The organism is Umezawaea sp. (assembly GCF_036375055.1).
GTDB lineage: Bacteria > Actinomycetota > Actinomycetes > Mycobacteriales > Pseudonocardiaceae > Umezawaea.
Genome location: NZ_DASUSQ010000018.1, coordinates 56,610 through 113,691, shown reverse-complemented (window position 1 = coordinate 113,691; position 57,082 = coordinate 56,610). Strand labels below are relative to the sequence as shown.

The window sequence follows — 57,082 nt, the reverse complement described above, 5'->3', positions numbered from 1 at the left end:
GTCAGCGCCCGTTCAACGGAGAACTGATGGCCGCTGTCGAACCCCGCACGTCAGCCCGCCCGACCTCCCCGCGATCCCGACTCCTGCGCCTCGGCGTGGCCGCCTCCCTGCTGGCGGCCACCTGCACGGCCACGGCCGGCACGGCCGCCGCGGCGACCGTCACCGTCAAGCCCGACCCGAGCTACCAGCAGCAGCCGTTCCAGGGCTGGGGCACCAGCCTGGTGTGGTTCGCGAACGCCACGGGCGGCTACCCCGACGTCGTCCGCGACCGGCTCGCCGACCTGCTGTTCGGCGCGGACGGCCTGAACCTCAACATCGCCCGGTACAACATCGGCGGCGGCAACGCCCCCGACGTGCCGCCCTACCTGCGCGCGGGCGGTGCGGTGCCCGGCTGGTGGAAGGCACCGCCGGGCACGACCCGCACCGACACCGACTGGTGGCGGCCCGGCGACCCCGCGCTGTTCGACCGGGCGGCGGACCCCCACCAGCGCTGGTGGATCGACCGGATCAAGTCACGGGTCGACCGCTGGGAGGCGTTCAGCAACTCGCCGCCGTGGTTCCAGACCGTGAGCGGCTACGTCTCCGGTGGCTTCGACGCCAACGCCGACCAGCTCCGCCGCGACCGGATCCCCGACTTCGCCTCCTACCTCACGCAGGCGGTCGACGAGCTGGAACGGGCGCACGGCATCCGGTTCGCCACGCTGGACCCGTTCAACGAGCCCAACACGAACTACTGGCGCACCACCCTCGGCGCGAACGGCAACCCGACGGGCGGCAGGCAGGAGGGCGCGCACCTGGGCCCCGCGCTCCAGGCCGAGGTGATCCCCGCCGTGGCCTCGGCGCTCGCGCGGTCGGCCACCGACGCCGTGGTCTCCGCTCCCGACGAGACCAACCCCGGCACCTTCGCCACCGACTGGAACGGCTACTCGCGGGCGGTGCGCGACCAGGTCGGGCAGCTCAACGTGCACACCTACGGCACCGCCCGCCGCACGTCGGCGCGCGACATCGCCAAGGGCGCGGCGAAACCGCTGTGGATGAGCGAGGTCGACGGCTCGTGGGGCGACGGCCAGAGCTTCACCAGCATGGACCCCGGTCTGGGGATCGCCGAGCGCGTGATCGACGACCTGCGCGAACTCGAACCGGTGTCGTGGCTGCTGTGGCAGGCGGTGGAGGACTACGACAACATGAAGCCGGGTGGCGAGTCCCCCGCCGGGATGAACTGGGGCGTCGTCCAGGTCCCGTTCAACTGCGGCCCGAACGCCACCCTCGCCAACTGTCCGGTGAGGACGAACACGAAGTTCCACACCCTGCGCAACTTCACCCACCACATCCGCCCCGGTGACCGGCTGGTCGGTGTGGGCACGACGACCGACGTCGCCGCCGTGCGCGGGACGAACGACGCCCTGAAGTCCGTGGTGCACCTCAACAGGTCCACCGAGGCGCAGCAGGTCGTGCTGGACCTGTCGGCGTTCTCCACCGTCGCCGCGGGCGCCACCGTCCGCCCCGTGGTGAGCGACGCGTCCGGCGGGCTCGTCCCCGGCACGGCCGTGCCGGTGCGCGACCGCGCGGCGACCCTCACGGTGCCCGCCCGGTCGGTGACCACGTTCGTCGTCGACGGCGTCTCGGGCGTCGCGTCCAGCGGCCTGACCGGCAGGGACCACCGGCTCACCGGCGTGCAGAGCGGGAAGTCGCTGGCGCCCAGCGGAACCGCGCTGGTGCAGCGCGACACGAACACCGCGGCGGCCGACCAGCGGTGGCGGGTCGAGCGCCGCACCACCGGCTACGCCGGCCGGGCCCAGTTCGCGATCACCAACGTCGGCACCGGCCAGCGCCTCGCCGCGACCGGGTCCGGCGTCGGGCTGACCACGCCGACGGCGGACGGCCCGACCGCGCGGTGGATGCTGTCCACCACCGGCGACGGCACGTGGACGGTCGTCAACGCCGGCACGGGAACCCTGCTGGACGTCACGGGCGAATCCCGTGCCAACGGGGCGCCGATCGGGCTGTACCAGCCGACGTCCGGCGACAACCAGCGGTGGACGGCGGTCGCCGTGGGCTGAGCGCGAGGCGTGAACCGGGGTCCGGTGCGGGAACGGACGATCCGCACCGGACCCCGGAAACCCGTGCCGCGACGGCTTTCGCGGGCAACGCGGGAAGGTCCGCGCCACCGCGGGTGGGCCCGCGCTGGCCGACGACCTCGCCGGTGGCGGTGGTCGACGCGTTCAGCGAGGACATCAGTCCCAGCGGTCGCCGCTGCTCCGGCTCCAGCACGGCCGCGACCTGCGGACCAGCGACGGGTCACCGTCGGGTGAGGATCCGTTCGACGGCGACCCGTCCCAGGAACAGCAGGTTGCCCAGCACGTACCGGCGCGGCTCCAGCAGCAGCCGAGTCGTACCAGCCCGCCGGCGGAAACCGGTCCTGCGCACCGGTCGAGCCGGGGACGGCCTGCTGCGCCACGCCCGAGGGGAAGGACTGGCGGGCGTCCGCCTGTGCGTCACCCACCGGAACCCGAGCAGGTCGGCGTCATCCCGCCGCCGGTCCCCGTCCCCTGGTAGCCGAACTCGGTCGACTGGCCGGGGGCGATCGAGCCGTTGAACGCGAGGTTGGTGAACCGGACCTCGCCGGAGTCGGCGCTCCTGGCGGCGTTCCAGACGCTGGTGATGGCCGCGCCGGACGGCAGGGTCATCGCCACGGTCCAGCCGTTCACCCCGGCCGAGCCCGCGGTGACCTTCACCGTGGCGACGAACCCACCGGTCCACTGGTTCACCGACACCGACGACGTGCACCCACCCGCGACCGGCGGGGTGGTGGTGGTGGTCGTCGTGGTGGTGGTGGTCGTGGTCGGACCGTCGGAGAGCGTGGGGGTCGTCCAGTCCCGCCACTGCGCCAGGTTGCCCGCCGCCCTGCTGGAGATCCGCATCGCGCCGGGCGCGCTGCCGGTCCTCAGCAGGTGCTTCTGGATGTTCTGCTGGAGCGGTGTCCGCCACTCGGCCCGGTTCGCGCAGTGGTTGCCGTCCTGCACGTCCGACCAGTAGGTGATGTTGTCCCCAGCGCCCAGCGCCCTGTACACCTCGGCACCGCCGAGCGCGGCCACGCTCGCGGACCTCGGGCCCAGGTTGGCGATGTGCGGGTTGTCCATGATGAACAGCCCGCGCGGCGCGACCATCGCGACCATCTCGTGCGTGTCCACCGGCAGGGCGTTCGGGTTGCCGGTGAAGGAGCCGAACGCGTCACCGAACCACGGCTGCTCGCCGTAGGCGCTGCTGAGGCTCTGCGCGCCCTCTCCGGGGACGCCGCGGAGGATCGGCACCCCCGCGGTGCCGGACTCGATCGGCATGGTCAGGGCGATGCGCTGGTCGAACACGCCGACCGTGAAGGCGCCCTTGCCGAAGCGGGAGCAGCCGGTGACGCCGACCGCGTCCGCCCGGAGGACGTTGCCGCCCGACTGCTCGATGACGTCGACCAGCCTGCTCACGCCCCAGGCCCACGCGGCCAGCAGTCCGGTGCTGCTCGACGAGCCGTAGATGCTGTAGAACGCGCCCTGCTTGTTGGAGCGCGGCGTTCCCTCCTTGCCCACCGCGTACGGGTCGTAGTTGATGACGGCCGCTCCGGCGGCCTTGATGGTGGCGGTGTCCGCGCCGAACCCGCCCAGCACGACGACGGCGGGGAACGGGCCGGTGCCGCTGGGCAGCTCGACGCGCGCGGAGAAGCTGGAACTCCTGCCGTTGTGCGACGCGGTGACCGTGATGCCGCTGCTGGAGACCGTTCCCGTCACACTGGCCGGTTTCGGGGGTTTCTCGCCGTAGACGGCCCTCTCCGCCAGCTTCTTGATCTCGGCCCGCCTGCACCGCCAGTCGGACTTGCTGGAGACGCGCGTGCCGTTCAGCTTCGTGAACGGGTCGGGCAGCTTGGCGTTGGAGGGTGTCGAACCGGGGAGGGTCACGGGGCAGTCCGCGCCCTCGTCCTCGACCGCGGCGGCGGCCACGACGTCGCCGGGCACCTCCGCGGTCGTCTTCGCGATCACCGTCGCCGATCCCGCGACCGCGAGCGCGGCCACCGCCAGGACGACGACCGCCGACCGGATGCCGACGCGACCTTGACTGGAACTCACCTGGGCTCTCCTTCCGAGTGGGGTGGTGATGGGGTCGGCAGGATCGACGCTCGCAGGTGTCGACGAGCTAAAGTTTCGAGCTAATTAACGAAACATGTCAATGCGCTGCCGGGGCCGTTTCCCCGTGGCGGTCTCACTTGGCGCTCACCCCGCGTAGCAGCCTTCGAGGCGCACCTTGCCCGCTCCCCCACCTCGGTCCCACTGTCAGGGCAGTCGTACAGGTCGATCGCCCTACCCGGGGAGCGCACGTGGGTTCTCCGGCAGCGCAGCGCGGTGTCGAGGTGCGGCGGCGGCTGCTGGACGCGGCGGTCGCGCTCATCCCGGAGCGCGGGTGGACCGCGGTGAGCACGCGGGTCCTGGCGGAGCGCGCCGGGGTGACGCCGAGCGTCGTGCACTACCACTGCCCGACGCTGCGGGCGCTGCTGAACGAGGCGGCGATCGGGCACGTCCGGCGGGTGACGGGCGAGGTGGAGGCGTTCATGGACGCCGCGCGGACCCCCGAGGCGGCGGTCGAGGCGATGATCGGGTCGGTCGCGCGGTACACCGGGTCCGACTCGACGTCCACGCTGTTCCTGGAGGCCTACCTCGCGGCGACGCGCGACGAGGACCTGCGCGAGGGGCTGGGCCGGGCGCTCGACGAGTTCCGCGGCCGGTTCGGGGCCCGGCTGGGCGAGCACGGCGTGCCGAGCCGGAGCGGACGGCCGCCGTGCTGGTCGCCGCGGTCGACGGGCTGCTGCTGCACCGCGGCCTCGGGTCCGCACCGGACCCGGTCGCCGTCCTGCGCAGGCTCGTCGACCGGGGAGGGCGGCCGTGAGGGTCGTCGTCCGCGGGGCGGGGATCGCCGGGTTGACCCTGGCGAACCTGGTGTCCTCCGCGGGCCACGAGGTCGTGCTGCTGGAGCGCTCACCCGGACCCCGCCCCCAGGGGTACATGATCGATTTCTTCGGGCCCGGCCACGACGCCCTCGACGCGATGGGGTTGCCGCCCGCCGCCGAGGGGATCGCCCACCACGTCGAGGAGGTCGCCCTCGTCGACGAGCGCGGACGGCGCACCGCGGGCGCTCGGACGCCCGACTTCGCGGACGGCGCGCTGCTGCACCTCCTCCGACCGGACCTGGAGGGCGTGCTGCGCCACCACCTCCCGCCCGCCGTCGACCTGCGGTACGGCACCGGTCCGGTCGCGGTGACCGGCCGGGGCGACGGGGCCGGGGTCGCGCTCACCGACGGGACCACCCTGGACGCCGACCTGCTCGTCGGCGCCGACGGCGTCCACTCGGCGGTCCGGCGGCTGGTCTTCGGCGACGAGCGGGAGTTCCTGCGCCCGCCGGGTTTCCACACCGCCGCCTTCATCGTCGACGCGCCCCGGCTCCGCGCCGCCGTCGGGAACCGCTTCACCCTCACCGACACCGCCGACGCGCAGATGGGGTTCTCCGCGCTGCGCGACGGTCGGGTCGCGGCGTTCGCCGTGCACCGCACCTCCGGCACGACCACCCCCGACGACGTCCGGGAGGCGGTGCGGAGCGCCTACGGCGGTCTGGGCTGGGTCGTGCCCGAGGCGCTCGCCCTCTGCCCGCCGTCCGCCGAGTTCTACTACGACGTGGTCGCCGGGTGCGCCTGCCGGAGTGGAGCCGGGGCCGGGTCGTGCTGGTCGGGGACGCGGCCCGCGCCGTGTCGCTGCTGGCGGGCCAGGGCGCGTCGCTCGGCGTGGCGGGCGCCTACGTCCTCGCCGACCGGCTCGCCCGCGGCCAGGTCGACGACGCGCTGACCGCCTACGAGCGCCTGTGGCGTCCCGTCGTGGAGGAACGGCAGCGGGCGGGCCGCGGGGGCGCCCGCTGGTTCCTGCCTGCGTCGGCGTTCCAGCTCCGGGTCCGCCGCGCCGCGCTGCGCCTGTCCCGCCTGCCCGCGGTCGGCCGCCGGGTGGCGGGCGCGCTCGCGGGCGGCTCGACCGACCTCGTCACCGCCCTGCGCCGGGACGCCGTCGATCCGGCTTAGCCGCGGCTGCGCCGTTCGTCCGAACACCGCGGCCCTGCATCGGTTCCGTGACCTCGAACGTGCATCCAGCGCGGGTGGTGGCCGCTCTCGCTCGTGTACGGACGTTCCGTCCTCCGGGACGGCACCTCGAACTCCGGACCACGGGGTGCGCGCGGACGGGGTCGTCGGCGGCGGGACGACCCGCGACCTCGACCGCGCGCCCCGCAGGACCAGGTGGGTGGCCGTGACGTGACCGGCCGCCCACCCGCAGGCACAGCAGCGTCCACCGCGACACGCACCGTCGCGCCACCACGGGTGGGCGACGGCCAGAAGGGAAGCACACGATGACGATCCGCTCGCCGCGGCGACCGGCCACCAGGGCCGACCACCCCGACCTGCCCGCCTGGCCGCAGTGGTCGCTGGACAAGCACGGCGGCCGGATGCTCCACCCCGTCGAAGCGACGAGGAGGCCGGACGGGTCGATCACCCGCTCCACCGCCTACCGGGCGGCCGTCATGCTCATGCCGCACGGCGTGCTCGCCGACGCGGCGGCGTGCGTCGAGGTCGACACCGAGCTGGACCGCGTCGGCATGAGCCTGAAGCGCGACCCGGAGAGCGCGTGGCCGTCCGCGCGGCTGCCCGCCGAGCTGGAGGAGCTGGACGCCGCGAGACGCGACCGGGTGCCGATACCGGTGGTCCTCTTCCCGCGGGGGACGACCACCGGGGTGGTCGACGCGTGGACCGCCGTGCAGCAGGTCCGGCTGGGGGTCGCGCAGGGCCGCATCAGCACGATGCGGTCGGCGATGGGCGCGATCTCGCTGGAGCACCTGCTCGTCGGCGCCCCCTTCGGCGGCGTGCCCACGTGGAGCCCGCACGACGTGCGCTCCGGGGGTGAGGACGGCGGCTCGGACGATCCCTACCGGCTGCTGCCCGTGGCGTTCACCGCGGGCCCGCCGCCCCGGCGGCCGTGCGGGCGGGACGAGCGCCGCGTGGTCGTCGCCGTGCCGGACTCCGGCATCAACACCCACCCGTGGTTCGGGCTGCGGGACATGGGCGACCCGCTGCCCGCGGACGGGTTCCTCCAGGCCTACGAGGCGAGCGCGGAGGTGTTGCGGGAGCAGGCGGAGCGCCTGGACGGCCTCACGCCGACGCAGGTCCTGACGAGCGTGTGGGAGGACGTCCCGCACACCGACGAGCTGTCCCAGCGGATCGGCGGGGCCACCGGGCACTTCACGTTCATCGCGGGCCGGATCCGGCAGAACGCGCCGGACGCCGACGTGCTCGCGCTGCGCGTCCTGCACCCCGACAACGTCTGCTACGAGGCCGATCTGCTGGTGGCGCTGTGGCTGCTCGTCGCGAGGACCAGGCGGGGCGACCAGGTGGACGTCGTGTCGCTGTCCATCGGCGGGTACGTCGAGGACGACTCCGCCGCCGCCCGGAACCTGCGCGAGGTGGTCACCGAGCTGACCGACCTCGGCGTGGTGGTCGTCGCGGCGGCGGGCAACGACGCCACGACCCGCCGGTTCTACCCGGCCGCGCTGGCGACGGAGAACCCGATGGTGCTCGGCGTCGGCGCGCTCAACCCCGACGACACCGAGGCGTGGTTCAGCAACGCGGGCGCGTACGTCACCGTCGAGGCCACCGGCGGCAACGTCGTGAGCACGTTCCCGACGAGCGTGCGCGGCTCGCGCGGTCCCCGGTTGCAGAGCGGTTCCGGCGCGCGGCGGACCGCCGACCCGGACAGCTTCGCGGGCGGGTTCGCCGTCGGGTCCGGCACGTCCTACGCGGCTCCCGAGGTCGCCGCCGCGGTGGCCGTGGAGCTGACCGGTGGCGCGGTCGGCATCCCGGTCCCGGACACCGGGTCCAGGGTCGAGCGCGCGTTCGACGCGGTGAAGCGGCTCCTGGCATGAGCCCCGGTCACCGACGGCTGGACGACGAGCAGTTGGGCGCGCTGCTGGAGAAGACCCGGTCGGGCGACCGGTCGAGCCTCGACGCGGTGGTGCGCGACCTGACGCCGCTGCTGTGGCACGTCGCCAGGTCGCAGGGCCTCGACTCGGAGACGAGCGCGGACGTCGTGCAGACGACCTGGTTGAAGCTGCTGCGCGCGCTGGACGCCATCCGCGCACCCGGTGCGCTGGTCAGCTGGCTGGTCACGACGACGAAGCGGGAGGCGTGGCGGGTCGCCAAGGCCCAGCGGGTGGAGCGGCCGGTCGGGGACGACGCGTTCTTCGACGAGCCGGACGTGGCGCCCGGCCCCGAGGAGCGGGTCGTCGCCTCGACGCGCGACCGGGAGCTGTGGGAGGCGGTGGAGCGGCTGCCGCAGCGGTGCAGGCAGCTGCTGCGCATCGTCGCCTACCTGCACCGGCCCGACTACGGCGTGGTGTCCGCGGCGCTGGGGATGCCCCGCGGATCGATCGGCCCGCAGCGCGGCCGGTGCCTCGACCGGCTGCGCGCCCTGCTCTCGACGAAGGAGCGTGACCGGTGAGCACCGACGACGACCTGCTCGTCCGGCTGCGGGACATGTGGGACGAGTGCGACCCCCCGCCCGCCGTCCTGGCCGACCTGGCGTGCTTCGCCCTCGACCACGCGACCGCCGACGACGAGGTCCTCGACGTGGTGCGCGGACCCCGGCTCGCGGCGGTGCGCGGCGACGAGCGCTCGCAGCTGATCACGTTCGACAGCGCGAGCCTGACGATCATGGTCAACGTGACCGCGCACGCCGACGGCTCGGTGCGGCTCGACGGGTGGATCACCCCGCCTGCCGCGTACCCCGTGGAGCTGCGCTTGCCGACGGCCACGCGGTCCACGTCGTGCGACGGCAACGGGCGGTTCGCGTTCACCGGCGTGGTCCCGGCGCTGGCGCAGTTCTCGGTGCGGGCCAACGGGACGGTCACCACGCCTGCGATCGCGTTGTGACGGCCGCCCAGCGGCGGGCGCGGGACCTGCACGTCCGCGGCCGGGCGGCGGTGGACGCGGGCCGGTCCGCACGGGGCCTGCGCCTGTTCCGGTCGGCGCTGGCCCTGCTCGGCACGGCGTCGCCGGAGGACGGGGCCGCCGCCGCGCGGGTGCGGATCAGCATGGCCGCGGCCGAGGTCCACCTCGGCCGCACGGCCGCGGGCTTCGCCCTGCTCGACGAGGCCGAGCGCACCGTCGCCCCGGAGGACCGCGGCACGCTGCTGCTGCAACGGGGTCTGCTGTGCATCCTCACCGGTCGGGTCGAGGAGGCGCTGCGGCACCTGAACGAGGGCATCCCGCTGCACAGCGGCACGGACGACCACCACGACCTCGCGGCGGCCCTGCTCAACCGGGCCATGGTGCACGGCCTCGCGGGCCGACCGCGGATCGCCAAGGCCGACCTGGAGAGGTGCGAGGAGATCTCGCGCGCCGCCGACCTGCCGCTGATGGTCGCCAAGGCCCAGCTCAACCGCGGCTACTGCGAGATGCTGATGGGCGACATCCCGGCGGCGCTGAACGCGTTCGACCTGGCGAAGCCGGGGTTCGCCCTGCACGCCGAGGGCCTGCTGCCGGTGCTGGCCGTCGACCGGGCCCGAACGCTCATGCAGGCCGGGCTGGCCGACGAGGCCGCGGCGGAGCTGGACGAGGCGATCCGGCTGCTCGGGCGTTCCGGGCCGACCTACGAGCGCGGGGAGGCTGCGCTCACGCGGGCGAGCGCCGCCGTGATGCAGGGCGACGCGCGCGAGGCGCGGCTGTGGGCGCGCCGGGCGGAGCGGCTGTTCCTGCGCCGGGGCGACCGGAGCTGGGCCGCGGTCGCGGTGCTGACCCGGCTGCGCGCCGACTTCCAGGCCGGGCGCGGGCTGGCCGCCATCGCCGCGGAGGCCGTGGACGTGGCGGCGACGCTGCACCGCCTCGGGCTGCCCAACGACGGTGAGGCGGCCACGCTCCTGGCCGCGCGGGCGCTCGTGCGGCTCGGCAGGAACGGCGAGGCGCTGGCCCAGCTGTCGAAGCGCCGCAGCCCGTCCCCGGTGCTGGAGACGGTGCTGCTGCGCAGGCTGGCGGCTGCCGAGTGGTACGCCGCGACCGGTGACTCCACGCGGGCGTTCCGCCAGGCCGGGGCGGGGCTGCGCGTGCTGCACGGCAGGCGCGGCCGGTTCGGCAGCATCGACCTGCGCACCGGGACGGCCGCGATGGGCGTGGACCTGGCCGCCGTCGGCCTCGCCACCGCCCTGCGGCGCGGCAGGGCGTCCACGGTGTTCGCGTGGGCGGAGCGCTCCCGCGCGCAGGCGTTCCTGATGTCCCCCGCGCGCCCGCCCACCGACACCGAGACCTCCGACGCGGTCGCGGAGCTGCGCAGGCTGGCGACGGTCGTGCGCGCCGCGGAGCTGGCGGGGTGTCCCGATCCCGACGTGGCGCGGCGGTGCGCCGAGTTGGAGCACACGATCCGCGCCCGCGGCTGGCGGGCACCGGGCGACGGCGAGCAGGACAGCCCGAACTCGCTGCACGAGGTCGCCGCCGAGCTCGGCGACGCCGTCCTGGTGGACTTCCTGCCGTTCGAGGGCCGCCTGCTCGGCCTGGTGGTCGTCGACGGCACCAGCAGGATGGTGTCGTTCGGCGACCTGGCGGCCGTCGCGGAGACCGCCGCCCGCCTGCGCTCGGACCTCGACGCCCTGTGCGGCCGCAGGCACCAGGCCCCGCTCGTCGAGGTGGTCGAGCTGTCGCTGCGGCACCACTTGGCCTCGCTCCAGGAGCAGCTGCTCACGCCGGTCGGGGCGCTGCTGGGCGACCGCGACCTGGTGGTCGTGCCCACCGGCCCGCTGTCCGGCGTGCCGTGGGGCCTGCTGGACGGGCTGCGCGGCCGTCCCGTGACCGTGACGCCGTCGGCGTCGGTGTGGCTGCGCGGCAGGCGCCCGACGGGCCGGGCCACCACCTCCGAGCCGCTGCTGGTGGCGGGTCCCGGCCCTGGGCACGCGCCGGGCGAGGTCGGCAAGATCGCCGAGGTGGTGCCGGGCAGCACCGTCCTCACCGGCGGGGCGGCCTCCGTGGGCGCCACCCTGGCGGCCATGGAGGACCGCCGGATGGTGCACTTCGCCGCCCACGGCCACCACGAGCCGGGCAACATCCTGTTCTCCCGCCTCGACCTCGCCGACGGCCCGCTCATGGCCCACGACATCGGCACCCTCCCGGCCGCGCCGGAGCACGTCGTGCTGTCCTCCTGCGACACCGGCCGGTCCGTGGTGCGCGCGGGCGACGAGATGCTGGGCTTCGCCGCCGCCTTCCTCTACGGGGGCGCGAGGACGGTGGTGGCGGGCGTCGCGCGCGTCCCGGACGACGCGGTGGTGGACGTGATGACCACCTACCACGACCTGGTGCACCGCGGCACGGCACCGGCACGGGCGCTCGCCGAGGCCTCGCGGGCGACACCGCTGATGCCACTGGTGTGCTTCGGCTCCGGCTGACCCCGCGAACCGTCAGCGGAACACGCGCAACGGCACGGCAGCCGCCATCGCCGCCATCCCCGCGTCGTTCGGGTGCAGGTGGTCGCCGCTGTCGTAGGCGGGCAGCAGGCGGTCGGGCTCGGCCGGGTCGCGGAGGGCCCGGTCGAAGTCCACCACGCTGTCGTGCTCGCCGCTGGTGCGGATCCAGTGGTTCACGGCCTGCCGCGCGGCCTCGTTCTCCGGGCTGTGGAAGCCGAACGCGTCGTTCTTGAACGGGGTGATGGTGCCGCCGTGGACGCGGAGACCCCTGGCGTGCGCGCGGGCGATGAGCTGGCGGTGGGCGTCGATGACGTCCCGCGCGGTCACCCTCTCCGACTCCGGCGCGCTGGTGCCGGGGTGGCCGAGGTCGTTGACGCCCAGCAGGACGACGACGTGGGCGGCGCCCGGTTGGGCGAGGACGTCGCGGTCGAAGCGGCGGAGGGCGGCCTGGCCGAAGTAGTTCGCGTACGCCTCCGCCGGGTGGCCCGGTGGCGGGTTCGGGTCGTGCAGCAGGCGGTTGCCGCTGATGCCCGCGTTGACGACGCCGAGGTGCCGCAGCGCGGGCACCGCCTGGAGGCGCCTGGCCAGCACGTCCGGCCAGCGGCGGTTCGCGCCGCGCGTGGTCTCGGCGCCGTCGGTGATCGAGTCGCCGAACGCGACGACGGTGGCGTCGCGCCTGCCCGTGACGCTGACGCCGGTGAGGAAGTGCCACTTGCCGAGCACGGCGGTCGGCGTGATGTCGGCGCGGCCGGTGACGTTGCCCGCCGCCAGGTACCCGTCCTGGTAGGGGAAGGCGTGCACGGTCGTCGCCGGGGTGCGGCGGGGCAGGTGGACGCTGACGACCAGGTCGGAGTCGGCGGTCACGGACAGCGCGACGGGGTCGCTCAGCAGGGGCGCCCCCGGTGGCACGGTGGCCGAGGCGCGCCCTCCGAACGTGAGCCGCCGGTCGCTGCGCGGCTCGACCGCGGACCCCGCGCCCGCGCGGCGCGCGACGCGCGCCTCCCCGATGACCAGCGGCTGCGTCCCGAACTCGTTGGACAGCCGCACGCGCACGGTCGACCCGCCGACGCCGAGGTGCACGACCTGCCGCAGCGTCTGGTCCTCGAACGTCGTCGTGTCCGACGCGGGCACGGTGGTGGGCGAGGTCGCCCACGCCCCGACCCACGCCGCGCGCGGTTCGGCGGTCGCCGGTGGCGCCAGCAGGAGCACCAGCGCGGCGGCGGCGAGGGAGCGTTTCAGCACGGGGACCTCCGGGTCCGTGGACGGCCGCGGTCGCCCGCGACCGTCCACTCGGGACTGGCGCTCAGCGGCGGGACGCCGAGGCGAGGGTGGACCGCAGGGCGGAGTACGCGGGCTTGCGGGAGAAGTCCTCCCACATCACGGTCGCCGCGCCCTCTCCTTCGAAGAACACCGGGACCCACGAGTACTTGTCGGTGAAGCCCCAGATCGTGAACGAGTCGCAGCCGTCGACGTTCAGGCACGCGGTGAGGGTGCGGTTGTAGTAGTCGGCCTGCTGCGCGAGCTGCGCGTCGGTCGGGACACCGCTCTCCGGCAGGTCCATCCGCACGTCCAGCTCGGTGATCGCGGTCTCCAGCCCCAGCGCGGCGAAGCGCTCCAGGTTGGCCTGGAGGTCGCCGGGGAAGCCGTAGCGGGTGCTCAGGTGGGCCTGCGCCGAGAAGCCGTGCACGGGCACGCGCTGGGCCCGCAGCTGCGCGATCAGCGCGAGGTAGGCGTCGCTCTTGGCGTTGACGCCCTCCACCCCGTAGTCGTTGAAGAACAGCTTCGCCTTCGGGTCGGCCTCGTGCGCCCAGCGGAACGCGTCCGCGATGATGCCGGGCCCCAGCTCGCGGATCCAGATGTTCTCCGAGGTGCGCAGCTCGCCGGTCTCGGTGAAGATCTCGTTGGCGACGTCCCACTGCTGGATGTCGCCCCGGTACCGGCCGACGACCCTCTTGATGTGGTCGCGCAGGATCGAGCGCAGCTCGTCGGCCGTGAAGTCGCCCTCCTCCAGCCACGCGGGGTTCTGGCTGTGCCACAGCAGGGTGTGCCCGCGCACGACCTGCCTGTTCTGCTTGGCGAACCGCACGATCCTGTCGGCCATGCCGAAGTTGTAGCGGTCGCGCTCCGGGTGGATGTACTCCCACTTCATCTGGTTCTCGGCCGACACCGAGCTGAACTCCGCGGCGAGCACCCGGCGGTACTCGCGGTCGGAGGTGAAGGGGTCGGGGTAGGGCTGGCTCTCGTGGTGACCACCACCCGCCACGGCGGTCCCGATGTGGAACCCCTTCGGCGCCGCCCGGCGCAGGGTGTCCTTCTTGGCGTGACCGGGCGACCGGTCGTCGACGACGGGCGCGGCCGAGGCCACGAGCGTCAGCGGGACCGACAGCGCCACGGCGGCGAACGCCGCGGCGGCCAGACGGGTCGGTTTCATCAGGCTCTCGCTTCCTTGCGACGGCTTGACTTCGAAACTTTCGCACCCCCACGTGAAAGTTTCTGAGAAACCGGACCTTAAAATGCCGCCTCCGCACAGTCAAGGGCCGGCAAAGGGGTTCACCGGCACGCCTGGACGGCCGACCCGCCTTGATCGATCAACGCCGCGCCACCCGAACGAGTCGAGCGGCGAGCGGGTGATCACCTTACGATTCGTCGTGCCGGTGCGGTGGACGCGAAGGCGGCGACGGATGGCGACGACGGGCAGGCCGAGGGAGTTCGTCCTGGAGGACGCCCTCGACCGCGCCGTCGAGGTCTTCTGGCGCCTGGGGTACGAGGGCACGCGGCTCGACGACCTGACCGCCGCCATGGGGATCAACCGACCCAGCCTCTACAACGCCTTCGGCAACAAGGAGGCGACGTTCCGCCTGGCCCTGCGGCGGTACGCCGACACCGAGATGGCGTACCTGGCCGCGGCCATCGCCGAGCCGACCGCCCGCACCGTGGCCGAGCACTACCTGTGCGCGGGTCTGACCGCCGTCACCGCCCCCGGCAAGCCCCACGGCTGCCTGACCGTCCAGGGTGGACTGACCGGTGGCGCGGAGGACCAGCGGCGGGTCGCCGACCTGCTGACCGAGTGCCGCCGCGCCGCCGAGACCCGGCTGGCGCACCGCTTCCGCACCGCGGTCGTCGACGGCGACCTGCCCCGCACCGAGCACCCGGACGACCTGGCGAAGTACCTCGTCAGCGTCACGGCGGGCCTGGCCGTGCAGGCGGCGGGCGGGGCGACGAGGTGGCAGCTCGACCCCGTCATCCGCCGCGCCCTGCACGCCTTCCCCTGAGCGGGGCGAACGTCCCCGTCAGGCGTCGCCGTGGACGGTCACCGCGTAGCCGTCCGGGTCGGCGAAGGAGAACGTGCGCCCGAACGGCCCCTGGACCGGGGGCGCGACGATCGGGACGCCCTCGCCCGCCAACCGGTCGTGCAGGGCCTGCGGGTCGTCGGAGCGCAACCACAGCGCGACGCCGAGACCGGGCCGCGGGGTCGCCGCGTCCAGGTCGACGCCCGGCAGCGGCTCGCGCACCGCGAACGGGATCGGCGCGGTGTCGAAGACGACCGCGCCGGGCGGGGACGCGGTCGCCCTGCGCAGCCCGAGGTGGGTCTCGTAGAACTCGGCCGCGCGGTCGAGGTCGCGCACCTGGAGCGCGAGGAAGTCGGGTCCGGTGACGGTCATGCGGTCCTCCCGTTGGATGTCAGCGTGTTGACACGCAGAACGTATGTCATGATGCTGACATGGCGCAAGCGGAGGCGGTCGGACCGCTGGACGAGTCGGTGGGCTACGGCCTCAAGCGGGCGGCGGCGGCGCTGCGCACCACGATGGACGCCGCCCTCCGCTCGCTGGACCTGACCGTGCCGCAGTACGCCTGCCTCGAACTGATCGCGCGGCACCCCGGCCTGTCCAACGCCGACCTGGCGCGCGGCGCGTTCGTCACGCGCCAGTCGATGAACCTGGTGCTGCGCGGCCTCCAGGACCGCGACCTGGTCGCCCGCCCGGCGACCGCGCCCCGCGGCCGAGCCCTGCCCAGCCGCCTCACCCCCGCGGGCGAGGAACTGCTGGCCGCCGCGAGCGCCGCCGTGCGGGCCGTCGAACTGCGGATGCTGGCACCGTTCTCCGCGGCCGAGCAGGAGCGGCTCCTGCACGACCTCGCGACCTGCGTCCGCGCCCTCGCGCCGGACGCCTGACCATCCCGGAGAACGGTATTCCGAACAACGTGGATTCATTCACGAAAACACGTACGTGAATCGTCGAATGAATTCGACGAATCCACAGATGTGAATCCGTTCGCATACGTGACACGGCGTTGACACGCCCGAAACAAACAATTACGGTCCACATTCAGAAAGTGCTTTCCCGACGCCGCCACCGCTCCGGAAGCTCTTCTCGAAAGGACCTCCCAGATGGGAACGCACGTCGGGATCGACCGCGCCCTGCCGCGGGTCGCCGCCGTGGTGGCGGTGCTGGCCGCGACGCTGGCCGCACCGCTCGCCACGGCGGCGCCACCACCACTCGCACCGGCCGACGGCTTCGCGGGCGTGTCCGCCCTCGGCCAGGCGGGCACGACCGGTGGAGCGGGCGGGGCCGTGGTCACCGCGACCACCACGGCCCAGTTCCTCGACCACATCGCCCGCCCGGAACCGCTGGTGGTGCAGGTGAGCGGCACGATCACGCTGCCGACCGGCTCCAGCGACGGCATGCACGACGTCGCCTCCGACAAGACGATCATCGGCCTCGGCAGTGGTGCACGACTGGTCGGCGGCGGCCTGAACATCGGCCTCCCGGTGGACGACGACGTGACCTCGCCGCCCGCGAACGCCGTGCACAACGTGATCATCCGCAACCTGACGATCACCGGCGCGACCGACGACCTGGTCAACGTGCAGATGTTCAGCCACCACGTCTGGATCGACCACAACGACTTCTCCAACGGCGACGACGGGGCCGTGGACGTCAAACGCGGATCGGATTTCATCACGGTCTCGTGGAACAGGTTCCACGACCACGACAAGACGCTGCTGCTCGGCCACGACGACGACAACGCCGCGCAGGACGTGGGCCGGTTGCGGGTCACCTACCACCACAACCACTTCGACGGCTCCGACCAGCGCAACCCGCGCGTCCGGTTCGGCGAACCGGTGCACGTCTACAACAACCTCTACCGCGACAACAGCTACGGGGTCGCCTCCGCGATGAACGCGGGCGTGGTGCTGGAGGGCAACCACTTCGTCAGCGTCAACAACCCCGGCCGGGTCGACTTCAGCGGCGACCTCGGCCGGATGGTCGCCAGGGACAACGTGCTCGTCGACTGCAACCACGAGATCGAGGTGCGCGGGTCCGTGGTCGAGCCGCGCACCTACTACGCCTACACGCCGCACCGGGCGGCCGAGGTCCCGACGGTCGTGCCCGCGGGCGCGGGCGTCGGCAAGGTCTGAGGAGGAGAGCGCGTGGACGGCATCAGCAGACGAACCCTCCTCGCGGGCGCCGCGGCGACCGCGCTGGCGGCGAGCGCGGGACCGGCGCGGGCGACGGCACGGGCAGCGGCGCCCCGGGCCACGGCCGACGGCTTCGCCGGGGTGACCGCGCTCGGCCAGAACGGCACCACGGGCGGCGCGGGCGGGTCGGTCGTCACGGTGCGGGACGCCGAGACGTTCCTGGACTACTGCGACCGCGACGAGCCGTACGTGATCCAGGTCGACGGCGTGATGCGGATCAGCAGCAAGCAGGGCGTGCGGTCGAACAAGACCATCGTCGGGATCGGCTCGAACGCCGAGATCACCGGCGGCGGCCTGGACCTGTACCGCAGGCAGAACGTCATCATCCGCAACCTCCGGTTCACCGGGGCCGACGACGACGCCATCAGCGTCCAGCAGTCCTCCCACCACATCTGGATCGACCACAACGACCTCAGCGGCGGCGCCGACGGCCTGATCGACATCGTGCGCGGCGCGGACTACGTCACCGTGTCCTGGAACCGGTTCCACGACCACAGCAAGACCGCGCTGCTGGGCCACTCCGACGCCAACGGGAGCCAGGACCGCGGCAAGCTGCGGGTCACGTTCCACCACAACCTCTTCGACGGCACCGCCCAGCGGCACCCGAGGGTCCGCTTCGGCGAGCCGATCCACGTCTACAACAACCACTTCCGGAACAACACCCTCTACGGCGTCGCGTCCACGGAGGACGCCGGGGTGCTGGTCGAGGCCAACTACTTCGAGAACGTCGCCCACCCGATCTACTCCGGCTACGACGAGAGCGGACCGGGCCGCGTGGTCGAGCGGAACAACGTCTACGTCGGCTCCGGCACGCCCGCGACGCTCGGCACGGTCGTCGAGCCGCGCACCTACTACGCCTACACCCCGGACGACCCCACCGCCGTCCCCTCCCTCGTCAGCGCGGGCGCGGGCGTCGGCCGAACCCAGGGGAGGACCTCGTGAGAACAGCCACCCTCGCCTTCGCCGCGCTGCTCGTCGCGGGCGTCACGTCGGTGATCACCACGCCCGCGGCCGTCATCGCCGCGGAGGCCGGCCCCCTCGGTTTCGCGTCGGTGAACGCGCTGGGCCGCGACGGCACGACCGGCGGCGCGGGCGGCCAGGTCGTGACCCCGACCAGCGCGAGCCAGTTCAGGGACTACGTCGAGCGCGCGGAGCCGCTGGTCGTCCAGGTGGACCGCACGATCGCGCTGAGCGGGATGCAGGACGTGGCGTCGAACAAGACGATCGTCGGCGTCGGCACCGCGGGGCGGATCACCGGCGGCGGCCTGGACGTCGACGGCACCAGCAACGTCATCATCCGCAACCTGACCTTCACCGGCGCGAGCGACGACGCCGTCAACATCACCGACGGCGCCCACCACGTCTGGATCGACCACAACGACCTGTCCGGCGCGCACGACGGCGCCCTCGACGTGAAGCGCGGCTCGGACTACGTGACCGTGTCCTGGAACCACTTCCACGACCAGCGGAAGAACTCGCTGGTCGGGCACTCCGACGGCAACGGGGGCCAGGACCGGGGCAAGCTGCGGGTCACCTACCACCACAACTTCTTCGACGGCACCGCCGAGCGCAACCCGCGGGTCCGGTTCGCCGACCCGGCGCACGTGTTCAACAACTACTACCTGGGCATCACCGGCACCGACTCCTACGGCGTCGCGACCGCGATGGACGCGGGCGTGCTGGTGGAGGGCAACCACTTCGACACCGTGGCCTCGCCGACGAAGGTGCGGGTCTTCGAGAGCGATCCCGGTCGCCTGGTGCAGCGGAACAACGTCTTCGTCAACTCCGGCGCGCCGGAGGCGGCGGGCACCGTCACCGAGCCGCGCCAGTTCTACCCCTACACCGTGGACGACCCGAACACGGTGCCCGCGAAGGTCCGCGCTGGCGCCGGGGTCGGCAAGCCGGTCGCCACGGCCCTGGCCGACGGACCGGTCGGCTTCGCCTCGGTGACCGCGCTGGGCCAGAGCGGCACGACCGGTGGCGCGGGCGGCCCGGAGGTGACGGTCTCCACGGCCGCCGACCTCATCGCCGCGATCAAGGCCGACGGGCCGGGGGTGGTGCGCGTGCAGGGGCTGATCACGCTGGCGGCGGGCATGTACGACGTGTCGTCGGACAAGACGGTCATCGGTGTCGGCTCGGGGTCCGGCATCACCGGCGGCGGCCTGAACATCGGTCTCCCGGTCGGCGACGCGACCACTCCCCCGGCGAACGCGGTGCACAACGTCATCATCCGCAACCTGGTGTTCCGCGCCGCGAGCGACGACTCGATCAACGTGCAGATGTTCTCCCACCACGTCTGGATCGACCACAACGACCTGTCGGCGGGCAAGGACGGCCTGATCGACGTCAAGCGCGGCTCCAGCTACGTGACCGTGTCGTGGAACCACACCCACCACCACACCAAGAACATGCTGCTGGGCCACGACGACGGCAACGCCGCGCAGGACACCGGCCACCTGAGGGTCACCTACCACCACAACTTCTTCGACCGGACGCCGCAGCGCAACCCCCGCACCCGCTTCGGCAACCCGGTGCACGTGTTCAACAACTACTACGTGGCCAACAGCGACACGGGCGTGGCGTGCCAGAACCGGTCGGGCTGCTGGGTCGAGGGCAACTACTTCGAGGACGTCGAGGAGCCGATGACCACCAGCTACTCGGGCCCGAAGGGCAGCATCGTCGAGCGGGACAACGTCTACGTCGACAGCGGCGAACCCGTGGTCGGCGGCACCGTCGAGGACCCGCGCGCCTACTACTCCTACGCCCTCGACCCGCCGGCCGAGGTGAAGGCCCTGGTCACCGCGGGTGCGGGAACGGGCCGGATCTGACCCTCACCGGTGGTTGCACAGCTCCAGCGGCGCGCCCTCGGACGTCGTGCACGGCAGGTAGCCCGCGTCGGTCAGCCTGGCGCGGGCGCTGTCGTGCCGCAGCAGGTAGTCCACGAAGCTCGCCGCGGGCGACCCCGGCTGCGGCCTCGCCCTGGTGTACAGGTACTCCACGGTCCAGAACGAGTAGCCGGACTCGACGCCCACGGCGGGGTCGAACGCCTTGCCGTCGACCGTGAGCGCGGTCAGCGGATCGGCCTTGCGGGCCTGCGCCACCGACGGGGCGTCGGCGTAGCCGATCGCGCCCTCCGTGCGGCCGACCTCGCGCGCCACCTCGGGGTTGGATCCGCGTTCGCACCGGATCGTCGCGGCGCCGGGGACGCGGTCCCTGGTCCGGCAGCCGTTGGACGACAGCTCGCCCTCACCCGTGCCGAGCACCTTCTGCTCGAACAGCTCCCGGCTGCCCGACTCCCCGCCGCGGCCGACGATGCGGATCGGCAGCGACTCCCCTCCCCGCACCTGGTTCCAGTCGGTGGTGGTGCCGTCGTAGATCGAGCGCAGCTGGGCCGTGGTCACGGTGTCCAGTCCGACCGAGGCGTTCACGATCACGTGGAAGACGACGATGCCGACCTGCTCGGAGTGCGGGGTCGCGCCGTCGGTGTCCTGCCTGCCGTCCGCGAGCGCCAGCAGCCCCGTGTCGTCGGGGCCGAGCGCCGTGACCGCGCGGACCCCCTCGACGCTGCCGGTGGGCGTGGTCGCGACCCGCGCGCCCCGGCTCCCGCAGACGCGCTCGTAGTCCTGCGCCACGGCCTGCGCGACCGGCATGAACACGCTGGAGCCCTCGACCCGCAGCACGCCGGGGACGCACGCCACCGTCGAGTCCGCGGGCGGGGGCACGAACACCAGGCTGAGGACCAGGAACGCGGTGAGCAGCACGGCGAGCGCGCCGGTCGCCCTGGGGAGGGTGACCAGCCGCTCGCGCTTCTCGTCCTTGAGCAGCCCGCTGTCCCTGAGCTTGCCCGACGCCTCGATGTCCTTGGTGACACCGCTGTCGTCGGGCTCGCGCAGGATGACGACGAGCTTGAACTTCTGCTTGCGCCGCAGCGCCAGGTCCTCGACGCGGACGCCGTGCCACTGCTGCTCGACCTCCACCTGCGGGCTCTGCGCGGCACCGGTCCACCTGGCCATCCACAGCGGCAGCCGTTCGCGGACGGTGCGGAGGCTGTCGCGCTCCACCGGCTCGGGCCCGGTGCCTGCGCCGAAGAACCGCAGGCCCGCCCTGACCCGCGCGCGGATCTCCTCGGTGCTCGCCTCGGACACGCGGGCGTTCCACACGACCCGGCGGCCGAACGTGAACGACAGCGGGCGCTCGAAGTCGTCGGCGTCGATGTCGTACCCGCCGGTGTTGCGGATGCGGATGACCACGATGCTCATCCGGTCCAGCAGCTCGGAGACCTGGTAGAGCTGCCGCTGACCGGCCTTGGCGGGCTCGGTGCCGTCGTGCAGCTTCTCCAGCCCCAGCCCGATCTTCGAGTTGTACAGCACCCGGTAGGTGATCCGCTTGCGCCGGATGAGGAAGCGGTCGACGAAGGGCGTCGCGATCAGCAGGACGATGCCCAGCACGACGTTGCCGGGCCCGAGGAAGTCCAGCACCGACTGCAACGCCCTCTGCACGACCACGAGAACTCCTCTCCGCAGAACCGGATTCTCGACGGTCCACCACCGCTCCAGGTCCCCGTCGACCGTCCGTTCACCCGGAGTTCCACCCGCGGCTACCGGACCGCGGTCAAGAACTGCCCCGGCCGCAGAGCCCTGGCCACGATCCGCGTGTCACCGATCCAGCCGTAGAACCCGTGCCCGTAGCGCAACGCGAACTGCGTCGCCCCGATCACGAACGGCTTCCCCAGCGTCGAAATGCCCTTCGACTCCTCCGAGGCGTTCCGGGCGATCTTCGCGCCGTCGACGTACATCGTGGTGCGCCGCCCGTCGTTGACCACGGCCACGTGCGTCCACCGGCCGGTCGGGATCGCGTGGCTCCACGACGTCGGGTCGGCGTCGGTGGGCACGGGGTAGACGACGAACTGGAGGAAGCGCTCGCCCGACACGTTCAGGCTGCACGTCGGCTCCTCCGGCGACCAGCCGCTGGTCTTGCCCGCGTCACCGCTGCGGCCCTCCCAGCTCAGCACGCCCATGAACGCGTGGTCGCCCTCGAACGGCTCGGGCAGCTTGAGGTAGGTCTCGATGGTGTACCCGGACTCGAACCTCATCCGGTTGACCGGCGCCGACTCGGCCGCGCGCAGGATCGCGCCGCGATCGGGGTCGCGGGCCCCGCCGAACCGCAGGCTCGCGTGGGCGGGCTGGGTGTCGTGGTGCTCGTCCGACCACGTCAGCACGTCGGTTCCGCTCGCGTTCAGGTGCTGGACGGTCAGGTCGTTGCCGTTGCCGGTCAGGTCGCGGGCGACGCTGCCGGGCGCCACGGGCTGCCCGGCGGCCCCGGCGGCGGGCAGGCCCGCGGTGTCGAACCGCCAGTACGCCACGGTGCCGTCGACCAGCACGGCCGACGCCGGTCGGGGCTTCGGCAGGACCGGCGGGGCGAACCCGGCGAAGCGGGTCCGGAAGTCGACCTCCACCGAGAACCGGTCGGCGTCGCCGGTGAGCCGCGCGGTCTCGACCTCCGGGACGGTGTCGCCGCGGGTGAGCAGCCACGGCGAGCACGTCTCCACGTCGATCACGCCGCGGGCGAGGTCGAAGGTGTAGAACCGGACCATGCCCGCGCCGCCGTAGTAGCGGTCCTGGTAGTTGGTGACGTGCAGGTGCACGGGGTTGCCGTGGTCGTTGGTGAGGGTGGTGCGGCCGGGCGGCCAGTAGTGCCCGTTGAGGGTGAGGAACACCTGGTCGTTGCGCCGGACCAGGTTGTCCCACAGGCGTTGCCCGTGCGCGGACAGCTCGGCCCGACCGCCGTCGGCGGACACGAGGTCGTGGGTGGTGAGGATGACGGGCAGCGTCCGGTGGTCGTCGATGACCCGCTGCGCCCAGGCGAGGCCGCGGTCGGACACGCGCCAGTCCAGCGCGAGCACCAGCCACTGCCGACCGCCCGCCTTCACGATGTGGAAGCTGTTGTACCCCTTGGGTTCCACGCCGCCGAACGTCGGCATCCGGGAGAACCTGCCCGGCGGGAAGGTCCGCGAGTACGGGGTGGACCCGCGCTGGTCGTCCGAACCGCCGGGAACGTCGTGGTTGCCCGCCAGGACGCTGTAGGGCATCCGCCCGTCGATCGTGCGGAACACCGCGTCGGCCGTGCGCATCTCGCGCTCGGTGCCGTGCTCGGTCACGTCGCCCAGGTGCGCGAGGAACACGACGTCGCGCCGCTCCAGCAGCGCCCGCAGGGCGTGGCGGACCGGCTCGGGGTCCGACCCGCCCTCGTCGAGCAGGTACTGGGTGTCGGGCAGGACGGCGATCGTGAACCGCGAGCCGTCCCCGTCGGGCGACGTCCCGGCCGACGCCCCGGCGTTCGCGGTGGCAGGCAGCGCGCCCGTCGCGGCCACGGCGAACGCCGCCTGGAGCAGCGTGCGCCGACCGATGTCGCCGGTGCGGGGTTCGTCGGCCATGGGGTGGTTCCTCCAGGGGTTCGGGTGAGGACGTCAGGGTGGCGGCCCCCACCGGCAGGTGGTGGACGTGCGGTCGAACAACAGCCGCACACCCGCTGAAATCTCGCCCCCGGACGCCGGTCGGGACGCGCCGGGTAGGGTTCCGCACGACGGGAGCTGAACGGCCGCGTCCCCGGTCGATGTTCGAGGAATCCGCATGATCGCTGTACTGCCCACCGTGCTCACGGTCATCGCGCTGCTGATCGCCGCGGGCGCGCTCGCCATGGTCATCGCCGACCGGCCGCTCGCGCTCGGCTCCACGCCGACCACGGCCATCGGCGTCCCGCTGGTGCTGCTGGAGATCGGTCTGGTCGTCCAGGCCGTCGTCGGCCTGGTGCGGATGAGCGGCGCGGACCGGGAGATCGACGAGCTGACCTTCGTCGGGTACCTCTTCGGCCCCGTGGTCGTCGTGCCCGTCGCCGTGGTGTGGGCGCTGGCCGAGCGCACCCGGTTCGGCCCCGGCGTGCTGCTGGTCGGCTGCCTGAGCGTGCCCGCGATGATCCTGCGCCTCACCCAGATCTGGGCGGGCCATGCCTGAGCCGACGACCGACCTCGCCGAGGCGACCCGGTCGGGCCCCGGCCGGCTCCTGATCGCCGTCTACGGGATCTTCGCGCTCGCCGCGACCGCCCGCTCGGCCGTGCAGATCGGCACCCGCTTCTCCGACGCGCCGCTGCCCTACCTGCTGTCCGCGTTCGCGGCCGTCGTCTACGTGCTCGCCACCGTGGCGCTGGCCCGCGGCGACGGCACGTCCCGCCGGGTCGCGCTGGTCTCCTGCGCGGTCGAACTGGTGGGCGTGCTCGTCGTCGGCACCGTGAGCCTCGTCGTTCCCGACGCCTTCCCGGACGCCACCGTCTGGTCCGGGTTCGGGCAGGGCTACGGCTTCATCCCGCTGGTCCTGCCCGTCCTCGGCCTGCTGTGGATCCGCCGGGTCAACTCCTCCGCGCGGTAGCTCGGCGGGTCACGACGCCTCGGTCGACCCGACCCCCCTGATCCGCCCGTCGCGGAACGCGTCCACGAACAGCCGGTGGTCCTCACGGGTCTGCGCGGCGTACCGCAGGGCGAACTCCACGATCGAATCGGCGAACTCCTCGTCGCGGTCGCCGATGGCGGCGGCGATGGCCTCCTCGCACTGGAAGTCGACCAGCGTCTGCTCGGAGTCCGAGTCGGCCACGCAGTGCATCTTGGCCGTGGCGCGGCCGAGGTAGCCCAGCACCGGCAGCATGTCCGCGGGCTCGGTCAGGTCCGACCAGTCGAGGTCCGAGACGTAGGGCGACAGCTCCGCCACGACGTAGCCCACGCCGTCCACCCGCGTGTGCCCGAGCCACGGGTCGGCGTGCGCCTGCAACGCCCGCTGCGACACCGCGGTGCGGTGGCCGTGGTCGGTGAAGTACTCCCGGATGCGCTCGTCGCGGACGATCCGGCTGGGCGCGGCCACGTTCGCCTGCTTCATCGACAGGACCACGTCGTTCTCCAGCGCCTGCGTGCGGCCCTCCACCAGGACGTTGTACGCGGGCAGCCCGGCCGAGCCGATGCCGAACCCGCTGCGCCCCACCACGTCCTTCACGGCGTAGGTGAGGCTGCTGCTGGCCCTCTTGCCGGTGGGGATGGTCTCCAGGTACGCGGCGAACGCCCGCTCCACCGTCGCGCGCTCCTCCTCACCCAGCTCCCGCACGCCCGAGCGGTCGCGGCGGAAGTGCCGCTCGTAGTCGACGACCACGGTCGTCTCGTCGAGCAGCTCGACCCTGGTCGCGAGCCTGGCCCGCAGCAGCACCTGGTGCAGCACGCCTTCCGTGCTGTCCAGGCGCAGGCTGAACAGCTCGTCGCCAGGGTTCTCCGCGAACGACCGGACCTGCCCGACGTAGGAGGTGACGTAGGTCCGCACCAGGTCTTCGATGATCTTGTCCGGCAGGGCCTTGCGCCACCCGAGCAGCGCCATGCTCGCCGAGAACCGCCGCACGTCCCAGGTGAACGACCCGAGGTAGGCCTCGTCGAAGTCGTTGACGTCGAACACCAACGTCCCCGAGGCGTCCATGTAGGTCCCGAAGTTCTCCGCGTGCAGGTCGCCCTGGATCCACACCCGACCGGTCCGCTCGTCTGCCCACTCGTCCGGCTCCTCGGCCATGTCGGCGTAGAACAGGCACGCGCTGCCCCGGTAGAACGCGAACGGCTCGGCCGCCATCTTCCGGAACTTGTGCCGGAACGCGGCCGGATCGGCGGACATCAGGTCCTCGAACGCGTCTTCGAGGACGGCCACGATGCGGTCGCCGCGGTCAGTCATCCGGTGCCCCTTTCGTCGAGCGGTCGTGATCTTCGCCGATTCCGGCGACGCACGCCAACACCGCTCCACGTCCAGGACGCCGCGGACGGCCCACCGGTTCCACCCGCGGGGCACCGGTGATCGGGCAAATCCTCCACATCGGACGAACGCGCCCGTCCGCTCACGCGGTCGGCACGGCCAACCTGGCCCGCAGGTCCCGCAACGCCGCCACGTCCCGCTCGCACGACGACGGCAACCCGCGAACCAGGACGTCGACGTGCTCCCCCACGGTGGCCCGGTCACGACGACTCGACCGGACGAACGCCCTCGCGTACGCCTTCGCGATGGCATCCACCTCAGCGGGCAGCGTGCCTCCGAGCAGCGCCTCGGCCAGAGCCGCGTCCGGCTCCGTCACCTGAGCCCAGAAGTCCGCCCGCCGGGCGCTCGCGGCGGCCTCCCGCGACCGCGCGATCAGCGTCCGCGCCCGGTCCTCGTCCAGCGGCTGCTCGGGGCACCGCCTGCCGACCAGCCAGCCGAGCACGACCTCGTTGAGCGCCGGGTAGAAGTCGACCTCGCCGGTCCGCTCGTGGTGCAGCTCGACGGCACGGCGGTAGGCGTCGCGGGCGGCGACCAGCGCGGCGGTGAGGTCGGCCTGCCGGTCCGGCGGCACGCACCGCGCGCGCCTGCGGGCCACGCCGCCCAGCAGCGAGTACCGCTCGGGCGTCTCGCCGAGCTGGATGAGCAGGTTCGCCGACCTCTCGGCCTCGGCCAGCAGCACGGCCGCGTCCGGACCAGGCCCGTCGGGGTGCCGGGCGCGTTCCACCGCCCACTTCGCCTGCACGTTGACCAGCTGTTCGAGGCTCTTGACCGACCCGACCGCGTCCCACTCGCGGCGGACCGTCTCGTAGCAGTCGACCGCCTCGCGGTAGTGCGCGAGCAGCATCCACACGTCGCCGGTCCGCGACCGCTCCTGCCCCCGCAGCCAGTCCGACGGCACGGTGGCGAGCAGCTCGCGCAGTTCGTCGGCCAGCACGCCCACCTCGTCGTCGCGGCAGCCCGCGGCGCGGCGCTTGAGGTCGTCGAGGCGGTCGGCGAACTCGCGGCGGGCCACCGGCCGCTCCGGCGCGGGGGTCCGCCTGCTCGCCGGGTCGAGGCGGAACGCGGGCGGTCCGTACACCTGGTAGGCGCCCCAGGTGTTGGTGGACGGGAAGTCCCGGTACACGCGCTTGCGGGCTTCGAGGGTGGCGATGCCCAGGTCGCGACCGCCCAGCAGCTCCCCGTACACCGCGTCGGCGAACGCCTCGGCCGCGGCGTCGTCCACCGCCCAGCCCGCGGCGATCACCGCGCGCACCCCGTTCTCCACGAGCTGCCGCGCCACGCTCGACGCGAGGCGGTCCGCCCGCACCGGCTCGCCGGACCGCCCCATCGCGCCGGTGTGGCAGCAGTTGACGAACACGAGGTCCGGCGCCGTGCGCATCTTCGCGATCTCCAGCGCGCCCAGGTAGGCGTCGTGGCCGATCCGGACGCCGCTGCGGGTGGGGTCGGCCGGGTCGTGGTGGCCGTGGCCCGTGATGTGGACGATGCGGTAGTCGCGGCGGAACAGGGCGTTGAGGATGTCGACGACGTCCTCCTCCGCGTCCTCGCCGGGGATGATCGACGTGACGTCGTACCCCATGCCCTGCAACAGCTCCCGCACGTGGTGGGCCTCGGCCCGCGCGCCGGGCAGCCGGGGCAGGCCGGTGCCCGCGGGGTCGCCGACGACCAGCGCGGCGTTGCCGGACGACGGTCGCGTCAGCTCGGTGAACGTGCGGCTCTCCAGCCGCCGGATCACGCCCACCTGCACGGCGAGCGGCAGCACGCCCTCGTCCTCCGTGCGGGTGGCGAGCATCTCCAGCGGCAGCACGCCCGCCTGCTCGTCGACGACCACCATCAGGTGCTCGCTGCCGTAGCCCTGCCCCTTGAGCCCGGTGGGGACCAGCAGCTCGTAGAGGGTGTTGAACAGCTGCGCGTCCGGGTTGACGTCCGCGACCGCCTCGGCCACGAGCTCGTCGAGCAGCCCGCGCTGGCTGGTGTTCACCCGCTGCTCGGCGCGGGCGTGCCTGCCGATGCTGGTGAACGACAGCTCGACGAGGTGGTCGTGCACGTGGACGCGGTCCTCGGGGTCGGCGGCGACGATGCGGACCGTCCGCCACATGTCGTCGTGGTAGTCGGGCCGGGGCAGGCCGGACTCGCCGTCGCCGCTCTCCAGCATCAGGCGCTCCACGACGACCTCGCCGTGCAGGGAGCGCGCGAGCTGCGTCGCCGCCTTGGTCGCCTGGATCGCCCGCTCCTCGTACAGCTCGACGATCCTCAGCTCCTCCACGAACGCCCCGGCGCGCAGGTCGCGCAGCCGCCGGTTCGCCTGCCGGACACCGGTCACGATCGCGCTGAGCGAGTTCTCCACGGGCATCGGGGGCACCAGCGCGGTGCCGATCAGCACCGCGGAGACCGACAGCGGCGGTGGCGGCACGTCCGGCAGCGCCCGGTCCTCGTGGACGGCGGCCAGGCGCAGAACGGCCTGGATGACGCCCGCGGTCAACGCGCCGGGCGTGAGGTCGCCCGCGTCGCCGACGCCGATGACCACCGCCGCGGGGCCGTCCGCGTTCCCGAACACCTCGCACGTGCCCAGCGGGCCGGGGTACTGCCTCATGTCGAGCCGTCGTTCGAGGGCCCTGTTCAGGTGGTCGTCGACGGCCCGCTCGGCGCCGCCGATGGAGGTCCCGTCCTGGTGGCCGACCAGGACGGGACCGCGCACCGAGCCGAGGTGGCCGTGCACCACCGAGACGCGCAGGGCCTGCCGCGCGGTCGACCGTCCGCCGCCCCACGCCGTCCGGACCACCTCGTCGTCGGTGGGCAGCAGCAGCCGTCCGCGCGGGTCGGGCATCGGGGCCTCGCGGGGAGACCCGGCGGGCGGCGACGTCAGCATCCTGGCGGGCGACCGGCCGGCCAGCAGGTCCAGCACGACCGCCGCGACGTCGGGGTCCGAGGGCAGGTCGGCGTGCGGGACGAGCGCGTACCAGGTGGCCGGTCCGCGCACCCGGCGGCCGGTGTGCGGCGCGAAGCCGTCGCCGTCGGAGGAGACCGTGAACCCGCCTGCCGCGGTCCCGCCGGACACGGTCTGGTCCGCGGTGCCGTGCACGGCGCTGATGCCGCTCCAGTCGGCGGGCAGCAGGGCCGCCCTCTCGGCCGCCGCGCCCGGCAGCAGCGCCGTCAGCGTCGGCCAGGTCCCCAGCCACGAGCCCACCTCCTCGGTGGTGGCCCCGCCGTCCAGCAGGGCGATGGCCGCGGTCAGCTCGTCGCGGCCCGCGAGCCGCGCCTCGACCAGCGGGCTGCCGTCGAGCGGCGGCCCGAGCAGCACCGCGCGGCCACCGGCGGCGCGCCAGGCGGCGTGCAGCCCGTCGGTCCCCAGCGCGCCGAGCACGACGAACGCGCCCGTGCCGTGCGCGACGAGGTGCGGCGCCCCACCGCCGTCGACCCGTGCGCGGAGGTGCTTGGCGAGCCGGGCCGCCGACTGCTCGAAGCTCACGCGCGGGTTGTACGGGAACGGCACGACCCGGTGGCGCTCCCCCAGCACGCCCTCCAGCTCCGCGTAGGCCGGGACGAGGGCCTCCGGCCTGGTCTGCCCGGTCAGCACCCGCTCCGCGCGCAGGCCGACGAACCGCGACACGTCCGGCCACGTCGGCAGACCGCCCTGGCTCAGCGCGCAGCCGAACACGTCCGGCACCAGCAGCACCTCGCCCTGGACGGCGGCGTCGACACCGCCCCGACGCCCCTGGGACCGGGGCGCGACGCGCGGCTCGAACCCCTCGACCGCCTCCCCCGGCTTCGCCTCCAGCCACGCCTTCACGGCGCGCCTGCTGTCCGGGTTGGCGAAGTACGCGCCGTGGTTGACGTCCCCGCCCTGGAAGGACCTGGTGCGCGGCGTGGTCCGGGTGGCGCCGCCGGACATCGAGGACGTCGGCACGACGTAGTCGTGGTCCTCGCGGTAGAACAGGTCGGCGCCCAGGGTCAGCAGCCTCCGCGCGATGCCCGCGCCCTGGACGTCGCCCGCGATCGAGCCGAGCCCGTCGTCGAGCGACTGCGCCGACAGCAGCATCCGCAGGAACGGCGACTCCGGCATCTGGGCTTCGAGCCCCGGCACGATCCGCGGGTCCGTGCGCTGTTCGAGGAACGTCAGGAGGAACTTCTTGACCAGCGCGGCGATCCCGGTCTCGCGCAGCCCCGGCACGAGGGTGAAGACGTTGAACAGGAACGACGCCCACCGGTCGACGCGGTGCGACGCGAGCGTGGTCCCCCTGGCCGGGCAGGCGACCCGGACGAAGCGCTCCACGGTGACGCCGCGGTCGACGAGCACCTCGCGCAGCCGCGGCAGCGCGTCGCGGTCGGGGTGGCCGTCGGGGAAGGTGTCCAGGACCGGCCGGTGCTTCGCCGCGTAGCTCAGCGCCTCCCCGACGAGCCCGCCGCGCGAGTGGCTGATCAGGTGCAGCCGGGAGCCCTCCGGCAGGTGGGCGGCGGCGTGCAGGGCGTTCTGCGCGGGCGTGAGGCCGAGGGTCGCGTGCTCGACCGCGAGGATCCTGCCCCGGTAGCGGGCCGCGACGGCCCTCCACTCCGCGGTGTCGCGCAGGGCCGTGAAGGCGCCCTCGGTGTGGGAGAACGTGCCGTGCAGCAGCACCAGGAACGGGTCGTCGGCGGACGGCGGCGCGGACTTGAGGGGACCGGTCCTGGCCAGGCGCAGGTCCTCGCCGATCTGGTACACGCCACGGGGTTTCGGCCTGCGCCGCCAGACCGCGTCGGGCACGTGGTCCCCCGGCGACACCGGTTCGTCGATCCAGTCGACCACCTTGCGCATCGCGGCCCTCGCCGCCTCGTCGAACAGCGGGCGCACGGCCAGGTCGACCGCGGCGCTGATGAGACCGGAGCGGTTCACCTGCGCGCCGACGGCGGCGTCGACGACGCGGACCGCCTCCCGCACGTCCTGCGGCACCGCGACGGCCGAGCGCCGCACGGCGGCGAGCCGCGCGCCCCCGCCGCGCGTGGTGGAGTCGAGGTACGCGGTCAGGTCGCCGCCGCCCGCGCGCTCGACCAGTCCCCCGGCCCGGTGGAAGGTCACCACGCCGTCGGAGTCCTCGACCTCGACGACGTCGGAGTCCTCACCGTCGAGCGCGACCGCCTCGGCCTCGCCCCGGCTCACGCCGGTGAGCCGGACCTCGCCCCTGACCTCGTACCGGACGTCGTCGCCGTACAGCTCGGCGAAGTCGTCCCGGTCCGACCGCTCCGCGACCCCCTTGCCGCGCACGGTGAACTCGACGGCCATCGTGACCCGCCCTCCTGCCCCGACCGCCCGGCACCACCAGGCGCGCCTGATGTCCCTGGAGTCGCGGGGAGGGGCCCTCCGTTAGCAGCGGGGCACGGCCTGAACGGGTGAATCACCATCCGGCCGAACCGCGCTACTCAGCGTGGTCGGCGGCCCGCGAACGCCACCACCACCGCGACCAGCGCGACACCCAGGGCGGCGACCAGGGGCGCGGGCGGGCCGAGCGGTCTCCCGTCCTCGGCGCGCAGGACACCCATGAGGTCGAGCACCGGCAGCCCGCTGATCCCGGCGTACCAGATCGGGACGTAGACGGCCTGGAACACGCGGTGCGTGCGGCTGACCGAACCGAGGAAGAGGGCCAGCGACGGGATGAACAGCACCGCGGCCACCCACGCCGCCACGCCTGCCGAATCACCCGCGAGCACCATCCGGACCGCTGCCGCCGCACCGGTCCCCGCGGTGAGCACGACGCCCGCCGACCACTCCGCGACCGCCCGCAGCGGGACCGAGGGGTACGGCGCGAGGATGGCCTGGACGTCGAACTCGTGCCGCTGGGTGCCGAGGCGGGACCACAGCAGCACCGGCCAGAGCCACGCCACGGGCAGCAGCACCCTGCTCACCCCGGCGAGCGGGACGGCGACCGTGACGGCGGCGACCAGCGCGGCGCCGATCCACCACCACCTCGACACGCCCTGGAGCAGCACGCGGAGCTCACCGACCAGCAGCCGGGGGAACGCCGCGACCGCGCTCCCCCGCCGCACCACCGTCGTCAGCCCGCCGCGGACGTCGAACGCGCCGGACTCGACCAGGATCGGCACGTCGAGACCGGTGTCGGGCCGCTCCGGCTCGGACCCGGCGTCGCGCGACGGGTCGAAGCGCGCGAACCACACCACCGGCAGCAGCGCGAGCGCCACGACGACGCCCATCACGACGAGCCGCGAGACCAGGAAGCCGGGGTCGGGCGTGAACCCGGACCACTCGAACGGGATGAGCGGCGCGTCCAGCGCGGTGAGCCCGAGGCTGAACTCCGCGCCGGTGACGTCCAGGCCCTCGGCCGCCATGTCAGCGCCCAGCGACTCGACGACGTCGCTCACCCCGAGTCCGCCCAGGGGCGCGGACGGGCTCTGGCCGCCGATCGCGACGACCATCCAGCAGAAGAACCAGACGACGTTGCCCGTTCCGGTCTTCAGGACCGGGGTCAACTCCCAGAACAGGGCCGCGGACGCGGTGAGCACCACGGCCGGGAAGGCGATCACGGCGAACGGCAGCAGCAGCGCACCGAGGTCGACCGACGTCGACTCGCCGCGGGCGAACTGCATCACCAGCGCCGTCCCGGCCAGCACGACCAGCATCGACGTCAGCACCAGCACGTTGCTGAGCAGCTTGGCCGCGAGGTAGGCGGGGGTGCGCAGCGGCGTGGCCGCCAGCAGCAGCCCGACGGCGGTGCGCTCGTCGCGGGCGATCGTGTTGCGCACGACGTAGAAACCGCCCAGCAGCAACCAGAGCGTGCTCGCCAGCGCCGTGGCCGTGCCCACGTACGCGCTGGTGTACAGGCCGCGGTAGGGACCGAGCTGCACGATCGTCCACTGCGAGTCGGACGCGGGGACGGCCAGGTAGCCGAGCAGGACCGCCGCCAGCAGGGTCGCCGCGCAGGCGGGCCTGCGCACCCGGTCGCGGAAGTCGCCGAGCACCAGCGCGATCACCGCCGCACCACCCCGTGCGCCGCGGTGGAACCGTTGATGATGCTGAGGTACGCGTCCTCCAGGTCCGGTGCCACCGGTTCGGCGGCGGCCGACGGGCGCGACGGCGACAGCATCCGCAGCCGGACGCCCGCCGTGGTGCGGACCACGCGGCTGACCGTGTGCACGGCCCGCACGGCGGCGACCTCGGCCGCGGCCACCGTGGCCTCCCAGACCTGGCCGTCGACGTCGCGCAGCAGGTCCTCCGGCGCGCCGCGGCGCAGCAGCCTGCCTCGGGCGACCACGACGATGTCCGCGGCGACCGAGTCGACGTCGGAGACGATGTGGGTGGACAGCAGCACCACGCGCTCGGCGGACAGGTCGCTCAGCAGGTTGCGGAACCGCACCCGCTCCTCCGGGTCGAGACCGGCGGTCGGCTCGTCGACGATGATCACCTGCGGATCGCCGAGCAGTGCCTGGGCGATGCCGACCCGGCGCATCATGCCGCCGGAGTACTTGCCCAGCGGTCGTTTCAGCGCCTCGGTGAGGTTCACGAGCTGGAGCAGCTCGTCGATGCGGGCCCTGGCGGAGCGGGCCGAGAGCCCCTTGGCCGCGGCCAGGTAGGTGAGGAACTCCCGAGCGGTCAGGTTCGGGTAGACGCCGAAGTCCTGCGGCAGGTAGCCGAGCACCTCGCGCAGCGCGTTCGGGTGGGACACCACGTCGGTGCCCCGGAACAGGACCCGGCCGGAGGTGGGGCGGGTGACGGTGGAGGCGACGCGCATCAGCGAGGACTTGCCCGCGCCGTTGGGGCCGAGCAGGCCGATCATGCCGGGGTTGAGCGTCAGCGTGACGCCGTCCACCGCCCGCTTGCCGCCGCGGTAGACCTTGGTGACGTCGAGGAGTTCGAGCACGGCGCTACCCCGCCTTCGTCACGGTCGCGCGGCCGTCGCCCGCGTGCGCGACCACGGTCCTGGTGCTGGCCGGGTCGTGGGCCACGGGCTGCGCGCCCGCCGCGTCGACCTGGTAGGTCTCCGGTCCCGCGGGCAGCACGACGGCGGCGTGACCGCCCGCGGACCGGGCCTCGACCCGCTGGGGCGGGGAGGCGAACTGGAGCGACACGTCCCCGTCGACCGCGGTGACGGCGGTGACCGACGGCGAGGTCGCGGCGGTGACGGTGATGCTGCTGTCCGTGGCGTCCAACGACAGCGTGCCGCTGGGCTCGGCCAGGGCGATCGTGGCGTCGTCGGTCAGCGTCGCCGTGACGTCACCGGTGAGGCCCTCGGCCCGCACCCGGCTCCCGGAGCCGCGGAACTCGACGGCGACACCGGGTGGCACGCGCACGACGTGCTCGGCCTCGCAGGTCAGGGTGACGCCGCCGCAGTCGACCCCGACCCGCAGCACGCCGTTCTCCAGGGCCAGCGCGGCGGCGCCCGCGTCGGCGGCCTTGCCCGTGAGCGTGCGGTCGACCCGCACCGAGCCCGCCGCGCCCTGGTCGACGACGAGGCCCACCTCGCGGGAGTCGATGACCAGCCTGTCCGCGGTGAAGTCGAACGACCGGGAGTCGGTCGTGGCGGAACCCCCGCCCTGGCACCCGGCCAGTGCGGCCACCAGCAGGGCGGTCAGGGCTGTCGCGGTTGTCCTCTGTGGTGGCACTGTCGCTCCGGAGGTCGGGGATCTGTCGGCTTCCCCAGCTTCCGGCGGCCCCGCGGATCGGACATCTGCCGTTCGGCAGAGATCGGCGAACGGATCACCGCACGGGGAACACGGCGGCCACCCGCCACCCCGAGCCGTGCGGACCGGCGCTCACCGCGCCCCCGACCGCCTCGACGCGCTCGCGCAACCCGGCCAGCCCGCTGCCGCCGCCCGCACGGGTCGTGCCCCGCGCGCCGCCGTCGTCGACGACCGACACCTCGATCCCCCGCCCCGGCACGAGGTCCACCGCCACCCGCACCGAGGACGCGCCCGCCGCGTGCCTGCGGACGTTCGTCAGCGCCTCCAGCACCACCGCGTACGCCACCCCGTCCGCGACCGGGTCGAGCCTGCCCACGGCGGCGTCGGCCAGCTCGCAGCGGACGGCCGACCCGGTGAACCGGCCGACCAGCTCGGGCACGTCGCCCAGGCCGACGGCCCCCTCGGCCCTCGGGCCCTCGCGCATGGTCGCCACCGCGCGGTCCATGGAGTCGAGCGCCCGCAGCCCCGCCTCCTCGACCCGCGCGAACGCCGCCCGCGCCTCGGCCTCGTCGAAGTCGACGAACTGCGCCGCCTGCACCTCCACGACGATCCCGGTCACCTCGTGCGCGACGAAGTCGTGCAGCAGCTCGGCGATCTCCAGCCGCTGCCGCACCGTCGCCTCGGCCACCGCCTCCACCCGGCGGGAGTCCAGGCCCCGCAGGTACACCCCGATCCCGATCGTCACGGCCAGCGGGAACGGCACCAGCACGAACCCGAGCACCGACGTGTCCCACCTGATCGGCGACTCGTGCAGGGTGAACCGCAGCGGCAGCGCCAGAGCGGCGACGACCGGGAGCGCGGCGACGGCGACGACACGTCCGGCCGGGACCAGCCGGACGGCGCGCCCGAGCAGCACCAGCAGACCGGCGAACTCGAACGGCATCCACAGCAGGGCGAGGCTGGCCCGGCCGCCGTGGACCACGTCCACCACGAGCGACACCACCGAGGCCGCCACCACCGCGGTGGCGAGCCCGACCCGTCCGGCGGGCCAGCGCCACAGCGCCGCGAACAGGACGGCGGTCGCGGTCAGGGCGAGGACGAACGCCCCCGGCGGAGCGGCGGCCGAGGGGAGGAGCAGCAGGAGTGCACAGGGCACGAGCCAGACCAGCCGACGGCGGGTTTCGCGCATGGCGGGAAGCCTACGCACCGCCGAGCCCCGCCCCGTTCCAGTCCACTGAGGACGGTGCGGTCGCCCGCACGGCTCGTCCTGGACCCGCGACCGGGACCGCCGCACGCCGCGGGTGAGCCCGCCCGTCGGCGCGACGGGCGGGGTCTTCGTGCGGGTGCGCGACGGGAACCGGGTCACCGCTCCGCCCGGTGCCGCGGTCCAGGACGATCGCGCCAGGAACCTGGTCGGCTCCGGCACCCACGAGTTCCGGGCCCGCAGGGAGCGGGTGGGATCGACGGGTCCTGGCCGCCCGGTCGCGCGGGAGCCATCCCGTGGACCTGGCGCCGAACGGCCTCGTCGGCGCCAACGGCCCGAGGTCCACGACGGTGCCGTGCGGGCGAGCAACTCCGACCGCGGCACGATCGTCCGCCTCCCGCTGACCGACGGAGGCGCCGCGGGCCGCGCCGAGGTCAGGGCCACCGGGCTGGAGGGGGTCGACGACTTCGACTTCACCGGTCGCGGGAACGAGATCCTCGCCGCGCTCAACCAGGCGAACAGGCTCGTGCGGGTGGACCCCGACGGCTCGCACGAGACCCTGCTGGACGCCGACGGCGGCCTCCAGGGCACCACCGGTCGTTCGAGGACACCGGGTCCACATCACCAGCGGTGCCAACCTGGCCGGGGACGACCCGCCCCTGCTGCGCGCCGCACTGGTGCCGGCGCTCGGCGCGCGGTGATCGGGGTCAGCGCTGTGCGCGCAGGGTCTGGGCCAGCGTCCAGAACACCTCGAAGTTGGGGATGTCGAAGATCGGGTAGGTCCCCGGCTTGCGGCCCGCCGAGGCGAGCACCACCTGGCCCGCCCCGGTCGACAGCTCGCGGACCGAGTTCCACGGCACGAGGCCGCTCGGGGTGGTGACACCCGACGCGGAGAGGGCCAGCGGCCCGAAGTCGACGGTCCGGCCCGCGTTGATCGCTTCGACCGCCGGTGGCAGTCGCCGTTCGGAGACCTCCTTCTGGAGCACCGGTCCCAGCGCGACGACGTCGGTGCGCGACATCTTGCCCGGCTGCTCGACGCCCCGGAAGACGACCAGCTCACCGTCGGGCAGCACGAGCCGGTAGGCGTGGACGGTGATGACGTGCTTGCCGTCGACGTAGGTGTCGGTCACGCCGCGGTGGACGGCCTCGACCTCGGCCCAGGTGACCGCGCGGGCGGGAACCCCGTCCCGCGCGGGCAGCGCGAAACCCTCGCCGAACACGTAGACGCGGTCGCGTTCCCCGGTGTCCTCGTCGTCGTCCCGGTCCATGAGGTGGTGCACGCCCCAGCCCACGACCGTCAGCACCAGGCCCACGCCGGTGCCGAGGCCGATGCTCCCGGTCACCCACCACAGGAGCAGGGCGATGACCAGCGGAGCGGAGATCCCGGCGAGGACGAGCAGACCGTTGCGGAGATCGGCGCCCTTCTCCTTCGCGGCCTCCTCGGCGGTGCCCACCCGGTGCGGCACCCGGTGCACCGCCTTGGCCCGGCCCAGCCCCCTCTCGGAGGCCGCGACCGACACCTCGGGCGGGATCGGGTGGTTCCCCAAGAACTGCGTCGACATCCGTGCTCCCTGCCGCGGTGGGCGAAACCCCCATCGAACCACCCGGCTCGGGAGCCGGGTGGCGCTTCCGGGTGATCACGCCCTCGCGGAGTCCGATGGGCCGATTCACGGATCTGATGGGCGGGCGGCGGGGTCAGGGCCGCACGTTCTCCAGGTCCTCCAGCAGGCTCGGGTGCCTCGGCTCCCAGCCGAGCGCCTGCCGGGTGCGGGCGCTCGACGAGGGCTGGTCGGTCGCGAAGATCGGGCCGAGCGGGCCGTAGGTCTCCTCGGGCACCGACGCGACCGGCAGGCCCAGCCGCCGACCGATGACCGCCGCGATGGCGCGGACCTCGTCGCCCTCGTCGGCCACCGCGTGCCAGGACGTCCCGGCCGGTGCCGATTCCAGGGCGAGCCGGAACAGCACCGCCGCGTCGAGCGCGTGCACGGCGGGCCACCGCTGAGCGCCGTCGCCGGGGTAGCCGGACACCCCGGTCCGCCGTGCGGTGGTCGTCAGCAGCCCGGCGAACCCGCCCTCGCCGCGGTGGTGCACCGTGCGCGGCAACCGCACCGCCGTGCTCCGGACCCCGCGCGGGGCGAGGTCCAGGACCGCCGCGACGGCGCGCCCGCGACCGCCGACCGGCCCCTCGGTCGCGGGCGGGTCGGCCTCCGTGGAGACGCGGCCCGGCACCCACGGCGTGCCCGAGACGGTGACGAGGGGCCGGTCGCTGCCGACGAGCTCCCGCCCCAGGGTCTCCAGGGCCGCCGTTTCCTCGGCGACCGCCGCCGCCAGGGCGTCGGGGCCGCTGAAGTCGTTGGCGAACGCCAGGTGGACCACGCCGTCGGCCTTCGCGACGCCCGCGCGGAGGACGTCCAGGTCGGCGAGGGCGCCCCGGAGCGGCTCGGCGCCGTTCGCCTCGGCGGCGCGCGCGGACGCGTCGGAACGGGCGAGGGCGAGGACGGTGTGGCCGTGGTCGAGCAGTTCGGCGACGACGGCGGACCCGATCAGACCGGTGCCGCCGGTGATGAAGACGCGCATGGGAACCCTCCCAGTGACGGGACTTTTGTCCCATCACGGTAGCAAAGTGATGGGACAAAAGTCCCGTCGCTAGGATGTCCGCATGGGTCGATGGGAACCGGGTGCGCGCGAACGCCTGGTCGTGGCCGCCGTCGACCTGTTCACCGAGCAGGGCTACGACGCCACGACGGTCGCGCAGATCGCCGAGCGCGCCGGGGTCACCAAGAGCACCTTCTTCCGGCACTTCCCCGACAAGCGCGAACTGCTCGTGGCCGGGCAGGAGACGCTGGGCAGGCTGCTGGCCGAGGGGATCACCGAGGCGCCCGCCGACGCGCGCCCGCTGGAGGCCGTCGCCGCGGGCCTGGAACGCGCCGCGACCGCGATGGGCCCCGTGAGCCACCAGCTGGCACCCCGGCTCAAGGCGGCCATCGCCGCCAGCACCGAACTCCAGGAGCGCGACGCCCTCAAGAGCGTCAGCCTCGCGGCGGCCATGACGACCGCCCTGGTCGCCCGCGGCGTACCCGACCCGACCGCGGCGCTCGCGGGCGAACTGGGCGTCCTCGCCTTCAAGCGGGGGTACGCCCGGTGGTCCGAGGGCGACCGCGGCACCAAGGACGAACTGGCCGGGTACGCCCTGGCGGCGTTGGACGAGCTGCGCGCGGCGAGCGCGGCACTGGGCTGACCGCCGGTACGCGAACTGCGTGGCGCCGCGCGGTGGTCGTCCGCGACCGTCGAGCCATGTCGGCATCCGATGACGCCCCTCGGACGTACAACGTCTTCACGGGCAGCGCGCACGTCCTGGTCCAGGCCGGGGAGATCCACGGCGACGTGCACGTCCACCCGCGTCCCGAGTACGTCCGCGCCTCCCGGTCGCAGCTGAGGGCGACCGTGCCGGACTTCACCAACCGGGTCCGTGAACTCGCCGAGCTGCGCGCCCTGGTCGAGGGCGGCACCGGTGTCGTGTGCGTCTGGGGGCCGGGCGGGGTGGGGAAGTCCACGCTCGTGCTGCACCTCGGCCACGAGGTCCGGTCGCGGTTCGACCACGCCCACCTGTACGCGGACCTGCGGGGCGTGGAACCGCGACCGGTCGGTCCCGCCGAGGTGCTGGGCCGGTTCCTGCTCGTGCTCGGCGTGCCGGCGAGGGACGTCCCGTCCGACCCGGAGGCGCGCGCCGACCTGTTCCGCGCCCGGCTGTGGGACCGGCCCGCGCTCGTGGTGCTGGACAACGCGCACGACGAGCGGCAGGTGAGGCCCCTGCTGCCGGGCACGGCGACGTCGAGGGTGCTGGTCACCAGCAGGCGACCGCTGAGCGGGCTGGCGGGCGCGGAGTTCGTCGGCCTCGGGATGTTCGACCCGGCGTCCGCGCGGGAACTCCTGCGCAGGACGGGGAAGACGGCCGAGGTGGAGCCGCTGGCCGACCTCGCGCGGCTGTGCGGCTACCTGCCGCTCGCGCTGCGGATCGTCGGGGTGAAGCTCCGGCTGACGCGGCTCGACGCCGTGGTGAGCGAGCTCGCCGACGAGCGCGGCAGGCTCGGCGGGCTCAGGGCGGGTGATGTGGACGTGCGGGCGAGCCTGGCGTTGAGCTACAGCGGGCTGGCCGCACCCGTGGACCGGCACTTCCGCCTGCTGGGCCTCGCGCCGGGCCGCGACTTCGGCCCGGCCGCCGCGGGCGCGGCCCTCGGTGTCGACGAGGACGTGGCCGAGCGCTCGCTGCGGGAGCTGGTCGACCACCAGCTGCTGGAGGACAGCGGCTCGGGGCGGTACCGGTTCCACGACCTCGTCCGGCTGTTCGCGAGGGACATGGCCGAGTCGACGGACCCGGCGGCGGACCGGCGGGCGGTCCTGGTCCGCGGCGCGGACTGGTACCGGGAACGCGCGCAGGCCTGGCGTGAGTCGGCCCTGTACGAGGACTGCCCGTCGCCGGAGGGCCTGGAGTGGTTCGACGAGGAGGCCGCCAACGTCCTGGACGCGCTGGAGGCCGTGCACCGGGCGGAGGCGTGGCGGCAGTGCCACCAGCTCGCGCGGGCGGTCCGGGACTTCTTCCGCTACCGAGGACTCACCGAGGAGGTCGAGCACGTGCTGCGGCGCGCGGTCGACGCGGCCAGGCGGGACGGGGACCGGGACGCGGAGCTGGCCGCGATCGTCCACCTGGCCATGGTGCTGTGGGAGAACGGCCGGGCCGCCGAAACCCCGGACCGGTACGGGCGAGCGCTGGAACTGGCCGTCGACGACGAGCAGCGGAGCTGGGTGCTGACGCACTTCGGGCTGGCGCTGCTGCGGCTGGACCGGCCGGTGGACGCGATCGAGAAGATGCGGGAAGCCCTGCGCGCCACCACGTCACCGGTCGGCGAGTCGTGGGTGTCGACGCACCTGGGCACCGCTCACCGCGGCGCGGGCGACGTCGTCGAGGCCGTGCGGCTGTACCACCACGCCCTCGCCCTCAACGAGGCCGCGGGCGACGACCTGGGCACCGGCTGGGTCCTGGTCCACCTGGCGGACGCGCTCGCCGACCTGGGCCGCTGGGACGAGGCCGAGGCGGCTCTGGCGCGCTCCCTCGACCTCGGCCGCGCGCTCGACGACCTGAACCGGCAGGCGTGGGTGCTGGAGCACCTGGGCGACCTCCACGCCCGGCGGGAGGACTGGGACCGCGCCGTGGAGGTCGCGGGGCTCCTGGACGCGGTCGCGCGGGAGATGCACAACGAGAACTGGGCCCACGTCGCGGCCGAGCTGGCGGCTCGGAGACCTACCGGGGGGCAGGCGTGAGCGTCGGCGGCGGTGTCGACGCGCGGCGGTACTCCGTGGGCGACACGTCGAGGTCGCGCAGGAACGCCCGGCGCATCGCCTCGGCCGTCCCGTAGCCGCAGCGGTGCGCGATGCCGATCACGCCGTCGCGGGTGTCGGTGAGCATCCGCCGCGCGGCCTCCAGGCGCACGAGGTCGACGTAGCGGCCCGGTGTCACGCCGACCTGCTCGGTGAAAGCGCGGGAGAACTGACGGGTCGACAGGCCCGCCCGCCGGGCCAGCGCGGGCACCGAGAGGTCGGCCGTCAGGTTGGCGGCCGCCCAGTACTGGACGTCGCGGAGCGGGTCCGAGCGGGCGACCTGCGCGGAGAGCTGCGCGCTGACCTGGGCCTGGTTGCCCGGTCGGCGCAGGAAGACCACCAGCAACCGGGCGATCTCGTGCGCCACCGCGCGCCCGTGGTCCTCCTCGACCAGGGCGATGGCGAGGTCCACCCCGGCCGTGACCCCGGCCGACGTGGAGATCGGGCCGTCGCGGACGAAGATCGGGCTCGGGTCGACCGCCACCCGCGGGTAGCGGACCGCGAGGTCGGCGCACGAGCCCCAGTGGGTCGTCGCGCGGCGGCCGTCGAGCAGTCCGGCCTCGGCCAGCAGGTACGCCCCGGTGCACACCGACACCACGCGTTCCACACCGGGAGCGCGGTCGCGCAGCCACGCCGCGAGCCGGGCGGTGGCGGCCTCCACGCCGGGGCCACCGGGGACGAGCAGGACGTCGGGGGTCTCGGCGTCGGCCAGGTCGAGGTCGGGGACCAGCCGCAGGCCCCCCGCGGACCGCACGGCCGCGCCGCCGAGCGACGCGGTGCGCACGACGTACGGAGGCGCGTCCGGGCCACCGGCGTAGTGCGCCGCCGTCGAGAACACGTCCACGGGCCCGGCCACGTCGAGGGGCTGCACCCCGTCGAACAGGACGACGAGCACCGATCGGGTTGGCACCTCGGCGATGCTCGCACCTCCGGAGCGGTTCATCAATCCACCTGGCGCGCGGACCGGGGGGCGAGGCCGTCACCGGCGGGGGACGTGATGACCGCGTCCTCCACGCGGTCGCCGGTCAGCCGCCACGTCGGGCCCGCCGCGCACCCGGCCGGACCGGCGAGGAGGAACACCGGCGTCGTGAGCGCCGCGCGGACGCGACCGGGACGTGCGGCCGTGGTGGTCGTCCGCCGTCCTCCCGGAGGGAGCCGATCCGGTGGTCGTGGTGGCGCTCCGTCCCCCGCTCGCAGTGGTGCGTTCAGGCGGCGCCCTCGTCCGGGAGACTCCCGGTCAACGTCTTCACCGCGCTCCGGAAGACCTCCGCCGGGGCGGAGTCCACGCTCCCCGCGCGGTAGGGGGGTTCCGGCGCGTACTCGATGATGAGCTGGACCGTCTGCGCCACGTGGTCCCCCGCGATCAGGCCGGAGAGGGTCAGGGCCATGTCGATGCCCGCCGACACGCCCGCCGCGGTCGCGTAGTGGCCGTCGACGACGACCCGCTCGGTCGACGGCGTCACGCCGTAGTCGGCGAGCTGGTCGAGACCGGACCAGTGGGTCGTCGCGCGCCGGCCCGCGAGGAGCCCTGCGGCGGCGAGGACGAAGGAGCCCGTGCAGACCGAGGTCGTCCACGCCGCGGTCCGGTCGACCGCCCGCAGCCAGTCGTGCAGGCTCCCGTCGGCCAGCTGGTCGTGCGCGCCGGGGCCGCCGCCGACGAGCACCACGTCCGGCTCCGGCACGTCGGCGAAGCCCGCGTCGACGTGGACCGACAGGCTCCCCAGGTCGTTGACGACGAGGCCGGGGTGCTCCGCGACGAAGACGACCTCGGTGTCCGGGAGGCGACCGAGGACCTCGTGGGGCCCGAGGACGTCCAGCGCCGTGAAGCCGGGGTAGACGACGATCGCGACCTGCATGTGAGGGCTCCTTCGACCGGTGGGGTGCGGGGGACGCCGCGCGGATTCCCCGTCGCGGCAGGGGGAACGAGGTGGTCCGCCGTTCCGCCGCCCCGATGCTGGCACCCGGCGAACGGCGGCCACAACGACGCGCACCCCACCATTTCGGCCATCGGTCACAGCCAGGCGGTGGCCGTCCACGCGGTGACCGCCGCGACGAGCAGGAGCACGGCGTCGAGGGCGATCCGCCGGTCCCCGCCGGTCAGGTGGACCGGGATCGCGCCGAGCTGGAGGAGCGCCAACCCGCTGGCCGCGGCCGGGGCGCGACGCCGGTCAGCGGCGGCAGGACCAGCCCGAGCGCGCCGAGCGGTTCGAGCACCCCGACGGCTCGGGTGACGGGCAGCGGGACCCGGCCGGCCTCGCCGACCGCCGCTGGTTCCGGTTCCCGCCCGGCACCGGTCCGCTGCGGCAGGGGTACTGGAACGGCGGCGAGCCGCGCGAGGGCCCGGTGGTGCGCGTGGTCCAGGAGTGCCCGCACGCCGTGCTGTGGAACGACTCCGTCGGCACCGCCCCGCTCGGGCGCGCCCCGGCGGCGCACCTGGCCGTGGTGCCGCTGGTCGACGTGGCGCCGAGCCGGGTGGTCGTGGGGTGGAACGAGGGCGGCACCAACCCGTTGATCCGGTCGCTGGTGCGGGCCGCCACGGCCGTCTACCGCGGTCCCCGCCGCCCGCGCAGGCGATATTCGCTGTCCGGCGACCGGGGTGCGGTGGTAGACACCCCCGGTGCACGAGACCCTGGAGTTCCCCGACCTGCTGCGCCTGCTCGACGAGAGGTCGGCCGCGTTCAGCGCGGCGGTCACCTCCGCGCCCGACCTCGACGTCCGGGTGCCGACGTGTCCGGAGTGGACGCTGGCCGACCTCGTCCGGCACCTGGGCGAGGGGCGCTACGCGTGGGCGGCCACGGTCGCCGCGGGGCCCGCGACGGCCAAGTCCACACCGGAGGGTGTTCCGGCCGCTCCGGAGGAGCCCGAGGCCCTGCTGGCGTGGCTGGCCGGTGGAACGCGGCGACTGCGGGACGCGCTGCGGGAGGCCGGTCCGGACCGCGGGTGCTGGACGTGGTGGGGCGCCTCGCAGTCGCCCGCCACCAGCGGCGCCGTCGCCCGGCACCAGCTCCAGCAGGTCGCGGTGCACACCTACGACGCCCAGATCACCGCGGGCGCCCCGCAGCCGCTGCCCGTCGACGTGGCGCTCGACGGCGTCGAGGAGTTCCTGACCACCTGCTGCGCCACGACGTCCGCGTGGCCGCACGAGCCCGCCACGGTGGACTACCACGCCACCGAGGGCCGCTCCTGGCGCCTCCGGCTCTCCGCGGCGGGCGCACGGGTCGACCGCGTGCCCGCGACCGACACCGCCGCCGACGCGTCCGCGCGCGGCACGGCGGGCGACCTGGTCCTGGCGCTGTACGGCCGGATCCCGGTGGACGCCCTGGAACTCGACGGCGACCGGCGGCTGTTCGACCTGCTCGTGGCCTGGGAGCCGGAGTAGGTCGGAGTCCCGCTCCGCGGGCGACGTGGTCCGCCGGGACGCGCAGCGCGTCGCCGGTGGCCCGCAGCAGCGCGACCTCGTCGCCCGACCTGGCGCCCGCGCGGGCCGAGCAGGCGAGAACGGCCTTCGTCACCGGTGTGCCCGCCGCCGTGGTGGTGGCGGGCCTGCCGCACGTCGCACCCTGGATCCTCGCCCTCCGCTGGATCCACGGGTGGGTGCCGGTCAGGACGGGGGCTGGGTGGAGTAGCCCATCTCGTGCGCCCACACGGCGATCCCGACCCGGTTGCGCACGCCCAGCTTGCGCTGGATCGCGGCCACGTGCGTCTTCACCGTGCCCGCGCTGATGAACAGCTCGGCCCCGATGTCGGCGTTGGTCTGGCCCTCGGCCACCTTGCCCGCGACCTCGACCTCCCGGTCCGTCAGCGGCTCGGCGAGGACGCGCGGCTCGCGCTTGGCGTCGACGACCTGGCGCAGCAGCCGCACCGTGATCGACGGGCTGATCAGGCTGTCGCCGTTGTGCGCGGCCCGCACCGCCTCGACCAGCAGCGCCGGGCCCGAGCGCTTGAGCAGGAAGCCGGACGCGCCGTGGCGCAGCGCCGGGTACACGTACTCGTCGAGGTCGAACGTGGTCACGACGACGACCTTGACCGGCACGACCGGCTCCGGGCCCGCGAGCCTGCGGGTGACCTCCAGGCCGTCCATCCCCGGCATCCGCACGTCGAGCAGCGCGACGTCGGGCCGGTGGCGCTCGGCCAGTTCCAGCGCGGTGAGCCCGTCAGCCGCCTCGCAGACGACCTCGACGTCCGACTGGCTGTCCAGCACCCGGCGCATACCGCGCCGCACCATCTCCTGGTCGTCGGCGATGAGCACCCGAATGGTCACAGCGGATGATCGTCCCACACCGGTGGGTCACTGGCGCAGCATCCTGACCACGCCGCCGTCACCGCTGGACAGGAGCAGCACGTCCTGGCTCACCTCCCAGGTGAACTCCCTGGCGGTCAACGAGCCGGAGCCCGACCGGTCCCCGTCGGGGTCCGAGTGCGTGATCGCCTCGGCGGGCCGCAGCGAGATCCGCGACCCCCGCACGACCGCCCAGCCGACCTCCTGCCGCACGAACGTGAACGCCGAGGCGTCGGTTCCGACCTGGGCGACGAAGCCCGCGTGCGCGTAGGAGCCGTCGGCCTCGAACGAGTAGGAGATCGCCGCGTCCCCGCCGCTGGACATCCACAGCCCGACCAGGCCGCGCGGCATCGGGGGAACGTCCGGCACGCTCTCCTGGACGCCGCTGGGCGGTGGCGTCGACGCGGTGCTGGGCCCTGGAACGGACCCGGTACCCGCACACCCGGCCACCACGACCGCCAGTGCCAACCCGATCCGCCGCCCGCCCGGCGCACGCGTGGCTCCGCGGCCGCTGAAGGCCATGCCGACCACCTCCACCCGCGCGATCCGGGAAGCCGTCCGCCCCACCGGACACGCCCTCCCACTGTAGTGCGGACGGGGTTCGGTCGGTGGGCCCAGCGCAGCGGTCCGCTCGCCGCGACGACGATCGCCGGTGCCGGCAGGCATTTCCCTCGAGCACCCGCCGTACCGGCGAACAGCGGAGCACCGATCCGGATCAGTCGGTGGCGTCGGCACGCGGTGGGGGGCACTCGCCACCGGGTGTGGTCAGGAGTTCGAAGTGCCACATCTCGTTCGCGTACGCCTGGCACAGGCCGTAGGCGGCGCCGTGCCTGATGAGCCAGTCGTCCGCCGCGGTCGGGCCGATGTCGATCGCCTTGCCGGACACGTGCGTCGACCTCTCCGGTGTGTTCACGAAGCGCCGCGCCTCGGTGAGGCTGCCGTAGGTGACGGCGGCCTGGTCGAGGAGGCGCTGCTGGTACTCGTGGCTCCGCCAGCCCGACGTCACCCGCAGCTCGACGCCGTCGAGGCGGGCGTCGACGTCGGCCCCGCGCACCGCCTCCAGCAGGGCGGGGTCGAGGCCGCGGAGCGCGTCGTGACCGGTGTCGGACAGGGAGATGCTGCCGTTGTCCGGGATGGCGCCGTCGCCCGTCAGCCGGACCGACGGGCTCGGGGGTGGGGTGCCCGCCCGCTCCGGCGAGCACCCCACCAGCGCCGTGACGAGCGCGCCTGCGAGCAGGGCTCCTTGCGCGGTTCCACGCGTCGATGCCAAGACCGGTCTCCTCACCAGCGATGTCGAGGTCGTACGTCCTCGACCCTGCTGGTGGGATGTCCCCGTCCCGCCCGCGCCGTGTACTGGTCGTGCAACACCCGGCCGGCTAGTCGGCCGGGCGCTCCCCCGGCATCAGGCCCTCGGCCCGCACCTCGTGGCGCACCGCCTCCGACTCGCCGGGCATCAGGCCCTCGGGGACGTCGGCGGAGTCCCGTTCGCCGGGCATCCGGCCGTCGGTCGGCGGGGGCTCCGGTGCGGGCTCGGGCGGTACGGCCTCGGGTTCGGCGGACCGCCAGATCTCGGCCGCGTCCAAGCCCGCCGCCGTGGCGCTCATCGCGCGCACACCGGGGTCGTCGTCGGCGTCGAGGGTCTCGCGGACGACCTCGGCCGCGCTCGGCGGGAGGTTGCGGGTGCTCGACGCCGCCGCGACCCGCACGGTCGGGTCGGGGTGGGCGGCGGCGGCCAGCAGGACGTCGACGGACCGCTCGTCGTCGATCAGGCCCGCGAGGTAGGCGGCCTTGGCCGCGAGCATCGGCTCGCCGCCCTCGACCATGCTCTTGAGGTGGGGCAGGGCCTCCACCCCGAGTTCCGCGGCCCGCCGGTAGTCGGGCTCCTCCGCGATCAGCGCGGCGCGCACCTGTTCGAACGTGGTAGCCATCGCGCTCTCCTCACAGGTCCTGGGTGAAGGGGCTCGCCACCATGGTGTCGCGTTCGCTCGCGACGAGGTCCGGTGGCGGGTTGGTGATGTTCGCGGTGCCGTTGCCGGTCATCAGGCGGTTGTTGTCGTTGACGTGGTTGAGCCCGAGGACGTGGCCGACCTCGTGGCCGAACGTCCACTGCGTCGCCCCCGCCGCGACCGCGGCGCCGGGACGCCCCGCCGGGTGCGCGGCGCACCCGTTGAACGGCGGAACGGTCGACCTGACGAAGTACACCACGACGTCGTCGGGTCCCGCGTTGTTGCGGTTGGCGAACAGCTGGTCCTGCTGGGCCGTGGTCCTGCCCCGCACGCAGTCACCGACGTCGAGGTCGTTGAGGGCGGGCAGCGCGAGGTTCTCGGTGGACGCGTGCTGCACCTCCACGCCCACGGTCGCGTAGACCTCGCGCATCCGCTGCACCACGGTGTTCACCGCCACGTTCGGGTTGGTGAGGATCTTCGTGTGCACGCGGACCGTCGGCACCAGCGCCCACCACTTGTGCCAGAGCGCGTTGTCGGTTCCCCGCACGAAGGTGTCGATCCTGTTCACGCCCCACGAGGCCGCCGCGGGTCCGCTCGTCAGGACGCCGCCCAGGCTCTCCCAGCCCGACCAGCCGTTGTCGAACCACTTGTGCCACAGCGCGTTGTCCGCGCCCCGTGCGAACACGTCCACCCTGCCCGCGCCCCACGACGACACGTCGGGCGAACTCGTGAGCACGCCGCCCAGGCTCTCCCAGCCCGACCAGCCGTTGTCGAACCACTTGTGCCACAGGGCGTTGTCGGTTCCGCGGGCGAAGACGTCCAGCCTGCCCGCGCTCCACGCCGCCACCGCGGGATCGCTGGTCAGGACGCCGCCCAGGCTCTCCCAGCCCGACCAGCCGTTCTGGAACCACTTGTGCCACAGCGCGTTGTCCGTTCCCCGCACGAACACGTCCAACCTGCCCGCGCCCCACGCCGCCACCGCCGGATCGTCCGTGAAGCTCCCGCCGAGGCTTTCCCACCCGAGCCACGTCATGGCCACCCGCCTTCCTGGAGTCGAGTCCTCGTCCGGGAGGTCGACGCGCGAAAAGGGGCTGTTACGAGCCGTTCCCAGCTCCCACTCGAACAGGCCAACATTCCATCCGGTCACTCATGGACGACTCCGCGGCACCGCACGAGCGCGGTGTCACCCGATCCGGTGCTCCAGCGGGCGTGCTGCAACGAAGTGGTGGCCGCGGACGATGACACGCACAGGAGCCCGCGCGACGAAGGCCGCTCAGGCTGACGTGATCGAGGGGGCGGGCGCCATCATCTTCCTCAGCTACACCAGGGCCGACGAACCGCTCGTCCGGGCGCTCCGCGAGGACTTCGAGCGCCTGGGCTGGCAGGTCTGGATGGACCGCGAGATCCACGGCGGCGAGCAGTGGTGGCGCGAGATCATCCGGGCGATCCAGGAGGCCGACGTCTTCGTGTTCGCCCTGTCGCAGGACTCGTGGTCGTCGCAGCCGTGCCGGGAGGAGCTGGACTACGCCCAGAAGCTGGGTGTCCCGGTCCTGCCGGTCCAGGTCGGCTCGGTGCAGAGCGTGCGCATCCCGATCATGGAGACGCAGGGCGTCGACTACCGCGAGCGCAGCGCGAACGCCGCTCTGGCGCTGGTCGCCGCGCTGACCGAGCTGACCAGCCGCCCGGTGGTGCGCACGGAGCCGCCGCCGGAGCCGCCGAGGGTGCCCTTCGAGTACCTGTACCGGATCGCCGAGATCCTCGGGCCGACGCCGATCCCGCCCGACCGCCAGGAGGACGTGATCGTCCAGCTTCGGCGCAAGCTCAGGGAGGAGAGGGACGCGGTGGCCCGCGCGGACATCGTGAAGCTGCTGCGGGAGTTCCGCAGGCGCAGGGAGCTGACCGTCGGCAACTCCGAGGAGATCGACCAGCTGCTGGAGGGGGCGGAGGCCGCGGGCGGGGCCGCGCAGGAGGACGGGGCCACGCGGCTGCCGCCCACCGACCACTGGCGGCAGAGCCTGGCGGCGGAGGCCGAGCGCGCCAGGAAGGCGGCCGAGAAGCCCGACCGGACCGCCTCCCCACGCCCGACGCCCCGCAAGCCCCCGCGCAGCCAGCCCCCGCCCGCGCCGAAGGTCGGGAAGCGGGAGCCCGCCCACGACTGGCACCGCCCCGCGACACCACCCACCCAGGCACCACCCACCCAGGCACCACCCAACCCGGCACCCCGCACCCAGGGGACACCCAGCCCAGCACCAGGGTCGCCTACCCCGGTACCGCCGAACCCGGCACCATCCACCCAGACACCACCCACGCCGGAGCCCTCCACCCCGGCGCCACCCACGCCGGAGCCGCCCACCCCGGCGCACCACACCCCGGCACCACCCACGCCGGAGCCGCCCACCCCGGCACACCGCACCCCGGCACCACCTACCCCGGCACACCACACCGCGGAGTCACCTACCCCGGCACCGGCCGCGGAGTCCGACAGCTCCTCCACGCCGCCCGCCTGGCTGGGCGCGATCATCGACCGCGGCACCGGCGAGAGCACCCCGACCACCCCGCCCCCGCCGTCGTCACCGACGACCTCCGGCTGGTGGAAGGCCGCCGAGACGCCACCGGTGCGGACCCCGGCCGAGGAGCCCACCACCGAGGCGTCCACCACCGAGGGATCCACCGCCGAGGCGCCGCCGAACGACGGCAGGCTCGCGTTCGCGGGCGGTGTCCTGGGCGCGATGGGCGTCCCGCTCGGCTTCGCCGCGCTGCTCGGCCGCGACCGCACCGGCACGCAGGTCGGGCTGACGGTGCTGCTGATCGCGTCGGTCCTGGGGCTGTCGGTGGCCCTGGTGTCGCTCAGCCGGGGCGAGCAGCGGTCGCAGGTCGCCGTCGCGGTCTCGGCCGTCGGGCTGCTCGGGGTCGTGCTCTTCGTGTTGACCACCGGCCACTTCTAGGCCCCCTTCAGCAGTCCGACGAGCACCACGACGCCGAACACCACGACCCCCAGCGCGACGGCGATCGGGCCGCCCGGCGCGTCGAAGTCGACGGCCAGCGAGAGGAGCCCGGTGACCGCGCCGAGCAGGCTCGCCACCGCGACCACCGCCGGGGTGCCCGGCCGTCGCCGAGCCGGGGGAACGGGAGCGGTCTGCTCCTTCCACCACACCGCCGTCGGCGCACCCTCGTTCCGCGGCTCCGCCGGGGGCGGTACCGGGACCACGAGCGGAACGCGGGGCGCGGGGACCTCCGTCGGCGCGGTTCCGGGAACCACGGTGGGCGTGCGCTCCCACCACGGCGCGACCGAGGGCGCCAGCAGGTAGTCGAGCCCACCGGTCGCGGTCCACCCCGGCGAGCAGCACCGCTTGAGCCGGTCGGCCAGCTCGTCGACGCGGCTGTCGCGCAGGCTCGACAGGAAGCTCCACGCGGGGGTGTCGAACGGCGGCCGGAAGTCCTGCTGCGCCAGCAGGAGGTTCTCCCCCGTGCTCAGCGCTCCCCGCTCCGGGTTCCGCGCGAGCGCCACCAGGGACAGGTAGACGACCAGGCCGGGGAACGTGTCCATCCAGCGGCCCCACGGCCGGTTCGCGAGCTGGTAGTTGCGGTGCCCCGTCTCGCTCGGCGGGGCCGACGAGGCGAAGGCTGCGATCCAGGAGCAGTCGAAGTCGACCAGGCGCATGGTCCCGTGCTCGTCGACGAGCACGTTGCCGTGCTGGAGGTCCCCGTGCGCGAAGTCGGCGCGCTGCAACCGGTCCACCAGCTCCCGCCACGTCACGGCGAGCCTGGCCAGCGCGGCGGTGTCCTGTCGCGACACGAGGTCGTCCACGTGCCGGGTGAGGGTGTGCCCCTCCACCCACTGCATCCGCACCACCGGCCACGTGCGGCCGTTGACCCGGATGCCGTCGTCGATCCACCGGGGCAGAGCCACGACGCCGAGCAGGTCCCTGGTGACGAAGTGGTCGTGCAGCGCGGTGTAGCGGCGGCCGTTCCCGGCGTCGGCGCGGGTGAAGAACCGCAGCGCCCCGGCCTCGCCCGCCTCCGTCGCCTTGAACACGACCGCGCTGGTGCCGGACGCGGGCGAGGGGATCCCGAACACCGGGTGCACGACGAGTTCCAGCCGCCGCAGCTCGTCCGCGGTGAACACGTCGGGCTGCTGGACGGCCTTCATGTAGTCGTCGAACCCCGGGTAGCGCACTAGAGGCACACCACCAGGTGCTCGGGACCGGAGACGCCGACCGACACCCGCATCAGGGTGACGTCGTCGTTGACCATCTCCTCCGAGCGTCTGAGGTCGTCCACGAGGACGCGGAACGCCTCGGGGTGGTCCAGCCCCGCGAGCAGCGCCCACAGCGCTGCCCCGTCCCGCTCGTCGGCCCGGAGCACCCAGTCGGCGACCGCGTCCGTGGCCAGGTACACCACGTCGCCGTCGCGCAGGTCGCCCTCGGCGAACAGCATCCGGCCGACCACGTCCTCCAGCGCTCCCCGGCCGGTGGGCAGGCCGTCGGGGTTGAACCCGAAGCCGCGCACCGGGATCGGCGGGAACCGCGCCACGAGCCCGTCGCCGCGCACGTGGAAGAGCACCGTGTCGCCGAGCGCCACGGCCGACCAGCGCGGGCGCGGACCGGACAGGTCGGCGAACTCGCAGCCGAGGAAGGTGGCGAACGAACCGACCGTCTCCAGCTTGTAGAGCTGGAGGTCGGTCGCGTGCGCCAGCACCGGGTCGTGGCGCCAGCGGTCCTGGGTGCGGCACAGCCAGCGGTACAGGGGTTCGTCCGCCAGCTCCGGGGCCTCGTCCACGCCCCCGGCCCCCTGCCCGACGAACCCCTCGACCAGCCGCAGCGCCCACCGCGCCGAGCCGAAGCCCTGGGTGGCGCCGTCCGCCACCGCGAACCGGGGACCGCGACCGGTGGCCGCGTCGCCGGGAGCGGCTGCCGCACCGTCCTCCCACTCCTGCTCGGAGTTGCCGTGCTTGGGCGCGGAGAAGACGACCTGCCAGGCGTGCACGGCGCCCCCTAGGCCGACCGGTCCGGAACGCGGGTCCCCACCTGGAGGACGCGCAGCAGCGTGGACCGGCCGACGTTGAACGCCAGGCCCTTCGCGCCCTCCCGCACGTCGTGGCCGTCGACCCTGGCGTTCTCCGCCATCGGCCCCGGCAGCACGCTGCTCAGCGCGAACAGGTCGGGCCCCGGCAGCGGGAGGCCACCGGGGTCGGACGGGAAGACGACCTCCGGGACCTCGACCGGGGACAGGAAGACGTTGAAGAACAGCGTCCGCCCGTCACGGGTCTCGATCGCCGTGAGCCGCTGGACCCACTCCTGGATGGTGGCGCCGTCGTACGGGTTGTCGGTGACCATCCCGTCGGTGATGTTGATGACGATCGGCGGGAACGAGTCCGGGTGCGCCGCGGCCCAGTCGAAGACGTACCCGCCCGCCACCGCGACGGCCTGGCACATCGGCGTGCGGTAGCCGTGCGCCGGGTCGACCCAGACCGGCATCCTCACGCTCACCGGCATCGCGTCGATCGACGGCTCCTGGCGGACCGCCATCGGGTTGGCCGCCAGCTCCGGCAGCGGCACCAGCCCGCGCCCCGCGAGCGGGCCGCCGAACGCGGACTCCACGCCCTCGCCGCCGGGTCCGGTGAGCCGGGCGCCGTAGCTGAACACACCGACGTCGAAGTAGTGCCGGACGGGCGCGTTGACCTCGGTGGTCGCCTTGACGCACATGTCCAGCAGGATGTTGTTGACCGCCAGCGCGGCGCCGACGGCGAGTGAGTCCCCCGTCCGGCCCCAGGGCAGCTTCATCGAGTCCGACCGGTCCAACAGGATGACGACGCACCCAGGGGTCGCCCGCGACACCGATTGCCGGTACCTGCTTGAGTCCACGTTCCACCCGCTCCCTCTCGCACTCGACCCCCGTGCCGCCGGCCTCAGCCCGGTGGTGGTCCGCCGAGGTTCCGCCGGACCACCACCGCGGGCCACGCCGCGCCCACCGCCCACTGCCACGCGGTGCCGCAGTTCGGGGCCCGGCAGCGGAACGCGTAGCCGCGGTCGGCGCGGTGCACGTCCAGCTCGAAACCCCCGCACCGCGGGCACTGCGCGACGTGCGCCCGCGTCGCGTCGAACTCCTGCCGCCGCGGCGCCTCCCGGACGGCGGGGGCGGGCGGGGAGTCCCGCTGCCACCACGGGGCCGCCTGCGCGGGGCCGCTCCGCTCGACCGCCTGCGGCTGCTCCGCGGCCCTCTGCGGGACGACGGGCGACGGCCGTGGACCCCGCGCCGTCCAGCGGAGGGCGACCAGCACGCCGACCGCCCCGCCGACCGCCACGACGAGCAGCAACGACAGCCGCCCCAGCGTCCAGAAGCGGCCTCCGAGCAGCCCGCCGACCCCGGCCGCCACCGCGGTCGCGAACCAGAGCACGCGGGTCGACCTCGGCGCGGCCACGGGTCAGCTCCCCCCGGTGACGACCAGCTCGACCGGGCGCTCGTCGTCCGGCTCGCCCAGCTCCCAGCAGGAACGCCCGTCCGCGGTCACGGAGACCCGCGGTGACACCGCCCTCCACGGGGCGGGCAGCACAGCGCAGACGGTCACCGGCCACCCCGTGGTCCCGCCGAGCGGAAACGATCCGTTCCGGTCGACCTCGACGTCATCGGTGGACCTCCGCTCGACCCGCACGCGCAGGTTCCCCAATTCCGGCACGGCACGTTCCCGACCGTCCTCACCGCGCCGCACGAACACCGCCGTCCGCCCGGCGCCCTCACCGGCCCCGGTCGTCGGACTCGTCCGCGGAGGCGGTTCGACCTGCGACGCGTCCACCACCGCGCCGAGCAGGAGCGACACGGCGAACGAGACCACCAGCGCGTGGACGGGCGCCATGAACCGACTGCGCGCCCAGTCATCCATCATCGTCCAACGCAACCTCCGACCAAGTCGGCGACCTACTCCACCCATCGTCGGAAACGCCACCGCCGTGTCGGCGCGACTCGACTTTTCACCCGGAATCACCAATGCGGTAACGGCGGGCGGCGGTCCCTCGTCCGGAACCCGCCCGCCACGACATACTGTCGCGGCCCGCACGGCGTCGCGGGCGAGGAGGAGGGGAGCGGCGATGGTGGCCACGAGCGCACGAGGTCAGCGGAGCGGTGCCGCGCCGGTCGTGCGGGCGCGCTGGGCGCTGTGGACGTTCGTCGTGGTCAACGCCGCGATCGTCGAGGTCCTGTTCCTCACCGGGGGCACGGGCAAGAACGACGTCCTCACGGTCGCCAAGTTCTTCGGCCTGCACGCCGCCCTGGTCCTGATCTGCCAACTGCTGCTGGTCGCCAGGCTGCCCTGGCTGGACCGCAGGATCGGCATGGACCGGCTGACGTCGTGGCACCGGTGGGTCGGCTTCGGTCTGCTGTGGACGATCCTCGTGCACGCCACCCTCGTCGTGCTCGGGTACGCGGTGCTGGACGACGCCCCGATGGGCACGACCTTCCTCGCGCTGGCCGGTGTGCCCGCCTCGCTGATGGGGATGCTGGCCGCCACCGTCGTCGTGGTCATCGGCGTCGTCTCCACCAGGGGCGTCCGGCGGCGGCTGCGGTACGAGACGTGGCACGGCCTGCACCTGCTGCTGTACCTGGCCCTCGGCCTCGCCTTCGCGCACCAGCTGATCGAGACCACGACCTTCAAGTCCTCGGCGGTCGCGTTCGCCTACTGGTGGGCGCTGTGGCTGTTCGCCTTCGGCTCGCTGGTCGCGGGCCGGGTCGTCGTGCCGCTGCTGCGCAACGCCCGCCACCAGTTCCGGGTCGCGGCGGTCGTGCCGGAGTCTCACGACGTGGTGTCGGTGTACGTCACCGGCCGTCACCTGGAGCGCCTGCCCGCGCTGGCGGGCCAGTTCTTCGTCTGGCGCTTCCCCGGCCACCACCACTGGTGGCAGGCCAACCCGTTCTCGCTGTCCGCCGCGCCCAACGGCCGCTCGCTGCGGCTGACCGCCAAGGCGGTCGGCACCGCCAGCGCCGGGCTGCGGACCCTGCCCGTCGGCACCCGCGCGTTCCTGGAGGGCCCGTACGGGGCCTTCACGTCGCTGCACCGCTCGCGGCCGGGGGTCGTGCTGATCGCGGGCGGCGTGGGCGTCACGCCCGTCCGGGCGCTGCTGGAGGAGCACACGCCGGGCGACTTCGTCGTGCTCTACCGGGTCCGCGACGAGCGCGACGCCGTGCTGCTCACCGAGCTGCGGCAGCTCATCGCCGCGCGCCGCGGCAGGCTGCACCTGCTCACCGGCCGGGGAGCGCGACCCTTCGAACCGGACGCCCTGCGCCACCTCGTCCCGGACATCACCCAGCGCGACGTGTACGTCTGCGGCCCGCCCGCCATGACGTCGGCGGTGCTGGCCGGTCTGCGCGCGCTGAAGGTGCCCAACCGGCAGGTCCACGCCGAGAAGTTCAGCCTCGCCTGACGTGGGGACGCCTCGGCGCGGGCCCGTGCTGACCGCGGTGGCGGTCGGTGTCGCCGCGGTGGCGGCGGTCGTGCAGTACGCCGTGCCCTCCGTCGTGCCGGTGCTGGAGCGCGGCCCGCTGGACACCGGCCAGTGGTGGCGGGTGGTGACGCCGCTGCTGGTGCAAACCCTGGGCTGGTACCAGGTCGTGATGAACCTGGTCACGCTCGCGGTCGTCGGGGCGGTCGCCGAACCGCTGCTCGGCCGGTGGCGGTGGGTGGTGCTGTTCATCGTGGGGACGGTCGGCGGGCAGGTCGCCGCGTACGCCTGGCACGAGCACGGGGGCGGGGCGTCCATCGCCGTCTGCGGGCTCGCGGGCGGGCTGGTGGCGTGGCTGCCGCACGACCGCGCGGGCGGGAACCGCTGGGCCGAGTGGGTCGTGGTGGGCTACGTCGCCGCGCTGACGGGGTGGGGCTTCGCGGGCGTTCCCGGTACGGCCGTCGCCGTCGTGGTCGCCGCCGCCGTGCTCGCGGTCGCGCACCGCATCGCGCTCCTCGGCGCGGTCGCCGCCGCCGCGGTGCTGGCGGTGGCGTCCGACCTGCACGGCGTGTCGCTGGTGTCAGGAATGGTCGCCGGGGCGGTGCTCACCGGTCTCGCAGCGCGGCGGCCAGCTCCCGCCGCGAGGTGATGCCGAGCTTCGAGAACACCTTGCCCAGGTGCCACTCGACGGTGCGCGGGCTGAGGAACAGCGCGGCGCCGATCTCGGGGTTGGTCCGGCCCGCCGCGGCCAGGCGGGCGATCTGCGCCTCCTGCGGGGTGAACTCGTCGCTCTCGTCGACGGTCCGCTTGCGCACCGTCTCCCCGGTGGCGGCCAGTTCCCGGCTCGCCCGCTCGGCGAAGCCCTCCGCGCCCATCGCGGCGAACGCCTCGTGCGCGGCGCGGAGCTGGGCCCGCGCGTCCGCGCGCCGGTTCTCCCGGCGCAGCCACTCGCCGTAGAGCAGCCGGGCCCGCGCCAGCGGCAGGCCGAGCCGTTCGCCGTCCAGCCGCTCGACCGCCTCGCGGTAGTGGTCCTCGGCCCGGTCGGCAGGACCCGCGAGCGCGTCGGCCACGGCCTGGGCGCCCAGCGCCCAGTCGGTGCCCGCGGCACGGGTCCGCTCCGCGAGCCGGTCGCGCGCCTCGGCGGCCAGCGCGGTCTCACCGGTGCGCGCGGCGGCCTCGACCAGTTCGCCCCACGCCCACCCGGCGACGGCCAGGTCCGCGTGCTCGACGGCCGTGCGGGCGGCCCGCACGGCGGCCGGGTAGTGGCCGAGGCCGGTGGCCAGCACCGCCCTGGCGTACCCGGCCACGCCGAGCTGCCACCCCTCGCCGAGCGCCTCGGCGTCCCCCACCGTCGTGTCGATCACCGCCATCGCGGGCAGTTCCCGGCCCCGGTGGGCGGCCAGGACGAGCGGGGCGAAC

Annotated in this window: 51 protein-coding genes and 1 pseudogene (1 of these 52 running past the window's edge); 21 read left to right on the top strand and 31 right to left on the bottom strand. The window is 74.0% G+C overall.

Annotated features, from left to right (window positions below; translation table 11 throughout):
* Positions 1-26 precede the first annotated feature (26 nt).
* On the top strand, positions 27-2,060 hold the full coding sequence (locus VFZ92_RS06740) for an RICIN domain-containing protein (protein ID WP_330874914.1): 2,034 nt from the start codon (positions 27-29) through the stop codon (positions 2,058-2,060).
* A gap of 238 nt (positions 2,061-2,298) precedes the next feature.
* Here VFZ92_RS06740 and VFZ92_RS06735 read toward each other — a convergent pair whose 3' ends face one another.
* The gene (locus tag VFZ92_RS06735) at positions 2,299-2,427 is read right to left on the bottom strand and encodes a hypothetical protein (RefSeq protein ID WP_330874913.1); all 129 of its coding nucleotides are present in this window, start codon (positions 2,425-2,427) and stop codon (positions 2,299-2,301) included.
* 68 nt (positions 2,428-2,495) lie between these two features.
* Positions 2,496-4,112: a cellulose binding domain-containing protein gene (locus VFZ92_RS06730; RefSeq protein WP_330874912.1), complete on the bottom strand. Its 1,617-nt coding sequence runs from the start codon at positions 4,110-4,112 to the stop codon at positions 2,496-2,498.
* Between the two features lie 281 nt (positions 4,113-4,393).
* Here VFZ92_RS06730 and VFZ92_RS06725 point away from each other — a divergent pair.
* From VFZ92_RS06725 to VFZ92_RS06700, 7 genes and pseudogenes are all read left to right on the top strand, one after another.
* Positions 4,394-4,926: pseudogene (locus VFZ92_RS06725) on the top strand (TetR/AcrR family transcriptional regulator).
* On the top strand, positions 4,923-5,876 hold the full coding sequence (locus VFZ92_RS06720; protein WP_414719833.1) for an FAD-dependent monooxygenase: 954 nt from the start codon (positions 4,923-4,925) through the stop codon (positions 5,874-5,876). The pseudogene VFZ92_RS06725 and the gene VFZ92_RS06720 overlap by 4 nt, the downstream one beginning before the upstream one ends.
* Complete coding sequence (locus VFZ92_RS42415) at positions 5,780-6,103, top strand: hypothetical protein (RefSeq protein ID WP_414719832.1); 324 nt, start codon at positions 5,780-5,782, stop codon at positions 6,101-6,103. The genes VFZ92_RS06720 and VFZ92_RS42415 overlap by 97 nt, the downstream gene beginning before the upstream one ends.
* A 323-nt stretch (positions 6,104-6,426) precedes the next feature.
* A complete protein-coding gene (locus VFZ92_RS06715) occupies positions 6,427-7,992 on the top strand; it encodes a S8 family serine peptidase (RefSeq protein WP_330874911.1) in 1,566 nt (521 codons plus the stop codon).
* Positions 7,989-8,567, top strand: coding sequence for a sigma-70 family RNA polymerase sigma factor (locus VFZ92_RS06710; RefSeq protein WP_330874910.1), 579 nt, complete (start codon positions 7,989-7,991; stop codon positions 8,565-8,567). The genes VFZ92_RS06715 and VFZ92_RS06710 overlap by 4 nt, the downstream gene beginning before the upstream one ends.
* Positions 8,564-8,998, top strand: coding sequence for a hypothetical protein (locus VFZ92_RS06705; RefSeq protein ID WP_330874909.1), 435 nt, complete (start codon positions 8,564-8,566; stop codon positions 8,996-8,998). Before VFZ92_RS06710 ends, VFZ92_RS06705 begins: the two co-directional genes overlap by 4 nt.
* Positions 8,995-11,496: a CHAT domain-containing tetratricopeptide repeat protein gene (locus VFZ92_RS06700; protein ID WP_330874908.1), complete on the top strand. Its 2,502-nt coding sequence runs from the start codon at positions 8,995-8,997 to the stop codon at positions 11,494-11,496. The genes VFZ92_RS06705 and VFZ92_RS06700 overlap by 4 nt, the downstream gene beginning before the upstream one ends.
* Positions 11,497-11,508: 12 nt before the next feature.
* Here VFZ92_RS06700 and VFZ92_RS06695 read toward each other — a convergent pair whose 3' ends face one another.
* Both VFZ92_RS06695 and VFZ92_RS06690 read right to left on the bottom strand, forming a co-directional pair.
* The gene (locus VFZ92_RS06695) at positions 11,509-12,756 is read right to left on the bottom strand and encodes an SGNH/GDSL hydrolase family protein (RefSeq protein WP_330874907.1); all 1,248 of its coding nucleotides are present in this window, start codon (positions 12,754-12,756) and stop codon (positions 11,509-11,511) included.
* Between the two features lie 61 nt (positions 12,757-12,817).
* Positions 12,818-13,945 carry an endo-1,4-beta-xylanase gene (locus VFZ92_RS06690; protein WP_330874906.1) on the bottom strand — a complete coding sequence of 376 codons (1,128 nt, stop codon included), beginning with the start codon at positions 13,943-13,945 and terminating at the stop codon, positions 12,818-12,820.
* A gap of 250 nt (positions 13,946-14,195) precedes the next feature.
* On the opposite strand from VFZ92_RS06690, the gene VFZ92_RS06685 reads away from it, so the two are divergent.
* A complete protein-coding gene (locus VFZ92_RS06685) occupies positions 14,196-14,786 on the top strand; it encodes a TetR/AcrR family transcriptional regulator (protein WP_330874905.1) in 591 nt (196 codons plus the stop codon).
* Positions 14,787-14,804: 18 nt separating this feature from the next.
* On the opposite strand, the gene VFZ92_RS06680 is transcribed toward VFZ92_RS06685, so the two are convergent.
* Complete coding sequence (locus tag VFZ92_RS06680) at positions 14,805-15,176, bottom strand: VOC family protein (RefSeq protein ID WP_330874904.1); 372 nt, start codon at positions 15,174-15,176, stop codon at positions 14,805-14,807.
* 59 nt (positions 15,177-15,235) lie between these two features.
* On the opposite strand from VFZ92_RS06680, the gene VFZ92_RS06675 reads away from it, so the two are divergent.
* From VFZ92_RS06675 to VFZ92_RS06660, 4 genes are all read left to right on the top strand, one after another.
* Positions 15,236-15,685 carry a MarR family winged helix-turn-helix transcriptional regulator gene (locus VFZ92_RS06675; RefSeq protein WP_330874903.1) on the top strand — a complete coding sequence of 150 codons (450 nt, stop codon included), beginning with the start codon at positions 15,236-15,238 and terminating at the stop codon, positions 15,683-15,685.
* A 216-nt stretch (positions 15,686-15,901) separates the two neighbouring features.
* Positions 15,902-16,933, top strand: coding sequence for a pectate lyase (locus VFZ92_RS06670; protein WP_330874902.1), 1,032 nt, complete (start codon positions 15,902-15,904; stop codon positions 16,931-16,933).
* Positions 16,934-16,945: 12 nt separating this feature from the next.
* Positions 16,946-17,935, top strand: a complete 990-nt coding sequence (locus VFZ92_RS06665; RefSeq protein ID WP_330874901.1) for a pectate lyase family protein — start codon at positions 16,946-16,948, stop codon at positions 17,933-17,935.
* Positions 17,932-19,821: a hypothetical protein gene (locus VFZ92_RS06660; RefSeq protein ID WP_330874900.1), complete on the top strand. Its 1,890-nt coding sequence runs from the start codon at positions 17,932-17,934 to the stop codon at positions 19,819-19,821. Before VFZ92_RS06665 ends, VFZ92_RS06660 begins: the two co-directional genes overlap by 4 nt.
* A gap of 3 nt (positions 19,822-19,824) precedes the next feature.
* Here VFZ92_RS06660 and VFZ92_RS06655 read toward each other — a convergent pair whose 3' ends face one another.
* Both VFZ92_RS06655 and VFZ92_RS06650 read right to left on the bottom strand, forming a co-directional pair.
* Entirely contained in the window at positions 19,825-21,498 is a 1,674-nt protein-coding gene (locus VFZ92_RS06655) for a PstS family phosphate ABC transporter substrate-binding protein (protein WP_330874899.1), read from the bottom strand.
* Positions 21,499-21,590: 92 nt separating this feature from the next.
* A complete protein-coding gene (locus VFZ92_RS06650; protein ID WP_330874898.1) occupies positions 21,591-23,426 on the bottom strand; it encodes a LamG-like jellyroll fold domain-containing protein in 1,836 nt (611 codons plus the stop codon).
* Positions 23,427-23,622: 196 nt separating this feature from the next.
* On the opposite strand from VFZ92_RS06650, the gene VFZ92_RS06645 reads away from it, so the two are divergent.
* Together VFZ92_RS06645 and VFZ92_RS06640 are read left to right on the top strand one after the other, a co-directional pair.
* Complete coding sequence (locus tag VFZ92_RS06645; RefSeq protein WP_330874897.1) at positions 23,623-24,003, top strand: hypothetical protein; 381 nt, start codon at positions 23,623-23,625, stop codon at positions 24,001-24,003.
* On the top strand, positions 23,996-24,415 hold the full coding sequence (locus VFZ92_RS06640; RefSeq protein ID WP_330874896.1) for a hypothetical protein: 420 nt from the start codon (positions 23,996-23,998) through the stop codon (positions 24,413-24,415). Before VFZ92_RS06645 ends, VFZ92_RS06640 begins: the two co-directional genes overlap by 8 nt.
* 9 nt (positions 24,416-24,424) lie before the next feature.
* Here the strand turns inward: VFZ92_RS06640 and VFZ92_RS06635 are convergent, their stop codons facing one another.
* The 8 genes from VFZ92_RS06635 to VFZ92_RS06600 form a co-directional block, all read right to left on the bottom strand.
* Positions 24,425-25,744, bottom strand: coding sequence for a DUF2252 domain-containing protein (locus VFZ92_RS06635; protein ID WP_330874895.1), 1,320 nt, complete (start codon positions 25,742-25,744; stop codon positions 24,425-24,427).
* A 160-nt stretch (positions 25,745-25,904) separates the two neighbouring features.
* The gene (locus VFZ92_RS06630) at positions 25,905-31,076 is read right to left on the bottom strand and encodes a CHAT domain-containing protein (RefSeq protein WP_330874894.1); all 5,172 of its coding nucleotides are present in this window, start codon (positions 31,074-31,076) and stop codon (positions 25,905-25,907) included.
* A gap of 137 nt (positions 31,077-31,213) precedes the next feature.
* Positions 31,214-32,779: a hypothetical protein gene (locus VFZ92_RS06625; RefSeq protein ID WP_330874893.1), complete on the bottom strand. Its 1,566-nt coding sequence runs from the start codon at positions 32,777-32,779 to the stop codon at positions 31,214-31,216.
* Positions 32,776-33,666 (bottom strand): ABC transporter ATP-binding protein, encoded by an 891-nt coding sequence (locus VFZ92_RS06620; protein WP_330874892.1) that lies wholly within the window; start codon positions 33,664-33,666, stop codon positions 32,776-32,778. The genes VFZ92_RS06625 and VFZ92_RS06620 overlap by 4 nt, the downstream gene beginning before the upstream one ends.
* 4 nt (positions 33,667-33,670) lie before the next feature.
* Positions 33,671-34,408 (bottom strand): hypothetical protein, encoded by a 738-nt coding sequence (locus VFZ92_RS06615; protein WP_330874891.1) that lies wholly within the window; start codon positions 34,406-34,408, stop codon positions 33,671-33,673.
* Between the two features lie 94 nt (positions 34,409-34,502).
* Positions 34,503-35,615, bottom strand: coding sequence for a sensor histidine kinase (locus VFZ92_RS06610; RefSeq protein ID WP_330874890.1), 1,113 nt, complete (start codon positions 35,613-35,615; stop codon positions 34,503-34,505).
* A gap of 722 nt (positions 35,616-36,337) precedes the next feature.
* Entirely contained in the window at positions 36,338-37,192 is an 855-nt protein-coding gene (locus tag VFZ92_RS06605) for a DUF6585 family protein (protein ID WP_330874889.1), read from the bottom strand.
* Positions 37,193-37,325: 133 nt separating this feature from the next.
* Complete coding sequence (locus VFZ92_RS06600) at positions 37,326-38,207, bottom strand: SDR family oxidoreductase (RefSeq protein WP_330874888.1); 882 nt, start codon at positions 38,205-38,207, stop codon at positions 37,326-37,328.
* 82 nt (positions 38,208-38,289) lie between these two features.
* Here VFZ92_RS06600 and VFZ92_RS06595 point away from each other — a divergent pair, with 82 nt between their 5' ends.
* The gene (locus VFZ92_RS06595) at positions 38,290-38,868 is read left to right on the top strand and encodes a helix-turn-helix domain-containing protein (RefSeq protein WP_330874887.1); all 579 of its coding nucleotides are present in this window, start codon (positions 38,290-38,292) and stop codon (positions 38,866-38,868) included.
* A 56-nt stretch (positions 38,869-38,924) separates the two neighbouring features.
* Positions 38,925-40,949: an ATP-binding protein gene (locus tag VFZ92_RS06590; RefSeq protein ID WP_330874886.1), complete on the top strand. Its 2,025-nt coding sequence runs from the start codon at positions 38,925-38,927 to the stop codon at positions 40,947-40,949.
* On the opposite strand, the gene VFZ92_RS06585 is transcribed toward VFZ92_RS06590, so the two are convergent.
* The 5 genes from VFZ92_RS06585 to VFZ92_RS06565 all read right to left on the bottom strand — a co-directional run bounded on the left by VFZ92_RS06585 (position 40,930) and on the right by VFZ92_RS06565 (position 43,543).
* Positions 40,930-41,949 carry a GlxA family transcriptional regulator gene (locus VFZ92_RS06585; protein WP_330874885.1) on the bottom strand — a complete coding sequence of 340 codons (1,020 nt, stop codon included), beginning with the start codon at positions 41,947-41,949 and terminating at the stop codon, positions 40,930-40,932. The genes VFZ92_RS06590 and VFZ92_RS06585 overlap by 20 nt on opposite strands.
* A complete protein-coding gene (locus VFZ92_RS06580) occupies positions 41,949-42,086 on the bottom strand; it encodes a hypothetical protein (RefSeq protein WP_330874884.1) in 138 nt (45 codons plus the stop codon). The genes VFZ92_RS06585 and VFZ92_RS06580 overlap by 1 nt, the downstream gene beginning before the upstream one ends.
* A gap of 125 nt (positions 42,087-42,211) precedes the next feature.
* Positions 42,212-42,862, bottom strand: a complete 651-nt coding sequence (locus VFZ92_RS06575; protein WP_330874883.1) for a DJ-1/PfpI family protein — start codon at positions 42,860-42,862, stop codon at positions 42,212-42,214.
* A gap of 155 nt (positions 42,863-43,017) precedes the next feature.
* Positions 43,018-43,143 (bottom strand): hypothetical protein, encoded by a 126-nt coding sequence (locus VFZ92_RS06570; protein WP_330874882.1) that lies wholly within the window; start codon positions 43,141-43,143, stop codon positions 43,018-43,020.
* A gap of 31 nt (positions 43,144-43,174) precedes the next feature.
* Positions 43,175-43,543 (bottom strand): hypothetical protein, encoded by a 369-nt coding sequence (locus tag VFZ92_RS06565; protein WP_330874881.1) that lies wholly within the window; start codon positions 43,541-43,543, stop codon positions 43,175-43,177.
* Positions 43,544-43,623: 80 nt separating this feature from the next.
* On the opposite strand from VFZ92_RS06565, the gene VFZ92_RS06560 reads away from it, so the two are divergent.
* Positions 43,624-44,385, top strand: coding sequence for a maleylpyruvate isomerase family mycothiol-dependent enzyme (locus VFZ92_RS06560; protein ID WP_330874880.1), 762 nt, complete (start codon positions 43,624-43,626; stop codon positions 44,383-44,385).
* A 222-nt stretch (positions 44,386-44,607) separates the two neighbouring features.
* On the opposite strand, the gene VFZ92_RS06555 is transcribed toward VFZ92_RS06560, so the two are convergent.
* From VFZ92_RS06555 to VFZ92_RS06535, 5 genes are all read right to left on the bottom strand, one after another.
* Positions 44,608-45,267: a response regulator transcription factor gene (locus tag VFZ92_RS06555; RefSeq protein WP_330874879.1), complete on the bottom strand. Its 660-nt coding sequence runs from the start codon at positions 45,265-45,267 to the stop codon at positions 44,608-44,610.
* A gap of 27 nt (positions 45,268-45,294) precedes the next feature.
* Entirely contained in the window at positions 45,295-45,807 is a 513-nt protein-coding gene (locus VFZ92_RS06550; protein ID WP_330874878.1) for a hypothetical protein, read from the bottom strand.
* Positions 45,808-46,000: 193 nt separating this feature from the next.
* On the bottom strand, positions 46,001-46,555 hold the full coding sequence (locus VFZ92_RS06545; protein ID WP_330874877.1) for a M15 family metallopeptidase: 555 nt from the start codon (positions 46,553-46,555) through the stop codon (positions 46,001-46,003).
* Between the two features lie 106 nt (positions 46,556-46,661).
* Positions 46,662-47,213: a HEAT repeat domain-containing protein gene (locus VFZ92_RS06540; protein ID WP_330874876.1), complete on the bottom strand. Its 552-nt coding sequence runs from the start codon at positions 47,211-47,213 to the stop codon at positions 46,662-46,664.
* A 10-nt stretch (positions 47,214-47,223) separates the two neighbouring features.
* Positions 47,224-48,264 carry a hypothetical protein gene (locus VFZ92_RS06535; RefSeq protein ID WP_330874875.1) on the bottom strand — a complete coding sequence of 347 codons (1,041 nt, stop codon included), beginning with the start codon at positions 48,262-48,264 and terminating at the stop codon, positions 47,224-47,226.
* Positions 48,265-48,469: 205 nt separating this feature from the next.
* Here VFZ92_RS06535 and VFZ92_RS06530 point away from each other — a divergent pair, with 205 nt between their 5' ends.
* Positions 48,470-50,176: a TIR domain-containing protein gene (locus VFZ92_RS06530; protein WP_330874874.1), complete on the top strand. Its 1,707-nt coding sequence runs from the start codon at positions 48,470-48,472 to the stop codon at positions 50,174-50,176.
* On the opposite strand, the gene VFZ92_RS06525 is transcribed toward VFZ92_RS06530, so the two are convergent.
* Genes VFZ92_RS06525 through VFZ92_RS06505 form a run of 5 tightly spaced genes read right to left on the bottom strand, consistent with a single transcriptional unit; the run spans position 50,173 to position 54,084 of the window.
* Positions 50,173-51,408, bottom strand: a complete 1,236-nt coding sequence (locus VFZ92_RS06525) for a hypothetical protein (protein ID WP_330874873.1) — start codon at positions 51,406-51,408, stop codon at positions 50,173-50,175. The two genes, VFZ92_RS06530 and VFZ92_RS06525, sit on opposite strands and share 4 nt — an antisense overlap.
* Complete coding sequence (locus VFZ92_RS06520; protein WP_330874872.1) at positions 51,408-52,217, bottom strand: hypothetical protein; 810 nt, start codon at positions 52,215-52,217, stop codon at positions 51,408-51,410. The genes VFZ92_RS06525 and VFZ92_RS06520 overlap by 1 nt, the downstream gene beginning before the upstream one ends.
* 8 nt (positions 52,218-52,225) lie before the next feature.
* Positions 52,226-53,095 (bottom strand): hypothetical protein, encoded by an 870-nt coding sequence (locus VFZ92_RS06515; RefSeq protein ID WP_330874871.1) that lies wholly within the window; start codon positions 53,093-53,095, stop codon positions 52,226-52,228.
* Between the two features lie 44 nt (positions 53,096-53,139).
* On the bottom strand, positions 53,140-53,652 hold the full coding sequence (locus tag VFZ92_RS06510) for a hypothetical protein (RefSeq protein ID WP_330874870.1): 513 nt from the start codon (positions 53,650-53,652) through the stop codon (positions 53,140-53,142).
* Positions 53,653-53,655: 3 nt separating this feature from the next.
* On the bottom strand, positions 53,656-54,084 hold the full coding sequence (locus VFZ92_RS06505) for a hypothetical protein (RefSeq protein WP_330874869.1): 429 nt from the start codon (positions 54,082-54,084) through the stop codon (positions 53,656-53,658).
* Positions 54,085-54,316: 232 nt separating this feature from the next.
* Here VFZ92_RS06505 and VFZ92_RS06500 point away from each other — a divergent pair, with 232 nt between their 5' ends.
* Together VFZ92_RS06500 and VFZ92_RS06495 are read left to right on the top strand one after the other, a co-directional pair.
* On the top strand, positions 54,317-55,645 hold the full coding sequence (locus tag VFZ92_RS06500) for a ferredoxin reductase family protein (RefSeq protein ID WP_330874868.1): 1,329 nt from the start codon (positions 54,317-54,319) through the stop codon (positions 55,643-55,645).
* Between the two features lies 1 nt (position 55,646).
* Positions 55,647-56,312, top strand: coding sequence for a rhomboid family intramembrane serine protease (locus tag VFZ92_RS06495; RefSeq protein ID WP_330874867.1), 666 nt, complete (start codon positions 55,647-55,649; stop codon positions 56,310-56,312).
* Here the strand turns inward: VFZ92_RS06495 and VFZ92_RS06490 are convergent.
* On the bottom strand, positions 56,269-57,082 hold the final stretch of the coding sequence (locus VFZ92_RS06490; protein WP_330874866.1) for an ATP-binding protein. 1,898 nt of this gene lie beyond the right edge of the window; 814 of the gene's 2,712 nt are visible here — the last part of the coding sequence; the start codon falls outside the window, past its right edge; the stop codon is at positions 56,269-56,271. The two genes, VFZ92_RS06495 and VFZ92_RS06490, sit on opposite strands and share 44 nt — an antisense overlap.

Coding starts and splice junctions, on each gene's coding strand:
- VFZ92_RS06650 (WP_330874898.1), bottom strand. CDS start 23,426: ATGGCCGACGAACCCCGCACCGGCGACATCGGTCGGCGCACGCTGCTC.
- VFZ92_RS06630 (WP_330874894.1), bottom strand. CDS start 31,076: ATGGCCGTCGAGTTCACCGTGCGCGGCAAGGGGGTCGCGGAGCGGTCG.
- VFZ92_RS06575 (WP_330874883.1), bottom strand. CDS start 42,862: ATGCAGGTCGCGATCGTCGTCTACCCCGGCTTCACGGCGCTGGACGTC.
- VFZ92_RS06605 (WP_330874889.1), bottom strand. CDS start 37,192: ATGTCGACGCAGTTCTTGGGGAACCACCCGATCCCGCCCGAGGTGTCG.
- VFZ92_RS06690 (WP_330874906.1), bottom strand. CDS start 13,945: ATGAAACCGACCCGTCTGGCCGCCGCGGCGTTCGCCGCCGTGGCGCTG.
- VFZ92_RS06635 (WP_330874895.1), bottom strand. CDS start 25,744: ATGACTGACCGCGGCGACCGCATCGTGGCCGTCCTCGAAGACGCGTTC.
- VFZ92_RS06710 (WP_330874910.1), top strand. CDS start 7,989: ATGAGCCCCGGTCACCGACGGCTGGACGACGAGCAGTTGGGCGCGCTG.
- VFZ92_RS06550 (WP_330874878.1), bottom strand. CDS start 45,807: ATGGCCTTCAGCGGCCGCGGAGCCACGCGTGCGCCGGGCGGGCGGCGG.
- VFZ92_RS06645 (WP_330874897.1), top strand. CDS start 23,623: ATGATCGCTGTACTGCCCACCGTGCTCACGGTCATCGCGCTGCTGATC.
- VFZ92_RS06685 (WP_330874905.1), top strand. CDS start 14,196: ATGGCGACGACGGGCAGGCCGAGGGAGTTCGTCCTGGAGGACGCCCTC.
- VFZ92_RS06640 (WP_330874896.1), top strand. CDS start 23,996: ATGCCTGAGCCGACGACCGACCTCGCCGAGGCGACCCGGTCGGGCCCC.
- VFZ92_RS06600 (WP_330874888.1), bottom strand. CDS start 38,207: ATGCGCGTCTTCATCACCGGCGGCACCGGTCTGATCGGGTCCGCCGTC.
- VFZ92_RS06505 (WP_330874869.1), bottom strand. CDS start 54,084: ATGGCGCCCGTCCACGCGCTGGTGGTCTCGTTCGCCGTGTCGCTCCTG.
- VFZ92_RS06670 (WP_330874902.1), top strand. CDS start 15,902: ATGGGAACGCACGTCGGGATCGACCGCGCCCTGCCGCGGGTCGCCGCC.
- VFZ92_RS06585 (WP_330874885.1), bottom strand. CDS start 41,949: ATGAACCGCTCCGGAGGTGCGAGCATCGCCGAGGTGCCAACCCGATCG.
- VFZ92_RS06740 (WP_330874914.1), top strand. CDS start 27: ATGGCCGCTGTCGAACCCCGCACGTCAGCCCGCCCGACCTCCCCGCGA.
- VFZ92_RS06595 (WP_330874887.1), top strand. CDS start 38,290: ATGGGTCGATGGGAACCGGGTGCGCGCGAACGCCTGGTCGTGGCCGCC.
- VFZ92_RS06540 (WP_330874876.1), bottom strand. CDS start 47,213: ATGGCTACCACGTTCGAACAGGTGCGCGCCGCGCTGATCGCGGAGGAG.
- VFZ92_RS06535 (WP_330874875.1), bottom strand. CDS start 48,264: ATGACGTGGCTCGGGTGGGAAAGCCTCGGCGGGAGCTTCACGGACGAT.
- VFZ92_RS06715 (WP_330874911.1), top strand. CDS start 6,427: ATGACGATCCGCTCGCCGCGGCGACCGGCCACCAGGGCCGACCACCCC.
- VFZ92_RS06530 (WP_330874874.1), top strand. CDS start 48,470: ATGACACGCACAGGAGCCCGCGCGACGAAGGCCGCTCAGGCTGACGTG.
- VFZ92_RS06680 (WP_330874904.1), bottom strand. CDS start 15,176: ATGACCGTCACCGGACCCGACTTCCTCGCGCTCCAGGTGCGCGACCTC.
- VFZ92_RS06675 (WP_330874903.1), top strand. CDS start 15,236: ATGGCGCAAGCGGAGGCGGTCGGACCGCTGGACGAGTCGGTGGGCTAC.
- VFZ92_RS06590 (WP_330874886.1), top strand. CDS start 38,925: ATGTCGGCATCCGATGACGCCCCTCGGACGTACAACGTCTTCACGGGC.
- VFZ92_RS06610 (WP_330874890.1), bottom strand. CDS start 35,615: ATGCGCGAAACCCGCCGTCGGCTGGTCTGGCTCGTGCCCTGTGCACTC.
- VFZ92_RS06500 (WP_330874868.1), top strand. CDS start 54,317: ATGGTGGCCACGAGCGCACGAGGTCAGCGGAGCGGTGCCGCGCCGGTC.